Source organism: Cupriavidus sp. GW823-FHT07A04, from assembly GCF_058794615.1.
In genome coordinates this window covers 1-57,394 of the sequence record NZ_JBXAHA010000001.1, presented here as the reverse complement: position 1 = coordinate 57,394, position 57,394 = coordinate 1, and the positions used below count along the sequence as shown (strand labels likewise).

The 57,394-nt window shown below is 66.2% G+C and carries 44 protein-coding genes, 1 tRNA gene, 1 other RNA gene and 1 pseudogene (1 of these 47 cut by a window edge); 20 read left to right on the top strand and 27 right to left on the bottom strand.

The window, feature by feature from the left end:
* Positions 1–38, bottom strand: partial view of a DNA gyrase subunit A gene (gyrA, locus tag AC1Q7Q_RS00235; protein WP_253931343.1) — the 5' end (the start) only. The gene continues 2,677 nt to the left of window position 1, outside the view; 38 of the gene's 2,715 nt are visible here — the first part of the coding sequence; its start codon is at positions 36–38; its stop codon lies beyond the left edge, outside the window.
* Between the two features lie 458 nt (positions 39–496).
* Between gyrA and ompA the strand changes: the two genes are divergently transcribed.
* The 5 genes from ompA to AC1Q7Q_RS00210 all read left to right on the top strand — a co-directional run bounded on the left by ompA (position 497) and on the right by AC1Q7Q_RS00210 (position 4,452).
* A complete protein-coding gene (ompA, locus tag AC1Q7Q_RS00230) occupies positions 497–1,156 on the top strand; it encodes an outer membrane protein OmpA (protein ID WP_492373962.1) in 660 nt (219 codons plus the stop codon).
* A gap of 111 nt (positions 1,157–1,267) precedes the next feature.
* Positions 1,268–2,017 (top strand): bifunctional 2-polyprenyl-6-hydroxyphenol methylase/3-demethylubiquinol 3-O-methyltransferase UbiG, encoded by a 750-nt coding sequence (ubiG, locus tag AC1Q7Q_RS00225; protein ID WP_459373108.1) that lies wholly within the window; start codon positions 1,268–1,270, stop codon positions 2,015–2,017.
* A 2-nt stretch (positions 2,018–2,019) separates the two neighbouring features.
* The gene (gene gph, locus AC1Q7Q_RS00220; protein WP_492373961.1) at positions 2,020–2,691 is read left to right on the top strand and encodes a phosphoglycolate phosphatase; all 672 of its coding nucleotides are present in this window, start codon (positions 2,020–2,022) and stop codon (positions 2,689–2,691) included.
* Positions 2,692–2,779: 88 nt separating this feature from the next.
* Positions 2,780–3,138, top strand: a transfer-messenger RNA (tmRNA) gene (gene ssrA, locus AC1Q7Q_RS00215).
* Between the two features lie 441 nt (positions 3,139–3,579).
* Positions 3,580–4,452, top strand: a complete 873-nt coding sequence (locus AC1Q7Q_RS00210; RefSeq protein ID WP_492373960.1) for a hypothetical protein — start codon at positions 3,580–3,582, stop codon at positions 4,450–4,452.
* Between the two features lie 8 nt (positions 4,453–4,460).
* On the opposite strand, the gene AC1Q7Q_RS00205 is transcribed toward AC1Q7Q_RS00210, so the two are convergent.
* Positions 4,461–4,931: a cyanophycin metabolism-associated DUF1854 family protein gene (locus tag AC1Q7Q_RS00205; protein ID WP_144409738.1), complete on the bottom strand. Its 471-nt coding sequence runs from the start codon at positions 4,929–4,931 to the stop codon at positions 4,461–4,463.
* Positions 4,932–4,945: 14 nt separating this feature from the next.
* Positions 4,946–7,234, bottom strand: a complete 2,289-nt coding sequence (locus AC1Q7Q_RS00200) for a cyanophycin metabolism-associated ABC transporter (RefSeq protein WP_492373959.1) — start codon at positions 7,232–7,234, stop codon at positions 4,946–4,948.
* A 240-nt stretch (positions 7,235–7,474) separates the two neighbouring features.
* Between AC1Q7Q_RS00200 and cphA (AC1Q7Q_RS00195) the strand changes: the two genes are divergently transcribed.
* From cphA (AC1Q7Q_RS00195) to AC1Q7Q_RS00185, 3 genes are read left to right on the top strand one after another with little or no spacing between them, the layout of a single operon-like run.
* Positions 7,475–10,111 carry a cyanophycin synthetase gene (cphA, locus tag AC1Q7Q_RS00195; RefSeq protein ID WP_492373958.1) on the top strand — a complete coding sequence of 879 codons (2,637 nt, stop codon included), beginning with the start codon at positions 7,475–7,477 and terminating at the stop codon, positions 10,109–10,111.
* A gap of 20 nt (positions 10,112–10,131) precedes the next feature.
* Complete coding sequence (cphA, locus tag AC1Q7Q_RS00190; protein WP_492373957.1) at positions 10,132–12,702, top strand: cyanophycin synthetase; 2,571 nt, start codon at positions 10,132–10,134, stop codon at positions 12,700–12,702.
* A 1-nt stretch (position 12,703) separates the two neighbouring features.
* Entirely contained in the window at positions 12,704–12,931 is a 228-nt protein-coding gene (locus AC1Q7Q_RS00185) for a hypothetical protein (RefSeq protein WP_492373956.1), read from the top strand.
* A 691-nt stretch (positions 12,932–13,622) separates the two neighbouring features.
* On the opposite strand, the gene AC1Q7Q_RS00180 is transcribed toward AC1Q7Q_RS00185, so the two are convergent.
* From AC1Q7Q_RS00180 to AC1Q7Q_RS00165, 4 genes are all read right to left on the bottom strand, one after another.
* The gene (locus AC1Q7Q_RS00180) at positions 13,623–14,282 is read right to left on the bottom strand and encodes an amino acid ABC transporter permease (protein WP_492376695.1); all 660 of its coding nucleotides are present in this window, start codon (positions 14,280–14,282) and stop codon (positions 13,623–13,625) included.
* Between the two features lie 30 nt (positions 14,283–14,312).
* The gene (locus AC1Q7Q_RS00175) at positions 14,313–15,110 is read right to left on the bottom strand and encodes a transporter substrate-binding domain-containing protein (protein WP_492376696.1); all 798 of its coding nucleotides are present in this window, start codon (positions 15,108–15,110) and stop codon (positions 14,313–14,315) included.
* A 153-nt stretch (positions 15,111–15,263) separates the two neighbouring features.
* Entirely contained in the window at positions 15,264–16,184 is a 921-nt protein-coding gene (locus AC1Q7Q_RS00170) for a glutamate/aspartate ABC transporter substrate-binding protein (protein WP_492376697.1), read from the bottom strand.
* Positions 16,185–16,288: 104 nt separating this feature from the next.
* Positions 16,289–17,551 (bottom strand): D-amino acid dehydrogenase, encoded by a 1,263-nt coding sequence (locus AC1Q7Q_RS00165; protein WP_492376698.1) that lies wholly within the window; start codon positions 17,549–17,551, stop codon positions 16,289–16,291.
* A 137-nt stretch (positions 17,552–17,688) separates the two neighbouring features.
* Between AC1Q7Q_RS00165 and AC1Q7Q_RS00160 the strand changes: the two genes are divergently transcribed.
* Entirely contained in the window at positions 17,689–18,642 is a 954-nt protein-coding gene (locus AC1Q7Q_RS00160) for a LysR family transcriptional regulator (protein ID WP_492376699.1), read from the top strand.
* Positions 18,643–18,727: 85 nt separating this feature from the next.
* Positions 18,728–20,041, top strand: a complete 1,314-nt coding sequence (paeA, locus tag AC1Q7Q_RS00155) for a polyamine export protein PaeA (RefSeq protein WP_492376700.1) — start codon at positions 18,728–18,730, stop codon at positions 20,039–20,041.
* Between the two features lie 157 nt (positions 20,042–20,198).
* On the opposite strand, the pseudogene AC1Q7Q_RS00150 reads toward paeA, so the two are convergent.
* From AC1Q7Q_RS00150 to AC1Q7Q_RS00120, 7 genes and pseudogenes are all read right to left on the bottom strand, one after another.
* A pseudogene (locus AC1Q7Q_RS00150) lies at positions 20,199–20,612 on the bottom strand (phosphatase PAP2 family protein); the annotation flags it as partial.
* A 430-nt stretch (positions 20,613–21,042) separates the two neighbouring features.
* On the bottom strand, positions 21,043–21,912 hold the full coding sequence (locus tag AC1Q7Q_RS00145) for a DUF1653 domain-containing protein (RefSeq protein ID WP_492376701.1): 870 nt from the start codon (positions 21,910–21,912) through the stop codon (positions 21,043–21,045).
* 756 nt (positions 21,913–22,668) lie between these two features.
* Positions 22,669–22,758, bottom strand: a tRNA-Ser gene (locus tag AC1Q7Q_RS00140).
* 78 nt (positions 22,759–22,836) lie between these two features.
* Positions 22,837–24,150 (bottom strand): serine--tRNA ligase, encoded by a 1,314-nt coding sequence (serS, locus tag AC1Q7Q_RS00135; protein ID WP_492376496.1) that lies wholly within the window; start codon positions 24,148–24,150, stop codon positions 22,837–22,839.
* A 157-nt stretch (positions 24,151–24,307) separates the two neighbouring features.
* On the bottom strand, positions 24,308–25,675 hold the full coding sequence (locus AC1Q7Q_RS00130; RefSeq protein ID WP_174423246.1) for a replication-associated recombination protein A: 1,368 nt from the start codon (positions 25,673–25,675) through the stop codon (positions 24,308–24,310).
* Positions 25,676–25,788: 113 nt separating this feature from the next.
* Complete coding sequence (locus AC1Q7Q_RS00125) at positions 25,789–26,835, bottom strand: TRAP transporter substrate-binding protein (protein ID WP_492376497.1); 1,047 nt, start codon at positions 26,833–26,835, stop codon at positions 25,789–25,791.
* Between the two features lie 116 nt (positions 26,836–26,951).
* Entirely contained in the window at positions 26,952–28,013 is a 1,062-nt protein-coding gene (locus AC1Q7Q_RS00120; RefSeq protein WP_492387115.1) for an ABC transporter ATP-binding protein, read from the bottom strand.
* 198 nt (positions 28,014–28,211) lie between these two features.
* On the opposite strand from AC1Q7Q_RS00120, the gene AC1Q7Q_RS00115 reads away from it, so the two are divergent.
* Positions 28,212–29,864 carry an ABC transporter permease gene (locus AC1Q7Q_RS00115; protein WP_492376499.1) on the top strand — a complete coding sequence of 551 codons (1,653 nt, stop codon included), beginning with the start codon at positions 28,212–28,214 and terminating at the stop codon, positions 29,862–29,864.
* A 233-nt stretch (positions 29,865–30,097) separates the two neighbouring features.
* Complete coding sequence (locus tag AC1Q7Q_RS00110) at positions 30,098–30,778, top strand: hypothetical protein (RefSeq protein ID WP_492376500.1); 681 nt, start codon at positions 30,098–30,100, stop codon at positions 30,776–30,778.
* 72 nt (positions 30,779–30,850) lie between these two features.
* Here AC1Q7Q_RS00110 and AC1Q7Q_RS00105 read toward each other — a convergent pair whose 3' ends face one another.
* The 4 genes from AC1Q7Q_RS00105 to AC1Q7Q_RS00090 all read right to left on the bottom strand — a co-directional run bounded on the left by AC1Q7Q_RS00105 (position 30,851) and on the right by AC1Q7Q_RS00090 (position 35,654).
* The gene (locus tag AC1Q7Q_RS00105; RefSeq protein WP_492376501.1) at positions 30,851–31,894 is read right to left on the bottom strand and encodes a Fe(3+) ABC transporter substrate-binding protein; all 1,044 of its coding nucleotides are present in this window, start codon (positions 31,892–31,894) and stop codon (positions 30,851–30,853) included.
* A gap of 235 nt (positions 31,895–32,129) precedes the next feature.
* Positions 32,130–32,549, bottom strand: coding sequence for a hypothetical protein (locus tag AC1Q7Q_RS00100; protein WP_492376502.1), 420 nt, complete (start codon positions 32,547–32,549; stop codon positions 32,130–32,132).
* An 8-nt stretch (positions 32,550–32,557) separates the two neighbouring features.
* Positions 32,558–33,196, bottom strand: a complete 639-nt coding sequence (lolA, locus tag AC1Q7Q_RS00095; protein ID WP_043351351.1) for an outer membrane lipoprotein chaperone LolA — start codon at positions 33,194–33,196, stop codon at positions 32,558–32,560.
* Between the two features lie 133 nt (positions 33,197–33,329).
* A complete protein-coding gene (locus AC1Q7Q_RS00090; RefSeq protein WP_492376503.1) occupies positions 33,330–35,654 on the bottom strand; it encodes a DNA translocase FtsK in 2,325 nt (774 codons plus the stop codon).
* 169 nt (positions 35,655–35,823) lie between these two features.
* Here AC1Q7Q_RS00090 and trxB point away from each other — a divergent pair, with 169 nt between their 5' ends.
* From trxB to AC1Q7Q_RS00075, 3 genes are all read left to right on the top strand, one after another.
* The gene (trxB, locus tag AC1Q7Q_RS00085; protein WP_043344442.1) at positions 35,824–36,771 is read left to right on the top strand and encodes a thioredoxin-disulfide reductase; all 948 of its coding nucleotides are present in this window, start codon (positions 35,824–35,826) and stop codon (positions 36,769–36,771) included.
* Between the two features lie 133 nt (positions 36,772–36,904).
* Entirely contained in the window at positions 36,905–37,600 is a 696-nt protein-coding gene (locus AC1Q7Q_RS00080; protein WP_492387114.1) for a Smr/MutS family protein, read from the top strand.
* A gap of 13 nt (positions 37,601–37,613) precedes the next feature.
* The gene (locus AC1Q7Q_RS00075; RefSeq protein ID WP_150992623.1) at positions 37,614–38,255 is read left to right on the top strand and encodes a trimeric intracellular cation channel family protein; all 642 of its coding nucleotides are present in this window, start codon (positions 37,614–37,616) and stop codon (positions 38,253–38,255) included.
* A gap of 98 nt (positions 38,256–38,353) precedes the next feature.
* Here AC1Q7Q_RS00075 and glnK read toward each other — a convergent pair whose 3' ends face one another.
* Positions 38,354–38,692 (bottom strand): P-II family nitrogen regulator, encoded by a 339-nt coding sequence (glnK, locus tag AC1Q7Q_RS00070; protein ID WP_006162803.1) that lies wholly within the window; start codon positions 38,690–38,692, stop codon positions 38,354–38,356.
* 217 nt (positions 38,693–38,909) lie between these two features.
* Between glnK and AC1Q7Q_RS00065 the strand changes: the two genes are divergently transcribed.
* The gene (locus AC1Q7Q_RS00065) at positions 38,910–40,169 is read left to right on the top strand and encodes a GNAT family N-acetyltransferase (protein ID WP_492376739.1); all 1,260 of its coding nucleotides are present in this window, start codon (positions 38,910–38,912) and stop codon (positions 40,167–40,169) included.
* Positions 40,170–40,191: 22 nt separating this feature from the next.
* Here the strand turns inward: AC1Q7Q_RS00065 and AC1Q7Q_RS00060 are convergent, their stop codons facing one another.
* A complete protein-coding gene (locus AC1Q7Q_RS00060) occupies positions 40,192–40,746 on the bottom strand; it encodes a cytochrome b (RefSeq protein ID WP_492376738.1) in 555 nt (184 codons plus the stop codon).
* A gap of 180 nt (positions 40,747–40,926) precedes the next feature.
* Positions 40,927–41,454: an inorganic diphosphatase gene (gene ppa, locus AC1Q7Q_RS00055; protein ID WP_043344428.1), complete on the bottom strand. Its 528-nt coding sequence runs from the start codon at positions 41,452–41,454 to the stop codon at positions 40,927–40,929.
* Between the two features lie 188 nt (positions 41,455–41,642).
* Here ppa and AC1Q7Q_RS00050 point away from each other — a divergent pair, with 188 nt between their 5' ends.
* The 3 genes from AC1Q7Q_RS00050 to AC1Q7Q_RS00040 all read left to right on the top strand — a co-directional run bounded on the left by AC1Q7Q_RS00050 (position 41,643) and on the right by AC1Q7Q_RS00040 (position 44,744).
* Positions 41,643–43,079 (top strand): aldehyde dehydrogenase family protein, encoded by a 1,437-nt coding sequence (locus AC1Q7Q_RS00050; RefSeq protein WP_492376737.1) that lies wholly within the window; start codon positions 41,643–41,645, stop codon positions 43,077–43,079.
* On the top strand, positions 43,072–43,314 hold the full coding sequence (locus AC1Q7Q_RS00045) for a hypothetical protein (RefSeq protein WP_006162792.1): 243 nt from the start codon (positions 43,072–43,074) through the stop codon (positions 43,312–43,314). Before AC1Q7Q_RS00050 ends, AC1Q7Q_RS00045 begins: the two co-directional genes overlap by 8 nt.
* A gap of 125 nt (positions 43,315–43,439) precedes the next feature.
* Positions 43,440–44,744 carry an MFS transporter gene (locus AC1Q7Q_RS00040; RefSeq protein ID WP_492376736.1) on the top strand — a complete coding sequence of 435 codons (1,305 nt, stop codon included), beginning with the start codon at positions 43,440–43,442 and terminating at the stop codon, positions 44,742–44,744.
* A 461-nt stretch (positions 44,745–45,205) separates the two neighbouring features.
* Here AC1Q7Q_RS00040 and AC1Q7Q_RS00035 read toward each other — a convergent pair whose 3' ends face one another.
* The 6 genes from AC1Q7Q_RS00035 to AC1Q7Q_RS00010 form a co-directional block, all read right to left on the bottom strand.
* Positions 45,206–51,220 (bottom strand): hybrid sensor histidine kinase/response regulator, encoded by a 6,015-nt coding sequence (locus AC1Q7Q_RS00035; protein WP_492376599.1) that lies wholly within the window; start codon positions 51,218–51,220, stop codon positions 45,206–45,208.
* Between the two features lie 97 nt (positions 51,221–51,317).
* Positions 51,318–53,486 (bottom strand): methyl-accepting chemotaxis protein, encoded by a 2,169-nt coding sequence (locus AC1Q7Q_RS00030; RefSeq protein ID WP_492376600.1) that lies wholly within the window; start codon positions 53,484–53,486, stop codon positions 51,318–51,320.
* A 102-nt stretch (positions 53,487–53,588) separates the two neighbouring features.
* Positions 53,589–54,158: a chemotaxis protein CheW gene (locus AC1Q7Q_RS00025; protein WP_492387113.1), complete on the bottom strand. Its 570-nt coding sequence runs from the start codon at positions 54,156–54,158 to the stop codon at positions 53,589–53,591.
* 66 nt (positions 54,159–54,224) lie between these two features.
* On the bottom strand, positions 54,225–54,593 hold the full coding sequence (locus tag AC1Q7Q_RS00020; protein ID WP_043344417.1) for a response regulator: 369 nt from the start codon (positions 54,591–54,593) through the stop codon (positions 54,225–54,227).
* A 26-nt stretch (positions 54,594–54,619) separates the two neighbouring features.
* Positions 54,620–55,114, bottom strand: coding sequence for a response regulator (locus AC1Q7Q_RS00015; RefSeq protein WP_006159033.1), 495 nt, complete (start codon positions 55,112–55,114; stop codon positions 54,620–54,622).
* Positions 55,115–55,560: 446 nt separating this feature from the next.
* Positions 55,561–55,731, bottom strand: a complete 171-nt coding sequence (locus AC1Q7Q_RS00010; protein WP_006159034.1) for a rubredoxin — start codon at positions 55,729–55,731, stop codon at positions 55,561–55,563.
* Between the two features lie 215 nt (positions 55,732–55,946).
* Here AC1Q7Q_RS00010 and hemL point away from each other — a divergent pair, with 215 nt between their 5' ends.
* Complete coding sequence (hemL, locus tag AC1Q7Q_RS00005; RefSeq protein ID WP_492376602.1) at positions 55,947–57,236, top strand: glutamate-1-semialdehyde 2,1-aminomutase; 1,290 nt, start codon at positions 55,947–55,949, stop codon at positions 57,234–57,236.
* The last annotated feature ends 158 nt before the right edge of the window (positions 57,237–57,394 follow it).

Sequence of the window (57,394 nt, the reverse complement as noted above, 5' to 3'; positions counted from 1 at the left end):
AGGGAGACCGGAAGGGTTTCTTTGGCGAATTGATCCATTGCGGCGTGGGTTATCCGGCGAATTTAAACAGAAGGCACCCAGGTGAATCGCCATTCGCCAAAGCGGCGTCTGACAGGTGGGCAACGTGACATTCTAACATGCGCGGCTGCCCTCTCCCGCAGCCGCGGCGCCCCCCTTGGCAGGGGCTTCGGCAGCGCCCGGAAAGCACGCGCAAGGCCGAGTCGAAAATCCTGCAAGCACGGCCTGACAAGGGTTTGCGGGCATCGCAAGGGCCATGTTGCACAAACACCACAGGCCTAAAACCCATTGATGGAATCGAATATATTTACTTCTTAGGAAACGACCCTTGTGGCACAATTCCCCAGCGAAGAGCCAGACATTGTTCGAAGTGGAGCATACACCGCATCGAGAATGTTATACTCCGAAGAATGTATGACTTGTTTCCGTCCATTTGCTCGCAGTAACCCTGCGGTGATCTCATCCTGAGAGGAGAAATATGAAAAAATTTGCCAAGCTCGCGCTCGTTGCAGCTACCGCAGTAATGGCTGCATCCGCTCAAGCCCAGTCCGTCCCCTACGAAAAGAAGGCTGTGAACGATAACTGGGGCAACGGTACGAGCGAGTACGTGTGGAAGAACGGCACGAACGAGCTCTGCTGGCGCGACAGCTCGTGGACCCCGGCCACCGCCAACGCCCTGTGCGATGGCGCCCTGGCTCCGGCGGTCGCTCCGGCTGCCCCCTCGGTGGCACCGGTTGCTCCTCCGGTTGTTTCCAGCGAAAAGGTCACTTTCGCTGCTGACACCCTGTTCGATTTCGACAAGGCTGTGCTGAAGCCGGAAGGCAAGGCTAAGCTGGACGACCTGACCTCCAAGCTGTCGGGCATCACCCTGGAAGTGATTATCGCAGTTGGCCACACCGACTCGTTCGGCTCGGACAAGTACAACGATCGCCTGTCGATCCGTCGTGCTGAAGCCGTCAAGGCCTATCTGGTCAGCAAGGGCGTGGAAGCCAACCGTGTCTACACGGAAGGCAAGGGCAAGCGTCAGCTGAAGGTTGACCCGAAGTCGTGCAAGGGCAATCGCAAGGCACAAATCGCCTGCCAGCAGCCGAATCGTCGCGTGGAAGTCGAAGTGGTCGGCACCCGCAGCGCACGTTAATCGGAACCTTTCCGATGAAAGAAAGCCCAGCGCAAGCTGGGCTTTTTTTTTGATACAGTCGCAGCATACCCTCCGCTTTCACGCTGCCGCCCTGGTGGCGCGCCAAACTCCATGACGCAGATATCCTCCCCGCTCCATCCGACCGTTGAAACTACCTTGATCGGTAAGAACGCCGACGCACGCGAAATCGACAAATTCAGCGAGCTGGCCCATCGCTGGTGGGATCCGGAAAGCGAGTTCAAGCCGCTGCACGAACTCAACCCCCTGCGGCTCGGCTGGATCGACGGCATCGCCAGCCTCAAGGGCAAGGACGTGGTCGACATCGGCTGCGGTGGTGGCATCCTGGCGGAGAGCATGGCGCGCACCGGCGCCACGGTGCGCGGCATCGACCTGTCCACCAAGGCACTGAAGGTCGCCGACCTGCACAGCCTGGAGTCCGGCGTGACAGTGACCTACGAAGAGATCGCTGCCGAAGCGCTGGCGGCGCGCATGCCCGCCAGCGTCGATGTGGTGACCTGCATGGAAATGCTGGAGCACGTGCCCGACCCGCAATCGATCCTGCGCGCCTGCGCCACGCTGGTACGCCCGGGCGGCTACGTGTTCTGCTCCACGATCAACCGCAACCTCAAGGCCTATCTGCTGGCCGTGGTCGGCGCCGAATACGTGCTCAAGATGCTGCCGCGCGGCACGCATGACTACGACAAGTTCATCACGCCGTCCGAACTCGCCCGCTACGCCCGCAACACCGGGCTCGAACTGGTCGAGATGCGCGGCATGACCTACAACCCGCTGACCCAGGTCTACTCGCTGGGCCGGGACACCGATGTGAACTATATGATGGCATTTCGCCGGCCCGCCTGAACATGCGCACCTACGACGCAGTCTTCTTTGATCTCGACGGCACGCTCGCCGACACCGCCCCCGACCTGGCCGCGGCCGCGAACCGGCTCGTCACCGAGCATGGCCGCCCGCCCGTGGACTACGAGAAACTCCGCCCCGTGGCCTCGCACGGCGCACGCGGCCTGATTGGCGCCGCCTTCGGCAAGAGCCCGGCCGACCCAGAGTTCCCCGCCCTGCGCGACACCTTCCTCGATTACTACGAGGCCGACATCGCGGTGCATACGCGCCTGTTCGATGGCATGGCCGAGGTGCTGGACGCGCTGGAAACCGCCGGCATCCGGTGGGGTATCGTCACCAACAAGATCACGCGCTTCACAGCGCCGCTGGTCGCCGCCATCGGACTGGCGCCGCGCGCCTCAACCGTGGTCAGCGGCGACACCACGGCGCATGCCAAGCCCCACCCCGCACCGCTGCTGCATGCCGCCGAAGTCAGCGGCGTGGCGCCCGGGCGCTGCGTGTACGTTGGCGATGACGTGCGCGACATCCAGGCAGGCAAGGCCGCCGGCATGATCACCATCACCGCGGCCTACGGCTACTGCGGCGATGGCGAACCGCCCGAGGCATGGGGCGCCGACTACCTGGTGCGCCATCCCAGCGAGCTGATCGCGCTGCTGGCCCCTGGCGCACAGCGCTGACGCGCGAGGCGGCACGGCAGGCATTTACACCTGAAGCCGCCGACGGGGTACAATCTGTCTTCTTGACACTGTTCACACAGTTCACGCAGGGGCCGACCTGGTTTCGACGTGGGTTACAAAGCAGTGGAGGGCATACCGAGGACCCGTCACCTCGTTAATCAATGGGAATGCAATAACTGCTAACGACGAACGTTACGCACTGGCCGCTTAATTGCGGCCGTCCTCGCACTGGCTCGCTGGCGGGCTAGAGTCGCAAGACTACGCGAGGTCATTAACGCCAGATAAGCCCTGAGTTTGTCACGGACCTAGGGACGAAAATTTAGTGACTCGCCGTTGTAGAGCGTGTCCGTCCGCGATGCACCGGTTAAATCAAATGGCAGGACTAAGTATGTAGAACTCTCTGTGGAGGGCTTGCGGACGCGGGTTCGATTCCCGCCGGCTCCACCAATATTCAGTCCTGGTTATTTCCAGGACTACCGAAACCCCGAGGATAGGCATCCTCGGGGTTTTCTTTTTTCCGGCTTTGATAATGAGGGTGGCGCAAAGCCCCCACTACCCCAAAAGAATTGCTGCAAAGGCGGGCAATTTCCGCCGAATTAAGATTTGTCCGATTCACATAACGCCCCCAAGCCTGCATCATCTACCCAAGCTGCCTCTGCAGAGGCGGACTTCCCGACGCGGGCCTTCGTAGCTTCACGTCCGGAGTTGCCCTCCAGCGCCCGCCCAATCCTGTGTGGGCGTCTTTTTTTGGGCGCTCGAACAAGCTCAGCGCGGTCGCCAAGCGCAAGGTCATTAGCAAATTGTAATCATCTGTTACAGTCGAGATTTTTTCGGCAACCGAAAAGCGGCGCCAGAGGCGCCCATGCGCATCGGAACAGGCAAGTACAAATGAAGAAACTGATTGGGGCTGCAAGCATTGCGCTGACCCTCGCAGGCTGTGGCGGATCGGGCGACAACAGTGACGGACTGGCGATCGTGCGCACTCCTCCCGCCACCACACCCACCACACCTACGACACCCACGGCCCCGACGACCCCAGTGACCCCGGCGGCACCCGACACCATCGCGCTTGGCTCAGGCTTCTACATCGGTACCTCTGCCGCCAGCGAGCGGTTCAACATCCTGGTGTTGGACGAGAACGTCTACTACGCCTTCTACGCGATGGCGGGCATACCGGACGTATCGACCGGGGTCCTGACCGGCAACTACAGCTCGGGCAGCGGTGCGCTCACCACCAATAACAACGGGCTGGACTTCAATCAGGAGGCGGCTGGCTACAGCCTGACCGCAGCGAACCTGATGGCGGCCTACGTGCCGGGCAAGTCGATCCAGGCGCAGGTCACCTATCGCAACGGCAGGAGCACGGTCGTCAATGCCACCTACAGCACCGACTACAACTTCATCGCGACCACCGACGGCCTGAAGGGGACTTACTACGGGACGTCGAACGTCATTGACCCGACCGGGATCGCGGCGGGTGCTGTAAGGCTGACCATCGACGCCAGCGGCAACCTCACGCTAGACGGCAGCGGCTCGGGCTGCAGCTTTACCGGGACCGCCACGCCGCGGCGCCAGGGCAAGGTCTACAACGTCGCCCTGCAGCTGACTGGGCCGAGTTGCCCTTACGCGAACACACCCATGAGCGGCATTGCCTACTACGACCCCACCACCACGCATAGCTTGCCCACGCCCGGCCAGATCTACCTGTTTGCGATGCGCCCCGACCGCCAGGTCGGGGTGATCTTCACTGGCAAGCCCTGAAGCGCAGCCTAGAGAAAGCGGTCGAGGATCTTGCGGCTGCCCTTGTCCAGGCTGGCCAGGTTGCGCACCAGGTAATGGATGCCGTGGCTGTCGGAGATCAGCAGCGTGGAGCCGGCGAGGCGGCGGATGTCTTCCTCGCCACGCAGCACCAGCGACGTGAGGCCGCGATCCGTCTCTACCTCCCAGGTGCTGGGGGTAGCGTAGGTCGACACCGAGCGGATGCGGCGGATCTCCGGCATGAATTCACGGCTGGCCAGCTCGGCCTCGATCATCTCGCGCACCGGGGCAGGCAAGGTATCCAGGCGAGGCAGCCAGGCCAGCTCGCGGCCATCGGCACTGACGAGGCCGACGCCGTCGTCGGGCGCGGCGATGGGGAAGGCGCGCACGGGAACGACACCATCATGCACAACGCCATCTGCCGTGGTCATCACCAGGCGGCCAAGGGCATTGCGGGAGAGCTTGAAATCGACTTGCTGCATGTGAGCTCCCATCCTTATTGCACGTTGACCGCATCGGCGGAGGTGAGATCCGCGTCGGCATCGACATTGCGGGCCTGCGCCTGGTAGAGCTTGTAGTAGGCGCCTTCGCGCGCCAGCAATTCATCGTGGTTGCCAACTTCCACGATCTGTCCGCGATCCATTACCACCAGTCGGTCCGCCTTGCGCAGCGTGGACAGGCGGTGGGCGATGGCGATGGTGGTGCGGCCTTGCACCAGGTTGTCCAGCGCCTTCTGGATTTCCTTCTCCGTCGTCGTATCCACCGACGAGGTGGCCTCGTCCATGATCAGGATGCGCGGATTGATCAGCAGCGCGCGAGCGATGGAGATACGCTGGCGTTCGCCGCCGGACAGCGCCTGCCCGCGCTCGCCCACGAGAGAGTCATAGCCGTGCGGCAGGCGCAGGATGAACTCGTGCGCATGAGCGGCGCGCGCCGCGGCGATGATCTCTTCGCGCGAAGCACCCGGCTTGCCGTAGGCAATGTTCTCGGCAATCGTGCCAAAGAACAGGAACGGCTCCTGCAGCACCAGCCCGATATGGCTGCGGAACTCCGAGACCGGCAGCGAGCGGATATCGACGCCGTCCAGCCGGATCGCGCCCTCGGAGACATCGTAGAAGCGGCAGATCAGGTTGACCAGCGTGCTCTTGCCCGACCCGCTGTGTCCCACCAGGCCAATCATCTCGCCCGGTGCGATCGACAGGTTGAGCCCGCGGATTACGGCACGGTTGCCGTAGCGGAAGCCCAGCTCGCGCAGCTCGATGGCGCCCTCCACACGCTCCAGGTGCACCGGCCGCGTGGGTTCCGGCACGCTGGAGACGTGATCGAGGATATCGAAGATGCGCTTGGCGCCGGCGGCGGCCTTCTGCGTGACCGAGACGATGCGGCTCATCGAATCCAGGCGTGTGTAGAAGCGGCTGATATAGGTGAGGAAGGCCACCAGCACGCCGACCGTGATCGCGTTGTGCGAGACCTGCCAGATGCCGAAGATCCACACCACCAGCAAGCCGATCTCGGTCAGCAGCGTGACGGTCGGGGTGAACAGCGACCACACCGCGTTGACCCGGTCATTGATGGCCAGGTTGTGCCGGTTGGCTTCGCGGAAGCGCTCCACTTCGCGCTTTTCCTGCGCAAAGGCCTTGACCACGCGGATGCCCGGGATGGTATCGGCCAGCACGTTGGTGATCTCCGACCAGATCCGGTCGATCTTCTCGAAGCCGTGGCGCAGCCGGTCGCGCACCAGGTGGATCATCCACGCGATGAACGGCAGCGGCACCAGGGTCACCAGCGCCAGCCACGGGTTGATCGAAATCAGGATGGCCGCCGTCATGACGATCATCAGCACGTCGGTGGCGAAATCCAGCAGATGTAGCGACAGAAATACGCAGATGCGATCACTTTCCGAGCCGATGCGGGCCATCAGGTCGCCCGTGCGCTTGCCGCCGAAGTACTCCAGCGACAGACGCAGCAGGTGCTCGTAGGTGGTGGTGCGCAGGTCCGCGCCGATGCGCTCGGACACCCGCGCCAGCAGATAGGTGCGAGCCCAGCCAAGGCTCCATGCAACCAGCGCCGCACCCAGCAGGCCGGCCAGGTACAGCTTGACCCGGTCGTAGTCGATGGGCAGCCCGTTTTGGTAGGGAATCAGCACGTTGTCCATCAACGGCATGGTCAGGTACGGCGGCACCAGCGTCGCGGCGGTGGACAGCAGCGTCAGCAGGAAGCCGGCCAGCAACTGGAAGCGGTACGGCCGGGCAAACCGCCACAGGCGCAATAGGGCCCAGGTCGACGGCGGCATTTCCAGGTCACGGCTGCATTGCGGGCATTGGTCGTCGTCCGGGGGCAGCGGAGCCTTGCAGGTCGGGCAGACCGCTTCGGCATCCAGATCCAGCCGCCCTGCCCGGCCTGAGGCCGACAGGTCGCGCTGCGCGTGGAACTGGTCGATCAGGCGCAACGCAGCCGGGTTGTGGCCCAGCGTGTAGCGCCAACTGGCCAGCAATCGCCCATTGTCTTGCAACTCCAGCGTGCCAACCCCCGCATGATCGGCGTGATGCAGCGATAATCCGGGCTGGATCGCCCATTCCTGCCAGTCTTTTTGCCCCGGCATGCGCGCCAGCAAGCGACGATCCGTCACAAGTACCCAGCCTTGGGTAAAATGCAGCTTTGCGTCAAGGTCGACTTCGAGCCAGGCAAGCACGGCTTCGCCAGCTTGCAGGCGGATGCCGAGTTCGTTACGCCACGGCTCGTTGTGGGCGTCGCTGTCAATCACGGGCAAGGAAGGTTGGGTCATCGTTGGTACGGCATGCTGCGTCCTTGGGCTATGGACATAACTTGAAACAATTTAGCGCGGGCGCGCCCTGGCGGCCCGCCGATTTGCCCGCAGTATACATAAGGCCAAACACACGGGCGCCCCTGATGCACTGCACAATCGCTTTTTAATCAAGAAAGTCAACCGGCTGACCGTTGTAACGTTACTGAAAGGTTAGGCTTCTATTTCTCGGGCACTCGCCCACTGCCTCAAGCTAAATCAATGAAAAAGAAGGACATTGAGATTTTCGATGTCATGTCGCTGCGCGGCCCGAATATGTGGACATATCGGCCTGTGCTGGAGGCGTGGGTCGATATCGGGGAACTGGAGGATTTTCCCTCCAACAAGATTCCGGGGTTCTACGAGCGCCTGTCGGCATGGCTGCCCTCGCTGGTCGAGCATCGCTGCAGTATCGGCGAGCGCGGCGGCTTCCTGCAGCGGCTCAAGGACGGCACGTGGCCTGGCCACATCCTGGAACACGTCACGCTTGAGCTGCAGAACCTCGCCGGCATGCCCGGCGGCTTCGGCAAGGCGCGCGAGACCCCGATCCGGGGTGTCTACAAGGTGATCGTGCGGGCCTGGCACGAGGATGTCACCCGTGCCGCCCTGTTCGCCGCCCGCGACCTGGTGATGGCCGCCATCGAGGACCGTCCCTATGACGTTCAGGAGACGGTGGATCACCTGCGACGCCTGGTGGACAAGCACTGCCTGGGTCCGAGCACTGCCTGCATCGTCGACGCAGCCGACGACCGCGACATCCCGGCGCTGCGCCTGTCCGAGGGCAACCTGGTGCAACTCGGCTATGGCAGCCGCCAGCGCCGCATCTGGACCGCCGAGACCGACCGCACCGCCGCCATTGCCGAGAGCATCTCGCGTGACAAGGACCTGACCAAGAGCCTGCTGGAATCCTGCGGCGTGCCCGTGCCCGAAGGCCGGCTGGTGGAAAGTGCCGCCGACGCCTGGGACGCCGCCGAGGACATCGGCCTGCCGGTGGTAGTCAAGCCCTATGACGGCAACCACGGCCGCGGCGTGTTCACCAACCTGACCACGCGCGAAGAAGTCGAGACCGCCTACGGCGTCGCCATCGATGAGGGCAGTGGCGTCATCGTCGAGCGCTTTGTGCTGGGCAACGAACACCGCCTGCTGGTGGTGGGCGGCCGCCTGGTGGCCGCCGCCATGGGCGAGACCGCCAGCGTGACCGGCGACGGCAAGTCGACCATCGACGAGCTGATCGAGTCGCAGATCAATTCCGACCCGCGCCGCGGCAGCACCGAAGACCACCCGCTCAACAAGGTACGGCTGGATTCGGCCGCGCGCCTGGAACTCAAGCGCCAGGGCTTTGACGCCACGTCCGTACCGCCCGAGGGCAAGCATGTGCTGATCCAGCGCAACGGCAACGTGGCCTTCGATGTGACCGACCGCGTGCACCCGAGCGTGGCCGCGCATGCCTCGCTGGCCGCCCGCATCGTGGGCCTGGACATCGCCGGCGTCGACCTGGTGGCGCAGGACATTTCGCGGCCGCTCGCCGAGCAGCGCGGCGCCATTGTCGAGGTCAATGCCGGCCCCGGCCTGTTGATGCACCTGAAGCCCTCCAACGGCGAAGCCCGCCCGGTGGGCCGTGCCGTGGTGGATCACCTGTTCCCGGCTGGCGAAGGCGACGATAACGGCCGCATTCCCGTGGTCGGCATCACCGGCACCAACGGCAAGACCGTGGTGGCCAAGCTGGTCGCACGCCTGCTGCAGCTCTCGGGCAAGCACACCGGCCTGGCTTGCAGCGACGGCCTCTACCTGGACCGCCGCCAGGTGCAAGGCGGCGACCGCGCCAACTGGGACGCGGCCCGCCGCATCTTGATGAACCGCGCGGTGGATGCCGCCGTGCTCGAGAACGACAGCGGCGCCATCCTGTCCGAAGGCCTCGCCTACGACCGTTGCCAGGTCGGCGTGGTGACCAATATCGATGTGCCCGACCACCTTGGCCAGTATTACGTCGAGGAAGTCGAGAAGATGTACAACGTGCTGCGCACCCAAGTCGACGTGGTACTGGACGGCGGCGTGGCGGTGCTCAACGCGCGCGACCCGCTGGTCGTGGAGATGGCCGAGCTGTGCGATGGCGACGTGATCTTCTTCGGCATGACGGCTGACCTGCCCGCCATTGCCGCGCATCGCGCGGCGGGCCGCCGTGCGGTCTACGTGCGCGACGGCAAAGTGGTGCTCGCCACCGGCAGCCGCGAGGTGCCGCTGGCCGATGTGGCCGCGATCCCCCTCACCTATGCGGGCCGCGTGGCCTTCCAGGTCGAGAACGTGCTGGCGGCTGTGGCCACCGGCTGGGCGCTGGGCATCTCCAACGACCTGATTCGTGCTGGCGTGGTGACATTCGATGTGGGCCAGGTGGATGTGCCCGGACGCTTCACGCTGTTCGAGCGCAACGGTGCCATCGTGGTGATCGACGACGCCCACAATGCACCCGCGCTGGAAGCGCTGGTGGCATCGCTGGAACGCTTCCCGAGCGAGCGCCGCGTGGTGGTGTACGGCGCCGGCGCGCCGCGCCGCGACGAAGACATGGTCAAGCAAGGCAAGGTGCTGGGCGCCGCGTTCGACCGCGTCTTCCTGTGCGAAGACACTTCGGTCAAGCGCGCGCTGCCGGACGCCGAGGCACGCGCGCTGCTCAAGCAGGGCCTGTATGAAGGACGGCGCGTGACCAAGATCATCGACGAGGGCTCGCGCCGCCAGGCGATCGAGGCCGCGCTCGCGCAAGTAGTGGCCGGCGACCTGCTGGTCCTGCAATGCGATGAGGCGACGACCCTGCCGACGATCGACCTGGTGCACCAGTGGATGGGCCAACCGGGCCGCCGCGCCTGATCCGCAAGGAAACTGATTTCATGGAAGTCTCACGTATCCGGGCCCTGCGCGGCCCTAACCTGTGGTGCCGCCACACCGCCATCGAAGCCATCGTTTCTTGCTCTGACGAGGCCCACACGCTGGCACAGCTGCCCGGTTTTGAAGAGCGCCTGCGCGCGCGCTTTCCCGAGGTAGGCCCGCTGCGGCCCGATGACAACGAAGGCGTGGTGTCGCTGGCGCACGCGCTCGAATGCGCGGCCATGCGCCTGCAAGCAGAGGCCGGCTGCCCGGTCAGCTTCAGCCGCACCGCGCCCACTGTCGAACCCGGCACCTATCAGGTGGTGGTGCAGTACAGCGAGGAAGAAGTCGGCCGGCTGGCGCTGGAACTCGCCGCCACGCTGTGCCGCGCCGCGCGCGATGACATGCCGTTCGACCTGGCCGATGCGCTGCATCGCCTGCGCGAGCTCGACGAAGACGTGCGCCTGGGGCCGAGCACCGGCTCCATCGTCTATGCGGGCGTGGCACGCGGCATTCCTTATCGCCGCCTGACGCAAGGCAGCATGGTCCAGTTTGGCTGGGGCAGCAAGCAACGCCGCATCCAGGCAGCCGAAACCGACATGACCAGCGCGGTCTCGGAATCGATCGCGCAAGACAAAGAACTCACCAAGAAGCTGCTGCACGCCGCCGGCGTGCCGGTGCCGATGGGCCGCTCCGTCTCGGACCCCGACGAAGCCTGGGCCGCCGCGCAGGAAATCGATGCGCCGGTGGTGGTCAAGCCGCGCGACGGCAACCAGGGCAAGGGCGTGGCGGTGCGCATCCGCACCCGCGAGGAAGTCATCGCCGCCTATGAAGTCGCCGCCGAGATCAGCTCCGACGTGATCGTCGAGCGCTATATTCCCGGCCACGATTTCCGCCTGCTGGTGGTGGGCAACCACCTGGTCGCCGCGGCCCGCCGCGATCCGCCGCAGGTCACCGGCGATGGCAAGCACACCGTGCGCCAACTGGTCGAGGAAGTGAATCGCGACCCGCGCCGCGGCGAGGGACACGCCACCTCGCTGACCAAGATCCGCTTTGACGATATCGCGCTGGCCACGCTGGCCAAGCAGCATCTCACCGCGGATGCGGTGCCGCCCAAGGGCACCCGCGTGGTGCTGCGCAATAACGCCAACCTGTCCACCGGCGGCAGCGCGACGGACGTCACCGACGATGTGCACCCGGACATGGCAGCCCGCGCCGTGGCGGCCGCGCGCATGGTTGGCCTGGACATCTGCGGCGTCGACGCGGTCTGCGAGACCGTGCTCAAGCCGTTCGAGGAACAAGCCGGCGGCATCGTCGAAGTCAATGCGGCGCCGGGCCTGCGCATGCACCTGCAGCCCTCCTACGGCAAGGGCCGTGCGGTGGGCGAAGCCATCATCTCCACGATGTTCGGCGACGGCGACGATGGCCGCATCCCCGTGGTGGCGGTCTCCGGCACCAACGGCAAGACCACCACGGTCCGCCTGATTGCCCACCTGCTGGCCGGCAGCGGCCTGCGCATCGGCATGACCGGCACCGACGGTGTCTACGTCAAGGGCGAGCGCATCGACACCGGCGACTGCAGCGGCCCGCGCAGCGCCCGCAATGTGCTGATGCACCCCGACGTGGACGCCGCCGTGTTCGAGACCGCGCGCGGCGGCCTGCTGCGCGAAGGCCTGGCCTTCGACCGCTGCGACGTGGCGGTGGTCACCAATGTGGGCGAAGGCGATCACCTCGGGCTGTCCTTTATCAGCACCGTGGAAGACCTCGCCGTGCTGAAAAGCGTCATCGTGCAAAACGTGGCACCGCACGGCATGGCCGTGCTCAATGCCGCGGACCCCATGGTGGTGCGCATGGCCGACGCCTGCCCGGGCGCCGTGACGTTCTTCGCGGCCGACCTCAACAACCCCGTGATGGCTACGCACTGCGCGCAGGGCAAGCGCGTGGTGTACGTCGAGGATGGCCATATCGTGGCCGCCGAAGGCGAGCACCAGGTGCGCATCGCGCTGTCGAGCATTCCGCTGACGCGCGGCGGCTCGATCGGCTTCCAGGTCGAGAACGCCATGTCCGCCACCGCGGCGGCGTGGGCACTGGGCATCGACTGGGAAGTGATCCGCCGCAGCCTGGCGACCTTCGTCAACGATGCAGCCACCGCCCCTGGCCGCTTCAACGTGTTCGACTACAAGGGCGCGACGCTGATCGCCGACTACGGCCACAACCCGGATGCGATCCAGGCGCTGTGCAACGCCATCGAAGGCATGCCCGCCGAGCGCCGCTCGGTGGTGATCAGCGGCGCCGGCGACCGCCGCGACGTCGATATCCGCCGCCAGACGGAGATCCTTGGCGATGTGTTCGACGAAGTGATCCTGTACCAGGACCAGTGCCAGCGCGGACGCGAGGACGGCGAAGTGCTGGCCTTGCTGCGCGAAGGCCTGGAGGGCGCGAAGCGCGCCAGCACAGTCGAGGAGATCCGTGGGGAGTTCCTTGCTATCGATACGGCGTTGTCGCATTTGCAGTCGGGGGATCTTTGCTTGATTTTGGTGGATCAGGTGGAGGAGGCGCTGGCGCATATTGAGCAGAGGATTGCTCAGGGGTGAGTTGGATAGCCTCGCGGTAAACAAGAAAGCCAGCCTCATCGGCTGGCTTTCTTGCATTCTGATTTTGATTGGCGCTGGTTGGTGTCTTGTACCCAACAGCCGTATGACGTTGATCTGCGGGGGCTTTGGTTTTTTTGTTGGCGGTGATGGCTTTTGGGCCCAACAGCCATACGACATCCCCCTGCGGGGGCTGCCGGTCACTCTTCTTTGCGTCGGCAAAGAAGACTAACGAGAAGAAAGCCGACGGTTACCCATGTGGTTGATTCGTACACGACCCTGCCGGGAGCAGAGCAATCGGGCTTATGTGGGGCTGTGGTTGCGTCGTACGGCCCGGAGTGTTGGCTGGCCTTTGCCATACCGGCTTGGAGGGCATCGAAAATGCATGACCCAATGGTCACGTTGTGGTGCCCCTGATCGCTTTGCTCGGTGCGCGTTCGACCATCTGCCGTTACCGGCACGGACCATCACGACACATCGCCCGTCAATGGTTTCGTGGTGGGGCGGGCGCGGTGGTGAAGGTCTCGGGCTAATCAAGGCGGTGCCACCGCGCCCACGACGGAACCGGTGCGCTTGCAACTTCGTGGCCGGCCACGCCGCGAGCGACAGACGGCTTGAAGCAAGTGATGTCCGCTACCGGGGGGCTCACCACGTATCCCGGAGGCTGGCAGCGTCGTGGCCGGTCAAACCGGTACCGGCAGATGCGTGCAGAACCGCTGGCCCTACGACGAAACCAGCGCCCTGCGCACCCGCGATTGCTCTGCCCCCGGCAGGGTCGGCTTTCTTCTCGTTAGTCTTCTTTGCCGACGCAAAGAAGAGTGACCGGCAGCCCCCGCAGGGGGATGTCGTATGGCCCTTGGGTCCAAAAACCAACGCCGCCCAAATCCCCCCTATCCCCCCTCCCCCCCCTATCCCCCCCACCCCTAATGCCTCCCCGGCAACGACAGCCGCCTCTCCAACAACCGCTGCACATGCGCCAGCGCCGTACTAAGCATCCAATAAATAGCAGCCACGGCAAGATAAAGCGGCAACGGCTGGTAGGTCGCGGCAATCACCTCCTGCGCCGTGCGCAGCAGCTCCGTCACCGTGATCACAGACACCAGCGAGGTGTCCTTGATCAGGCTGATCAGGCTGTTCGACAGGCTCGGCACCGCCAGCCGCAGCGCCTGAGGACCGACCACGTAGCGCAAGGTCTGGCCTTGCGTCAGGCCCAGGCTGTAAGCCGCCAGCCACTGCCCGCGCGGGATGCCGAGGATGGCGCCGCGCATGCTCTCCGAGAGATACGCCCCTACGTTCAGGCTCAGCGTCAACACGCCCGCCGGGGTGGGTTCCAGCGCGATGCCGATGCCCGGCAAGCCGTAATACACCACGAAGATCTGCACCAGCAGCGGCGTGCCGCGCATGATGCTGACATAGGCCCGCGCGACGGCCTTCGGCACGGGCTGGTGGCTGATGCCCATCAACGCCACCATGGTGCCGATCACCAGCCCGAAGATCATCGACAGCAGCGCGAACTTGATGGTCAGCAGCATGCCCTGCAGCAACACGGGCAGCGATGCGGCAACGAGCTGGAGAGCGGACATGGAAAGCCCTGGCGGGAGGCCTGCCCGCGCTTATCTGGCCGGCTTGGTCACGTCACTGCCGAACCACTTCGCCGAGAGCTTACCGAGGCTGCCGTCCTTGCGCATCTCGTCGAGCGCGCGGTCGATGGCCTGCGCAAACTTCGGATTGTCCTTGCGAAAGGGGATCGCCACCTCGGAATTGCCACCTTCCACAATCGCGCCGGGCCGCAGCGGCAGGTTTGACGTCTTGATCAGGTAACCGATCATCAGGCGGTCGTTCAGCGCGGCATCCACGCGCTGCGCGGCCAGGTCGCGCAGGTACTCGGGCGCGCCCGGATAGGTCTTAACGTCGATGCCGGCGACCGACTTGGCCAGTTCGTTGTAGTTGCTGCCCAGGCTCACGCCGAGCTTCTTGCCTTTCAGGTCCTCGAGGGACTTGAACTGCCGGTTGTCATCCTTGCGCTGGATCAGTTGCGCCGCCGAATACACGTAAGGTGTGGAGAATTCCAGCACCTGCTTGCGTTGCGGCGTAACCGCGACCTGGTTGACGATCACATCGAACTTGCCGGCCTGCAGCCCGGCAATGATGCCGCTCCACTCGGTGGTGACAAACTCCGGCTTGACGCCCAGCTTGGCCGCCACGCCCTTCGCCACATCCACGTCGAAGCCTTCCAGCTGGTTGTTGCTGCCGCGGTAGTTGAATGGCGGATAGGTGCCTTCCAGCCCAATCTTTAGCACGCCGGCCTGCTTTACGGTATCGAGCAGGTCGGCGGCCTGCGCGGCGGCGCCGGCCGCCAGCAGCGAAACGGCGAACAGGGCGTTGAGACAGCCGGTACGAAGCGATCGCATATGTTCTCCAGTCAGCACAGCCGACGCGGACGGCGTCCGCAACGGTCCGGCAAGCGCCAACCCGGCGTTGGTCCGCCAAGCGCGCAAGCCGGCTTTTAGCCTAGCGCAATTTCGCGTCGAACAGCAATAACGATTCGCCCTGCCCCGCCCGGCTTACTGGAACGCCTTGTCGTTAGGATGGGCGTAGAGATCCTTCATATCGGCTGACAGCGGATAGTTCAGGTTGATGTTGCGCGGCGGAATCGGCGACTGGAACCACTTCTTGTACAACTGCTCGGCGCGGCCGCTGGTCATCAGGTCGGCGATCACGCCGTCGGCCAGCGCCTTGAACGACGGATCGTCCTTGCGGAACATGCAGGCGTAGTTCTCGGTCTGCAGCGGCGTGCCCACCACGGTCCAGTCATTGGCGCTCTTGGCCTTGGTCAGCTCGCCGTAGAGCAGCGGCTCGTCCATCACGAAGGCCACCGCGCGCCCCGTCTCCAGGATCAGGAAGGACTGCCCGTGGTCCTTGGCGCTGATCAGGCTCATGTTCATGGCCTTCTCGCCATTCATCTTGACCAGCAGGCGCTCATCCGTGGTGCCAGCGGTGGTCACCACGTTGCGGTCCTTGAGATCCGGGAAGTCTTTCACGCCCGAATCCTTCTTGGTCAGCATGCGCAGCCCGTAGACAAACAGGCTGTTGGAAAACGCTACCTGCTTCTGCCGCTCCAGGTTGTTGGTGGTGGTGCCGCACTCGATGTCGATGGTGCCGTTCTGCATCAGCGAAATGCGATTCTGCGACGTGATCGGCACCAGCTTGATCTCGAGCTTGGGGCTTTGCAGTTGCGCCTTCACCTTGTCGACGATCTGCAGCAGGATCTCGTGCGAGTAGCCCATCACATCGCGTCCGTTGGTATAGGAGAACGGGATGGAGGACTCGCGATAGCCCAGCGAGATCACGCCGGTTTCCTTGATCTTGCGCAGCGTATCGCCGTCGGCGGCGTGCGCATTGCTGACAGCGCCTGCGGTGCCAGCCAGCATGGCAACCGCCAGCAGGCAGCGGGAGAATCGGTTGGAGTGGACCTGCGATTTCATATCGTTTTCTCCTTGGGTGGGAATGGCTCGAGGTACTGCCTGGTCGTGAAGCGGTGTTTCTCAGCGGTAATGCAAACGTAAAAACTGCCCCGGAACGCTGCCCATCAAGCCAGCATCGCGGCGAAATCCGTGTCATCGATGGCCGGCTTGCGCCCGGCCAGGCCATCAGCCAGCAAACCCGCGCTGCCCATGGCCAGCGTGAAGCCAAGCGCGCCGTGGCCGATGTTGAGCCACAGGCCGCGCACGCCCGACCGGCCCACCATCGGCAGGCCGGTCGGCGTGGCCGGGCGCAGGCCCGCCCAGGGCTGCAACTGCTCCGGCTCCATGCCCGGCGCCATGTCGCCAAACAGCGCGCGGGTCTCAAAGGCCAGCGTGGCGATGCGGGCACGGTCGATGACGGTATCCGCGCGCACCAGGTCGGCCATGCCCGCCACGCGCAAGGTGTTGCCGATGCGGGCATAGACAATCTTGCGCGCAGCATCGGTGATGCTGATGTGCGGCGCGCGCTCGCCATCGCGAATTGGCACCGTGATGCTGTAGCCCTTGAGCGGCCACAGCGGTGCCCGCACGCCCAGGGGCTTGAGCAACGCCACGCTGCCGATGCCGCCTGCCACCACCACGGCATCCGCCCGCTCGATGCCGGCATCGGTACGCACGCCGGTCACGCGATCGCCTTCGCGCTCGATGCCCAGCACGTCGGTGCCAAAGCGCAGCGACACGCCAGGACGGTCACGCAGCAACTGTGCCAACGCCAGGCAGAAACGATGGCAATCGGCCACTTCCTCGCTCGGCGTGTGAATCGCCCCGGCAATCTCGCCGCGGATGCCGGCCAACGCCGGTTCCAGCGCCACGCACGCGTCGCCGTCCAGCGCCTGCTGCTCGCAGCCCAGGCTGGCCTGGTAATCGAGCAGGCGGCAGGCGGCATCGAAGCCGGCCGCGTCGCGGTGCACAATCAGCTTGCCGCGCCGGGCAAAGCCGAAGTCCACCGGCTGGCTGTCGACAAAGGCCTGCATCAGGTCGCGGGAGTAGAAGGCCAACCGCAGCAGCTTGCGCGTGGTGGCCTCGCTGGCCGAGGCATTGCAAGCGCGTGCAAACGCCGCCAGCCAGCGCCACTGCGCCGGGTCGCCCGATGGCCGGAAGCGCATCGGCGAATCAGGGCGCAGCAGCCACCCGGGTACCTTGGCCAGCACGCCCGGCCCGGCGAGCGGCGCCACATAGCTATAGCTGAGCTGCCCGCCGTTGGCGAAGCTGGTTTCCTCGCCCGGGCCGTCGTGCCGCTCCAGCACGGTCACCTCGTGCCCGTCGCCCGCCAGCCGCCACGCCGCGCTCATCCCGATCACGCCCGCCCCTACGATCACAACCTTCATTACCCGCCTCTTTGATCCGGTCCTTCTCGACCCGACACAGGGTAGACCACGCGGCCCGTCTTGCCCAATGCGAATACGTGCAAGAATATGTCTTTAGGCTATGGGTGCCGCTTTGCTGCAGCGCCCTCCCCTGCCACATGCGATTGCGTCAGATCGAAGTCTTTCGCGCGGTCATGCTGACCGGCACCGTCAGTGAGGCCGCGCGCCTGCTGCACGTCTCCCAGCCGGTGGTCACGCGCGTGCTGCAGCATGCCGAGGCCACGCTCGGCTTCCGTTTGTTCGACCGGGTGAAAGGCAGGCTGCAGGCCACGCCGGAGGCCGGCGCGCTGTATGGCGATGTCGAGCGGCTATATGGCGAGATCGAGCGGGTGCGCCGCGTCTCCGAAAGCCTGCGCCACAAAGGCGCCGGCCGCCTGCGCGTGGCGGCCACGCCCAGCCTGGCCAATCCGCTGCTGGTGCCAGCCGTACGCCGCTTTTGCGCGCGCCATCCCGACACCCAGGTGCAGGTACTGACCCACCACACCGACGAGATCGTGCAAGGGCTGCTGGCTAACCAGATCGACCTGGGCTTCGCCTTCTCGCCACCACGCCACGAAGCCATCACCAGCGAACCGGTAGCTGGTGGCCAGATGCTGCTGGCGGTGCCGCGCGGCGAGCCGCTGGCGGCCCGTGGCCGGCGGGCCGACGTGCCGATGCACAAGCTGGTTGAGCGTCCCTTCATTGCCTACGACGACAACAGCTCGCTTGGGCTGCTGGTGCGCCAGACGCTGGCGCGCAATGCGCTTGAGCCGCGTTCCACGCTGGAAGTCCAGACCTATTCACTGGCGCTGGCACTGGTCGATGCCGGCCTGGGCCTTACCTTGCTCGACCAGTACACCGCGCTGGGCGCAAACCCGCAGCGAGTTTCGCTGCACGAGGTCAAGCCCGCGTTGCCTTTCGAGATCCAGTTGCTGCGCGCCAGCCACCGCGGCAGTTCCAGCCTGGCCGACGCGATGCGCGAACAGTTTGCCGCCGCCGCACGGGAACTGGCTGCTGCGCTGCCGCAGCGACTGGAAGCGCCGGCGGTCAGTTTTGAGCATGCGCCCAGATGAAACGTCCCGCCGCCCTTGCGGAATTTGACAGTACCCTGCGCCGTGCACCATCATCAAAGCGCCTGAACGGTGCTTTCCCAAACCTATGTTCGCCCTGACCCTGCTTCTCCTCATCCTGATCAGCGCCTTCTTCTCGATTTCCGAGATCGCGCTGACCGCATCGCGCCGCACCAAGCTGCAGACGCTGTCCGAGCGTGGCGACCGCCGCGCCACCAAGATCATGCTGCTCAAGGAGGAGCCGGGCAACTTCTTCACCATCGTGCAGATCGGCGTCAACAGCGTGGCCATCCTGGCCGGTATCGTCGGCGAGAAGCATGTCTCCGACCTGTTGCAGACGGCGCTGCTGCCCTACCTGGACGTGGTCACCACCCAGCGCATCGCCAATGTCGGCTCCTTCCTGATCGTCACCCTGCTCTTTATCCAGTTCGCCGACCTGATCCCCAAGCGCATCGCCATGACGTTTCCCGAAGCCTGCGCGCTGGCGGTGATCGGGCCGATGCTCACGCTCATCAAGATCTTCAAGCCACTGGTCTACGTCTTCAACGGTGCCGCCAATGCCACGCTGCATCTGTTCGGCGTGCCCACCAAGCACATCGACCAGATCACCTCGGAGGACATCGCCGCCATGGTCGATGCCGGGGCGGAGGCCGGCGTGCTCCACAAGCACGAGATCCACCTGATCGAGAACGTGTTCGAGCTGGACGCGAAAAGCGTCACCGCGGTGATGACCCCGCGCGACGATGTGGTCTACATCGGCCTGGACGAATCCCCCGACAGCCTGCGGCGCAAGCTGGTCAACTATCCGCACGCGCAATATCCGGTGTGCGGGCACAACCTCGACGACGTGCTGGGCTACATCGATTCGAAGGACATCCTGCAGCTGTTCCTTGCCGACGATTCCACCGGCGTGATCGGCAACATCGGCAATATCGGCAAACACCACGACAAGAACGTGCTGGTGATCCCGGACACGCTGACGCTCACCGAATCGCTCACGCGCTTTCGCGAGATGCACCAGAACTTTGCGGTGGTCATGAACGAATACGGGCTGGTGGTGGGCATCGTCACGCTGGACGATATCGTCGGCGCGCTGATGGGCAACATCATCTACTCCACCGAGGATGAACAGATCGTGCGGCGCGACGAAAGCTCATGGCTGGTCGACGGCGTCACGCCGCTGGTGGACCTGAAGAAGGCGCTGGAGCTCGACGAGCTGCCCGGCGAGGATTACGTCGACACGGCCGCCGGGCTCGTCATCTACACGCTCAAGCGGATCCCGAAGAAGTCGGAAGCGATCGAGGCTGCGGGATTCCGCTTTGAAGTGCTGGACATCGACCATCACAAGATCGATCAGTTGCTGGTTTCGCGGCTGCCGCTGGCGGCGCCGTTCCAGCCGTAAGCGCGCGGCGATACCGCTCGACCGTGCCGGGCAGCTGGAACACCACGATCCACGTGCCAACCACCACCACCGCCGCGGCGGCGACCGCGCCCAGGCGCAGCGGCGCCAGGCGTTCCGGTGCATGCAGGGTGGCATAGGCGGTGCCCAGCAGCACGATCCAGGCAAAGCCGAGCGCGCAGCCCGCCAGCACGTCGGACAGCCAGTGCATGCCAAGGTAGAGCCGCGACAGGCAGATCAGCGTCACCACCACCGCGGTCAGCGCCACCACCGGCATCCGTACCCGCCACGGCTGGCGCAGGCACAGCAGGAAGGCCAGGAAGCCATAGGTCACCATGCTGCTGGTGGCGTGGCCGCTAGGAAACGAGAACGACTCCAGGCCGCCGTAGATGCTGGCCGGCCGGCTGCGCTCAAGGGCAAGCTTGAGCACCATCACGCAGGCGCGCGCGCCAACCAGCGCCCCCACCCAGTAAGCTGCCGCCACCCAGGCACGGCGCCATGCCAGCCAGCCAAAGACCGCCACGCCCACCGCCACGGACACCCGCGCGCCACCCAGCTCAGTCAGCGCCACCATGGCCGTATCCAGCCAGCCCTGCTGCCACGCGCGAAGCTGCGCGAACACCGCCTGGTCCACCTGCACCAGCGGCGCGCCTTCGGCGATGGATTCGCCCAGCCACAGCAACGCGGCTGCGCAAGCCAGCAACAACACACCGCCTGCCGCCAGCAGGAGCAGCTCGACGATATCGCGCTCCAGCATGCCGGCCACGCGCGGCCACGGCTGCGTGTCCCGCGTCCGCAGCGCATCGCGGGCACGCAAGCGCGCGGCATCGAGCCTGCGCACCAGCGGGCGGATCACCAGCAGCAAGCCGCGCACCACACAGAGCAGCAACAACGCGAACAAAGCGAGAAGGCCCACCACGCCCAGCGCGGTTGCCGGCGTGAGCCAGGACGCGCCAGCCGGCTGGACGGCCGCGAGCGCTTGAACGGGAGCAGCCACCATCGGCTCAGCCCCCTGCCGCCATACGCGCGATATTGGCGCGTGCCGGCGCTTCGCAATCGGCAAAGGCTGGCGTGAGGAACAAGTGTGGCCGCTGCGCCATCGCCTGCAGGAACGCGATCCGCCGCTGCATGAATGCCGCGTACAGGGCATCGCCAGACAGGCCAGTGCGATTGGCCAGCAGCGCCTTGTTTTCCTCGAACACAGCGACAGTCCACGCATCGAATTCCGCGTCGGGCGCAGCCAGCCGGGACAGGTCCAGATCCAGCACCGCCTCGGACTCCGGCACCGATGCACGATGCCCGCAGGTATCCATCACGATGCGCGCGGCCAGCGCTGTCACCGCCGCATCGACCCCGCTCACCATGGTCTCGATCAACGCGGCCGACGCCGCTTCGTTGTGCTCGCAGCCCGGCACGTAGACCGCGTCGTGGAACAGCACGGCAAGCGCCTGCGCGGGCGCGAGCGCAATGCCGCGCGCCTGCGCCAGCGCGAACATCTCCAGCACATGGCGGCGATCGTGGTAGTGGCGGTAAGGCGCGTCGTAGCAGGCCAGCACCTGCAACACCGTCGCGCGCGGCAAGAAGTCCAGGCAAGCCAGCGCAGCCGGCCAGTCCGGCGCGAAACGCGCTTGCGTGCCCTGCGGCGTGTCCACGTTTTCACCGAACACATCCAGCGGCCGCACCCACAAGCGGGAGCGGTCCCGCATCGACTCGTACACCACCACCTGCGACAGGTCAGACTCGATCACGCCGAGGCCAACCATGGCATAGGCGCCGCCCTTGTAATGGCGATAGGGCATGCCGTGGAGATAGTCGGAGGACCCATCTGCGCCGGGCAAGGCGTGCGGGGAAGGCGGGCAAGAAGACTGTGTCATGAGCGGCTGTTCAAATCGGAGCAGCGTCATGATAGTGCATTGACCACGCGGGGCCGCTTGCGGGCCCCGCGCGGGCGCGCAGGGTTGACTGCGTGGTTGGCTACGCGTTGGCTACATTACTTGCGATGCGTGCGCTGACGCATCGCGCCAGGTTCAGCCATCTTCGGGTCCTTGAGAGACATCTCCTGCACCTCGCTCTCCTTGCTGTGCCGTTTCTCAAACCGGATGTTCGGGGATGGCCGCTTCGAATTGGAGTGAGCGTTCCGGCTCATGCCTTACCTCCATTCTGGTCGACGTGGCGGTTGCCACTTAACCAATATAGAGGTCTGGCGGCAGGTTGCCATGTCCGGCGCGCTTCGCAGGCGCCACCACCGTCATCGATTACGCCGCTAGCCCCGATCCTGCACCTCGACACCAGTCGGGGTGGGTAGGCGGGCGGGCGCAAGGCCAGGTTGGCGTACCGGCGAAAAGGATCCGGCGAGCCCGAAGGCTCCCTGCCCAGGCCCGCCCAATGAAAGCAGGCAGAGGCATAACGGAAGTAAAAAATCGCCCGATGGCGACTGTCCGCCTTTTCGTTCGGGACGCCAATCCCGATCGCTGTGGTTGCAGCGATGCGCAGAGTATATCGCGTGAGCTGGCAGGCTCGTTGACCTGTGCAACGATGCCTGCTGCCATCGTGCCGACAACGCGCGAAACCGTACCCCCAAAGCAAAAGCCCCACGACTCTGTGAGGAATTGTGGGGCTTTGCGTACTGCTGGCGGAGAGGGTGGGATTCGAACCCACGGTAGGCTCGCACCTACGCCTGATTTCGAGTCAGGTACATTCGACCACTCTGCCACCTCTCCGGTAACTGGGTCGCTTGTCGCGAAGAACAAGATTATAGAGGAAACTACATTTCCACCGCAAGCCCCTCGCGTGAAAATTTACGCCTCGGGCTCCAGGCGCGTCAGGCCGCCCAGATACGGCTGCAATGCGGCCGGCACCGTCAGCGAGCCGTCGGCGTTCTGGTAGTTCTCCAGGATCGCCACCAGCGTGCGGCCAACCGCCAGGCCGGAGCCGTTGAGCGTGTGCAGCAGTTCCGGCTTGCCCTGGCCTGCGCGGAAGCGGGCCTGCATGCGGCGGGCCTGGAAGTCGCCCATGTTCGAGCAGGAGCTGATCTCGCGGTAGGTGCCCTGCGCGGGGATCCACACTTCGAGGTCATAGGTCTTGGTGCTGCCAAAGCCCATGTCGCCGGTGCATAGCACCATGGTGCGGAACGGCAGGTCCAGCTTCTTCAGGATGGCTTCGGCGTGGCCGGTGAGCTGCTCGAGCGCGTCGAACGAATGCTCGGGCTGCACCACCTGGACGAGCTCGACCTTGTCGAACTGATGCTGGCGGATCATGCCGCGCGTGTCGCGGCCGTAGGAGCCGGCTTCCGAGCGGAAGCAAGGCGTGTGGGCAACGAAGCGCAGCGGCAGCTTGTCGCCGGCCACGATGGCGTCGCGCACGATGTTGGTCAGCGGCACTTCGGCCGTGGGGATCAGGTAGAAGTTCTCGGTGCGCTCGCCACCCTCGCTGTTCTCGCCACCAACCTTGCGCGGCACCTTGAACAGGTCTTCCTCGAACTTGGGCAATTGGCCGGTGCCGCGCATCGAGGCGGCATTGACGATGTAAGGCACGTACATCTCGGTGTAACCGTGCTCAAGCGTATGGGTGTCCAGCATCAGCTGCACCAGCGCGCGATGCATGCGTGCGATGCCACCGCGCAGCATGGCGAAGCGCGAGCCCGTGACCTTGCTCGCGGTATCGAAATCCAGCCCGAGGCGCTCGCCCACGTCGACGTGGTCCTTGACCTCGAAGTCAAAGCTGCGCGGCGTGCCGACGCGGCGCACCTCCACATTGCCGGTCTCGTCCCGGCCCACCGGCACGCTTTCGTGCGGCAGGTTGGGGATGGCTTCCATGATCTCGGCGAGCTGGGCCTGGATTTCTTCCAGGCGCGCGGCCGAGGCCTTGAGGGCTTCGCCGATGCCGCCGACTTCAGCCATCACCGCCGAGGCGTCTTCGCCCTTGCCCTTGAGCATGCCGATCTGCTTGGAGAGGCTGTTGCGGCGCGCCTGCAGTTCCTCGGTCTGGGTCTGCAGTTGCTTGCGCTCGGCTTCGAGTGCCTGGAAGGCCGCTACGTCGAGTTGGAATCCGCGCGTGGCAAGGCGTTGCGCCACGGCGTCGATGTCTTTGCGGAACAGCTGGATGTCTAGCATGTTGCGTGTGAGGGCAGGTGCATTGGCCAGCGACATGCTGGCGGATCTGGCATTTTACTGTACTGGCCCGGGCCCACGCCGATCCGCTGGCTGGAGAACAAGCTGGCGGATCGCCCGTTGTTCGCGGGGACGCGCCGCCGGCCAGGGGCGATGCGCGTTATTGCGCTCCGCCGCCCTCGCCGCCGCCTTCGTCCCGGCCCTTGCCTTTGCCCTGCTGCCGCAGCCACTGCGCGTCAAGATCGCGCAGGTGGCGCAGCTTGTCGCCGATCTTGCCTTCCAGCCCGCGCGGCGTGGGCTTGTACCAGCCCGGGCGCTTGAGGTCGTCGGGGAAGTAGTGCTCGCCGGCGGCGTAGGCTTCGGGCTCGTCGTGCGCATAGCGGTAGGCGTGGCCGTAGCCCAGCTCTTTCATCAGCTTTGTCGGCGCGTTGCGCAGGTGCACCGGCACGCCGCGCGACTTGTCCTTGGCCACGAAGGCGCGCGCGGTGTTGTAGGCGTTGTAGCCGGCATTGGACTTGGGGGCCACGGCCAGGTAGATCAGGGCTTGCGCCAGCGCGAGCTCGCCCTCCGGCGAGCCTAGGCGCTCGTAGGTCTCGGCGGCATCCAGCGTGATGCGGGCGGCACGCGGATCGGCCAGGCCGATGTCCTCCCACGCCATGCGCACGATGCGGCGCGCCAGGTAGCGCGGATCGGCACCGCCGTCGATCATGCGGCAGAACCAGTACAACGTGGCATCGGGATCGGAGCCGCGCACGGATTTATGCAGCGCGCTGATCTGATCGTAGAACGCGTCGCCGCCCTTGTCGAAGCGGCGCAGGTTCTCCGACAAGGCGCTGCCGAGCAGCGCGTTGTCGATGACCGGCGCGCCGGCACTGCGCGCGGCGCGCGCCACGATCTCGATATTGTTGAGCAGCTTGCGGCCATCGCCATCGGCCGAGGCCACGATCAGCTGCAGCGCCTCGTCCTCCCACTGCAGGCCGCCCAGCTCTTCGCTGGCGCGCCGCGCCAGCTGCGTCAGCTCGGCGTCGTCCAGGCTCTTGAGCACGTAGACCGCGGCGCGCGACAGCAAGGCGCCGTTGACCTCGAATGACGGGTTCTCGGTGGTGGCGCCGATAAAGGTGAACAGCCCGCTTTCCACGTGCGGCAGGAAGGCATCCTGCTGACTCTTGTTGAAGCGGTGCACCTCGTCCACGAACACCAGCGTGCGCCGTCCGTGGGCACGGTATTGCTCGGCGCGCTCGACCGCCTCGCGGATGTCCTTGACGCCGGACAGCACCGCCGACAGCGCGATGAACTCGGCGTCGAAGGCTGTGGCCATCAGCCTCGCCAGCGTGGTCTTGCCCACGCCGGGCGGGCCCCACAGGATCATGGAGTGCGGCTCGCCGGACGCGAACGCCACCCGCAGCGGCTTGCCAGCGCCAAGCAGGTGTTGCTGGCCGATCACCTCATCGATATTGCGCGGGCGCAGGCGCTCGGCCAGGGGTTGTTGGGAACGATCGGGAGCTTCGGAAAACAGCGTGTCCGCCACGGTATTCAGGCCTTTAAGGTCAGGCGCGCACGGTGCGTGCCCGCTGCGCCTAGGAACCTGACAGTGTAGACCATCGCGCGGGGCCGGCCGCGCAGCCCACCACGGCTAGCGAATCAGCGCGCGGCGCGCTCACTGCGCGTGAAGACATCGAGCACGCCAGCGCGCTCGCTGCCCACGCGCGTGCGCCAGGCCGCCACCGCGCCCGCGCCGGCATCGCGTAGCGCCTGCCGCACCGCCGGGGCGGGATTGTCCTGGATGGTCACGCCGTTGGCCCGCATGCGCGTGGTATTTTCTTCCAGCCGTGTGCCCAGGCGCGCCCACTGCTTTTGCTCGGTCGCCTGCGCGGCTGCGTCTACCGAGGCGCGCAAAGCGGGCGGCAAGGCCGCGTACGCGGCCGCATTGACCGTGGTGAACGACAACGGCATCGCATAGCCGATGGCCGTGAAGTTGGGCAGGTAGTCCCACAGCTTGCGGCCCGCGCCGCCGTCGCCGGAAGACAGCACCGCGTTGACCGAGCCGTCCTTCAGGCGCGGCATCGCGTCGGCAAACGACAGGTTGGTCGGCTGCGCGCCGGCAGCACGCATGACTTCGGTGGACGTCTCGTCATAGGTGCGCACCGAAAGTGCGCGCAGGTCCGTCAGCGTGGCAACCGCGTTGCGCGACCACAAGCCGGTGGGCGGCCAGGGCGTAACGTAGAGCAAGTGTTGCCCCTGTGCCTCGAAGGCGCGCGCGTAGTCGGCGCGGGCCAGTTCGGCCAGGCGCCTGGCCGAATCCACCGAGGTGGCGACGAACGGCAGCGACGACAGCAGGAACAGCGGATCGACCGCACCCAGTGCGCCGCCGAAGGCATCGCCGCCCTCCAGCCGCCCTTCTTTCACCGCCGCCGGCATCTGCGCGGACTTGACGCCCGCGCTGGCGTCAAAGCTGGGCTTGACGTCGATCGCGCCTGCGGTGCGCGCCTTGACCTCGTCGGCGAAGGTAGCCAGCCCTTCACCAGGCATGGCGCTGGCCGGGTATTCGGTGGCCATCCGCCAGGTGGCCGCAGCAGCCGGCTGCGCCCAGGCCAGGTTTGCGCCACAGGCCAGCAAGGCTAGCAGCAGGCCGCGGCGCAGGCATTGGCGGCGCAGCAGTTGGGATGTGCCCTTCGGGGAAGCAAACATGATGAGAGTCCTGGAATCTTGAGGTAATGAAGCCGTGAAGCCGTGAAGCTATGAAGCTGTAAGGCGGTGGCGTCGAACAAGTAAGCAAGTAAGCCGCCAGGGCCCTGGCGGTGCGCTCAGCCGCGCCGGAACGCCACCACGTCGTCCACCTCCACGCGAATGCCGATGTGCTCGCCGAGCGCATGGTCGTGATGCGAAGGCACCAGCGACAACACCTGGCCGCCGCCGGCCAAGCGTAGCGTGTACAGGATCTCGGCACCGCGAAAGGCCTTGTGCAGGATCTTCGCGCGCAGCGGGCCGTCATCGTCGTGCACGATATCGTCGGGGCGGATCAGCACATCGACCTCTGCCGTTGCGGGTGGTACGCCCAACGGCTCGCTGCTATGCAGCGTGCCGAGTTCCAGCACGACCGAGTGCGGGCTGGCAAGCTGCCCCGGCATCAGCACGCCCTGCCCGATGAAGTCCGCGACCACGCGTGTGGCCGGCCGGTGATAGAGGTTGTGCGCGCTGTCCCACTGCTCGATGGCGCCGGCGTGCATCACGCCGATCTCATCTGCCATGGCAAAGGCTTCGTACTGGTCGTGGGTGACCAGAATGGCGGTGGCGCCCTGAGCTTTAAGGATGTCACGCACCTCCAGGCTCAGGCGCTCGCGCAGGTCGATGTCGAGATTGGAGAACGGCTCGTCGAGCAGCAGCAGCTCCGGCTTCGGCGCCAGTGCGCGCGCCAGCGCCACGCGCTGCTGCTGGCCGCCCGAGAGCTCGTGCGGGAACTTGCCGCCGGAACCGGCCAGGCCCACCAGCGTGAGCATTTCCTCGACCCGCGCCGCGCGTTCGCCGCGGCGCACGGCATGCAGCCCGAAGGCGACGTTGTCCGCCACGCTCAGGTGCGGGAACAAGGCGTAATCCTGGAACACCATGCCGATGCGCCGGTGCTCGGGCGCCACGGCAAACCCCGGCGACGACATCACCTGCCCTTGCAGCAGGATGCGGCCTTCGCGCAGCGGCTCGAATCCGGCGATGGCGCGCAGCACCGTGGTCTTGCCGCAGCCGCTGGGGCCGAGCAGGCAGGCGATGCTGCCGCGCGCGAGGGTGAAGGACAGGTCGTTGACAACGCGCTGGCTGCCGAAGCCATGGTGGATGCGATCGACCTCGATCACAACATCGGATCGTGCTGGCATGGATGAATTGGAATGCGGGTGGCCTGGCATGCCGAGCATTATATGGACGCAGGCCCTGTATGTCTGTCACATGCGTATGCGTCGCCCGGCGTATCCGCATTGCTAGAATGCAGGGCTTGCCCCAAGGCCTGCCGACCGCGCCCCGCCGCCGGGCCTCACCCTGTCCCGCACCAATACCGACACCCACGCCGCTGCCGCATGAGCCTGCTTCGCCCTAGCCGTACCCGCCGCCTGCACCCGTTAGCCTTGGTTGCCGCCCTGGCCGCGCTGCTGATCGCGCTGCCGATCGCGCAGGTGGCTGGCAGCCTGCTCGAGCCCAGCGGCGACACCTGGCGGCATCTGGCCGACACAGTCCTGGCCGAGTACGTTGGCAATACGCTGTGGCTGCTGGCCGGCGTCTGCGCCGGCGTGCTGCTGGTGGGCGTGCCCGCCGCGTGGCTTGTCAGCACCTACCGGTTCGCCGGGCGGGCCTGGCTGGAATGGGCGCTGGTGCTGCCGCTGGCGATGCCGGCCTATGTCATCGCCTACGCCTATACCGATGCCCTGCAGTTCGCCGGCCCGGTGCAAAGCTGGCTGCGCGAGCTGACCGGCTGGCGCGCGCGGGAGTACTGGTTCCCGGATATCCGCTCGCTGGGCGGCGCCATCGTGTTGTTCACGCTGGTGCTCTATCCCTACGTCTACCTGACCGCGCGCGCGGCCTTCCTGCAGCAAACCCTGAACACGCTGGAAGCGGCAAGGCTGCTTGGCTATGGCACCTGGGGCAGCGTCTGGCGCGTGATGCTACCGCTGGCGCGCCCCGGCATCGTGGCTGGCACGGCGCTGGCGCTGATGGAGACGCTGGCCGATTTCGGCACGGTGGCCTACTTCGGCATCCCGACGTTTTCCACGGGCATCTACCGCGCGTGGTTCTCGCTGGGCGACAAGAACGCGGCCGCGCAGTTGTCGGCCTGCATGCTGGTATTCGTGATCGGCATCCTGCTGGTCGAGCGCGCCAGCCGGGGCCGTGCCCGCGTGCATGGTGGCCAGCGCCGCGCGCCGGCTTACCGGCTGCATGGCTGGCGCGCCGCGCTGGCGCTGCTGGTATGCGTGGTGCCGGTGCTGCTGGGCTTTGCCATCCCGGCGCTGATGCTGTGCAAGATGGCGCTGGCCGAAGGCGACGCGCAGTTCGGCCCGCGCTTTATCGGCCTGGTGCGCAACAGCTTCCTGCTGGCCAGCGTGACCGCGCTGATCGCGGTGCTGGCCGCGCTGGTGATCGGCTATGCCGGGCGCAGCATGGCCGCGGGCCGGGGCTGGCTGCTGCGCGCGCTGACGCGGGTGTGCGGCATGGGCTATGCCCTGCCCGGCTCGGTGGTGGCGGTCGGCGTGCTGGTGCCGGTGGCGCGGCTGGACGATGCCATGTCGGCATGGCTGCAGCAGCATCTGGGATGGTCGACCGGACTCCTGCTGACCGGCGGCATTGCCGCACTGGTCTATGCCTACCTGGTGCGCTTTCTGGGCGTGGCGCTGCAAACCGTCAACGCCGGCCTGGTCAAGATCACGCCGGGCATGGACGCGGCGGCGCGCAGCCTGGGCCACGGCCCCGGCGCCACGTTGCGGCGCGTGCACCTGCCAATGTTGCGCGGCAGCCTGCTGACCGCAGCGTTGATCGTCTTCGTCGACGTCATGAAAGAGCTGCCCGCCACCTTTGTGATGCGGCCGTTCAACTTCGACACACTGGCCGTGCAGGCCTACAACCTGGCCTCGGACGAGCGCCTGGCCGAAGCCGCCACGGCATCGCTGGTGATCGTGGCGGTGGGCCTGCTGCCGGTGATCCTGCTGTCACGTTCGATACGGCGGGATGCGCGGGAATAGCACACTCGGGTCGCCCGCGGAAACAGGCCGCGAGGTTTCCTAAAGTTCTTCAACTAAAGTTCTTCAACGTATTGCCGATATCTCACTAATCCGAAGCTGTTCCCCGGCTCGCCGCCCCGTTCTCGCGCGTGCCAGGCGGCCTGCCCCCGCCGCTGGCGTGCTTCGCGCCGATCATGACTGTGCCGGTGGCAATCCTTGCCCGGCACTTGTTCGCAGCGTCTTCAGAGAGTGTTATGCAGCTTCGTTACCGCATGCTCGTGTTCAAGCTGAACCGGCTGACCCTGCAAGACCGGATCAGCGCCGTCGAGGAAATCGCCCTGGCGGGCCAACTGGCTGAGCAGCTGGAAAAGCCTGGCATGGTCGAGCGCCTGGTGGCGGACCTGTTCGATCACGAGAATTTCCATGTGAGGCGCATTGCGCTCAACGCGGTAAGGCGCGCGCACGGCTACCGGCAGGCCGATATCTCGCTTGCCCTGCTGCGCAAGCTCGGCGACCCGGAGCCATGGCTGCGCCATGACGCAGCATGGGTGCTCCATGAGGCCGGGCTGGACAGCCCGCACATCCGCGCGGCGCTGCGCCAGCTTGCCGGGCCGGTCATGTTGCCTTACGACTTGAACCGCGCCAAGGCCAATCCTTCGGACGCGCTGCTACACGCCCAGGTACGCGCGCGGCAAGCGCTGGACGTACTGCTGGCGCGCCAGACCGCGGGCAAGGTGGTGGCCAAGCTGCCATACGCGGCTGGCACGCTGGGCCACTCGCACAAAAAGCGGCGCGAGCAGTTGAAGGTGACCTTCGAGAAGCACAGGGAGCGCGGCGCAAAGCTGAAGTTCCGGCGCCTTGAACCTGGCGAAGGCAGCGAGAGCAACGCCGCCAAGGGGCCAGGGCCCAAAGCCAGGCCCGTGCCCAAGCCATAGAAATAGGAAATGGCGGCTCGCGCCGCCATCCCCGTCCCGCCAGCCAGGCCGCGCTGGCGCCTTCTTGCTTTCTTACTTGTAGCCAGCCTTGTCCGCCAGCTTCTGCGCTTGCGGCTGGTGCTTGCCTAGTTCGGCCACGTTGATCTTGTCCGCCTTGAAGCTGCCCAGCGCTTCCAGCGCCGGATTGCTGATCTTCACGCTCTCCACCACCGGCCACTCATTGTTGCCATCGGCAAAATAGCGCTGCGCGTCATCGCTGGCCAGGTACTCCAGGAACGCGCGCGCGGACGCCTTGTTGGGCGCATGCTTGAGCATGCCGCCGCCGGAGATGTTCATGTGCACGCCCTGGCTGGCCTGGTTGGGCCACAGCACGCCGAGCTTCTCCGCCACGGCCTTGTCCTCGGGCTTGGTCGACTTGAGGATGCGCGCGATGTAGTAGGTGTTGGCCACCGCGATATCGCACTCGCCTGCCGCCACGGCCTTGAGCTGGTCGGTATCGCCGCCCTTGGGCGCGCGCGCCAGGTTGGCCACCACGCCGCGCGTCCATTGCTCGGTCTTGGCCTCGCCGTCATGGGCGATCAGGCTGGACATCAGCGACAGGTTGTACACGTGGCCGCTGGAGCGGATGCACAGCTTGCCCTTCCATTTGGGATCGGCGAGATCTTCGTAGGTCTTGATGTCGCCGGGCTTGACCGCGGCCTTGTTGTAGGCAATTACGCGAGCCCGCGCCGAGAAGCCGAACCAGTCGCCGTTCGGGTCGCGGTAGTTGGCGGGAATGCGCGACTCCAGCACGCTCGACTTGAGCGGCGCGAACACGCCCGCCTGCTGGGCCCGCCACAGCCGGCCGATGTCGACGGTGATAAATACATCTGCCGGGCTATTGGCGCCCTCGCTCCTGATGCGCTCCAGCAGCGGGTCTTCCTGGCCCTCGATGCGGTTGATCTTGATGCCGGTCTGCTTGGTGAAGTTGGCGTAGAGCGCTTCGTCGGTCTGGTAGTGGCGTGCGGTGTAGAGGTTCAGCACCTTTTCCTGGGCGGACGCGGCGAGCGGCAGTGCCAGAACAGCGAGCGCGGCGAGCGCTGAGGTGCGCGGCAGCAAGCGGCGGAATACGGTCATGACTCTCCTCTTCGATGATTGTTGTATGCCGTCCAGACGATGCGACGCATGCATCCTGGACAAGACAATCTGGAAACAATAATCATTCCCGTTTCAGCAGTCAAGTTACAACGCTGTCATTTTTCTCGTGGTAAGCCTGGAGAGGTAAAGTGCGGATTGAGACGCTGAAACGCCGACCGGGATAACAGATACCGCCGGGTCTTCGATTGCGCCCGGCGTTATCCGTGCATCACATTCAGGTACTGGCGCGTTCCACCAATGCCTTCATGGCATCGGCAGGCAGCGGCCCATGGCAGGTCCGCTCGCCGCCGGTCTTGCTGACCACCAGCCACACCTTGGCCGGGGCGCCGGCCGGATGCAGCAGCCAGGCTGGCCCATGTCCACTGCCGGTGGGCGGCAGCCCTTCCAGCACGCCGCTGTTGACCGACTGCAGCAGCACGGCGCAATCGTTGGCACTGGCCTGCGTGGCGGAGAGAAAATCCGGATTGGCAAGCACTTCCGGCAGCGCCGTATCGGAGGCGCGCAGGAAGGCATCCACGTCGAACTGCTTGCTAGCGCCGGGGCTGGCGCAGGCGGCCAGCAACGCAGCGGCGGCAATGCCGGCAATGGCACCGCAACGGCGCCAGGCCGGCCGGGTCAGGAATGCGGGGATCATGGCGCGCCTCATTGCTTGAGCACGTCGGCGCCCTTGGGCACCGCAAACCGGAAGGTGTCGGCCGGCAGCACGGGATTCTTCTGCATCGCGCTGAAGGTCAGGAGCGTCGTGTTGCCGAAGGCATCGCGCAACTCCATCGCTTCCAGGTTGCCGCTCTTGAAGCCGATGCCGATGCGCTCGAACTGCGTGTCCTTGGCTCTCGGCGTGAGCTCAAGCCACTCCACGCCGTCGCGCGTGGGGCCGTTCTTCACGACAAAGTTCTTTTCCAAGTCATTGCTGCCGAACAGGATCGCGGCGGGGCTGGACCCCAGGGCGCCATCGAGCTTGCGCTCGGTGACCTGGTTGAGGTCCTTGTCGTAGATGTAGAGCGTCTGGCCGTCGGCCTGCAGCAACTGGTCGTACGGCTTGACGTAGCGCCAGGTGAACTTGCCAGGGCGCGAAAAAGCGAAGGTGCCGCTGGAGGTGCCGGCCACCTTGAGGCTATCGCCCTGCCCCTTGACCTGGCGCTGGGTAAATTCGCCCTTGGCGCTCTTCACGCCCGCCACGAAGGCCTGGAGCTGGTCGGTGCCGGCCGCCATGGCCGCCGTCGCTGTCAGCGACAGCATGGCCGCCGCGGCGCATGCCGACGCGAGAATGCGGATTCGCATGGTGTTGTCCTTGCTGGGTTGGAGGGTGCGCACCGCCGGGGCGGCTGCACTGCCTGTCCGGTTAGAGCGGCGCGCGGGCGCCAGATTCCGCAACGATGTGCTTCGCACGTAACTGCATGTTACGCGCGGCAGCTTATTCTTCCTCGCGGGAGGTGCCTGCCGGGGCCAGGATGTCGCGATTGCCGTTGCCCGACATGGCGGAAACCAGACCAGCCTTTTCCATGTCCTCCAGCAGCCGCGCGGCACGGTTATAGCCGATGCGCAGGTGGCGCTGCACCAGGGAGATCGAGGCGCGGCGGTTCTTCAGCACCACGTCGACAGCCTGGTCGTAGAGCGGATCGGCCTCGCCGCCGCCGCCAATGCCAGCGCCACCGCCCATGCCATCGCTGCCCAGGTCGCCCTCGGCCACGCCGCCTTCGAGGATGCCCTCGATGTAGTTGGTCTCGCCGCCTTCCTTGAGCTTTTCGACCACGCGGTGCACTTCATCGTCGGAGACAAAGGCGCCGTGGACGCGGATCGGCACGCCGGTGCCCGGCGCCAGGTAGAGCATATCGCCCATGCCGAGCAACGCCTCCGCGCCCTGCTGGTCGAGGATGGTGCGCGAATCGATCTTGCTGCTGACCTGGAAGGCGATGCGGGTCGGCACGTTGGCCTTGATCAGGCCAGTGATCACGTCGACCGACGGACGCTGCGTGGCCAGCACCAGGTGGATGCCGGCGGCGCGGGCCTTCTGCGCGATGCGCGCGATCAGCTCTTCCACCTTCTTGCCCACCACCATCATCAGGTCGGCCAGCTCGTCGATCACAATCACGATCATCGGCAGCTTCTCGAGCGGCTCGGGCGCGTCCGGGGTCAGGCTGAACGGGTTGGGAAGCTTCTCCTCGCGCGAGGCGGCTTCATCGATCTTCTTGTTGTAGCCGGCCAGGTTGCGCACGCCCAGCTTGCTCATCAGCTTGTAGCGCCGCTCCATCTCGCCGACCGCCCAGTTCAGGGCGTTGCCGGCCTGGCGCATGTCGGTCACCACCGGGCACAGCAGATGTGGGATGCCTTCGTAGACACTCATCTCCAGCATCTTGGGGTCGATCAGGATCAGCCGCACCTGCTCGGCCTTGGCCTTGTAGAGCAGCGACAGGATCATGGCGTTGATGCCAACCGACTTGCCGGAGCCGGTGGTACCCGCCACCATGCAGTGCGGCATCTTGGCCAGATCCGCCACCATGGGCTTGCCGGCGATGTCCTTGCCCAGCGCCATCGTGAGGTTGGACGCGCTCTCGTTGTAGACCTGCGAGCCGAGGATCTCGGACAGCCGCACCGTCTGGCGCTTGGGGTTGGGCAGTTCCAGCCCCATGTAGATCTTGCCGGGGATGGTTTCCACCACGCGAATGGAAACCAGCGACAGCGAACGCGCCAGGTCACGCGCCAGGTTGACCACCTGGCTGCCCTTGACGCCGGTGGCCGGCTCGATTTCGTAGCGGGTGATGACCGGGCCCGGGTAGGCCGCCACCACCTTGACCTCGACACCGAAATCCTTGAGCTTCTTCTCGATCAGGCGCGAGGTGAATTCCAGCGTTTCGGCGCTGACGGTTTCCTGGTGCGTGGGGATGGGGTCCAGCAGCGCCAGCGGCGGCAGGTCGGAGTCCTGGATATCGGCGAACAGCGGCTGCTGCTTCTCGCGCTCCACGCGTTCGTGCTTGGGCACCGCCTGGGGCCGCACGATCTGCACCGGCGTGGCCTCCTCGATCTTGACCCGCTGCACTTCCACGGTTTCGGTGCGCACGACCTTGGCCGCCTCGCCGATGATGCGATCCTGCTTGCTTTCGCGGCGCGCCTTGAAGCCGAGGAAGAGCGTCTCGACGAAGCCGCCCACGTGCTCGGCCACCGACAGCCACGAGAAATGGAAGAACAGCGACAGGCCGATGGCCAGCGTCAGCAAGAGCAGCAGCGTGGCGCCGGTGAAGCCCAGCGCCATCTGCATCCAGCCACCGAGCAGGTCGCCCAGCACGCCACCCGGGGCGCGTGGCAGCGCGGCGCGCAGCGGATACATGCGGATGGCCTCCAGGCCCATGCTGGCGGTCAGCGACAGGCCAAAGCCGATCCAGCTCACCACCAGGCCCTGCCGTGCCTCGCCGTTGCGCTCGGGCAGCTCGGCGGTCAGCGCACGCCAGCCGCGCCAGCAGCGGCGCACCAGCAACACCGCCCACCAGTAGGCGGAGAAGCCGAAGATAAAGAACAGCACATCGGCCATCCAGGCGCCCACGCGGCCGCCGAGGTTGTGGATGTCGGCCACCTGGTTGGCGTGCGACCAGCCCGGATCCGCCTTGCTGTAGCTGGCCAGGATGCAGACGAAGGCCAGTGTGACCGCCAGCAACAGGAACCAGCGCACTTCGCCCAGCAGCTTGCCGATGCGCGAGGGCAGCGCGGAAGGATCAGTACGTGTTGTGGTAGTAGCTCGGGCCATGCCTGGATCTGGGTTGCCAACTGAAGAGGGTGTGCCGGCCATTTTAACCTTGGCCAGGGCTATCGTTCCCATTGGAATTTGCAACAGTGAGCAAACGCCGGTCCACTTATAATGCTGGTTTCGATTCATGCTAGTGCGCATCAAGGCGCACCAGCCATAGGAAAGCATCATGGCCAAACACGCAAAAGTGCTGATTCTCGGTTCCGGCCCCGCCGGCTATACCGCCGCCGTCTATGCGGCCCGCGCCAACCTGCAACCGGTGCTGATCACCGGCCTGGCCCAGGGTGGCCAGCTGATGACCACCACCGACGTGGAAAACTGGCCCGCCGACGCCAACGGCGTGCAAGGCCCGGAACTGATGCAGCGCTTCCTGGAGCATGCCGAACGCTTCAACACCGAAATCATCTTCGATCACATCCATACCGCCAAGCTGACCGAACGCCCGATCCGCCTGGTGGGCGATGCCGGTGAATACACCTGCGATTCGCTGATCATCGCCACCGGCGCCTCGGCCCAGTACCTTGGCCTGCCGTCGGAAGAGCTGTTCATGGGCCGCGGCGTGTCGGCCTGCGCCACCTGCGACGGTTTCTTCTACAAGAACCAGGAAGTGGCCGTGGTCGGCGGCGGCAACACCGCGGTGGAAGAAGCCCTCTACCTGTCCCAGATCGCCAGCAAGGTGACCGTGCTGCATCGCCGCGACAAGTTCCGCGCCGAGCCGATCCTGGTCGACCGCCTGCTGCAGCGCGAGAAGGAAGGCCGCGTGGAAATCCGCTGGAACTCCGTGCTGGAAGAAGTGACCGGCGACGACTCCGGCGTGACGGGCCTGAAGGTGCGCAACGTGAACACCGGCACGGTCGAAGACCTCAAGCTGGCGGGCGTGTTCGTGGCCATCGGGCACAAGCCGAACACCGAACTGTTCGAAGGCCAGCTCGAGATGCACAACGGCTATATCGTCACCAAGAGCGGCCTGGCAGGCGATGCCACGGCCACCAGCATCCCGGGCGTGTTCGCAGCCGGCGATGTGCAGGACCACATCTATCGCCAGGCGATCACCAGCGCCGGCACGGGCTGCATGGCAGCCCTGGATGCACAGCGCTACGTGGAAGCCCTGCAGTAAAGAGATAAAGACTGAAGGCTCAGGCCGGGCTTGCCCGGCCTTTGTCTTTTTCAAGCCGGTGATGCCGCCGCCCGCACCAGCCGCGCCCCGCCCTGCCACCCTATAATCACGCCGAGCACCCCGGAGACTCGCCATGACGCACGGCGCCAGAAAGCCCACCAAACCTGCCACCCCCGCCGCCAACCCGCCCAAGCGTTTCGGCCTGACCGACCTGTCCGGCTTGCGCGACTCCCTCAAGGCCGACACGGAGCGGCGCGAAGCCGAGCGCCGCGCGGCGGACGAAGCCGCGCAGCGCGCCCGCGAAGAAGCCGACGTATTCCGCAGCAGCGTTGGCAACGTCAACACCCTGCGCGACCGCAACCGCGTCACTCCCGCGCCTCGCCATCCGGCGCCCGTGCCGGTGCAAACCCAGCTGGACGACAAAGCCGTGCTGGCCGCGTCGCTTTCCGACGAGTTCGACGTCGAGAACCTGCTCGATACCGACGAAACCCTGTCGTTCCGCCGCCCCGGCATCGGCATGGACGTGGTCAAGAAGCTGCGCCGCGGCGAATGGGTGCCCCAGGACAAGATCGACCTGCACGGCCTGCGCAGCGAAGAAGCGCGCGAGGCATTGGCCGAGTTCGTGCGGCGCTCGGTCAAGCGTGGCGTGCGTTGCGTGCGCGTGATCCACGGCAAGGGCAACGGCTCGCCGGACAAGACGCCCGTGCTCAAGGGCAAGGTGCGCAGCTGGCTGGTACAGAAGGAAGAAGTGCTGGCCTTCGTGCAGGCACGCGGCGCCGAGGGCGGTGCCGGCGCGCTGATGGTGCTGCTGCGCCAGCCGCACGCCTGAGACGGCGCGCACGATGCATTTGCCGCTCGATCTCCTGATGGGGCGGTTGCCCCTGATCCTGCATGTCATGGAAGTGGTGGGCGTGCTCGCCTTTGCCGTGTCCGGCGTGGTCGATGCGCGCAAGCAGCGCTTCGATGCCGTGGGCACCTTCGTGGTAGCGTTCGCCACCGCCTTCGGCGGCGGCACGGTGCGCGACGTATTGCTGGACCGCCGCCCCTTCTACTGGGTCGACCACGAAGGCTATGTGATCTTGATCTTCGTGATGTCGCTCGGCGCGTCGTTCGTGCTGCGGGTGGTCAGCCGGGTGGCATCCGAGCGCACCATGATCACGGCCGATGCGATCGGCCTGGGGCTGTTTTCGGTCACCGGTACATCGCTCGCGCTGGTGGCGCAGATGACCCCGACCGTGGCGGTCATGATGGGCATCATCTCTTCGGTGTTCGGTGGCGTGGTACGCGACGTGTTGTGCAACGAGGTGCCGATGATCCTGCGTGACCGCTCGCCCTATGCCACCTGTGCCTTCGTCGGCTGCTGTGTCTATGTTGGCCTGACCTGGCTGCAGGCCGAGCAGGAACTGGCCCTGCTGGCGGGCGCCATCACCATCACGGCGGCGCGCCTGCTGTGCGTGCGTTTCGGCTGGAAGTTGCCGAGCTAGGCGACAACAACAGCGGCAATCCAGGCGCCCCCTCCCGTGGGATCGCCAGGATTGCCCGCCGGCGCTTGAACGCTAAAAAAGCCTGAGCGCCCGAATGCTTAAACGGCGGCTTCGTCCTGCTCGCCGGTGCGGATGCGGATCACGCGCTCGATCTCGGTCACGAAGATCTTGCCGTCGCCGATCTTGCCGGTGTGCGCTGCCTTGACGATGGCGTCCAGCACGGTGTCGAGCTGGTTCTCGGCAACCACGACCTCGATCTTGATCTTGGGCAGGAAGTCGACCACGTACTCGGCGCCGCGATACAGCTCGGTATGCCCCTTCTGGCGGCCAAAGCCCTTCACCTCGGTTACCGTCAGGCCGGTCACGCCGACGTCAGCCAGCGCCTCGCGCACTTCGTCCAGCTTGAACGGTTTGATGATGGCGGTAATCTGCTTCATATTGGCCCCTTATATAGTCGTTGGTTAGTGAGAGATTTTAGCCTGCCTGCCAGCCGCGGGATGTGGCCTGCCGCACCGCGCCATTTCCGGTAGACTCAACCGTCGCCGCGCCCGCATCTGCGCGGGCGCGGCGTGATCAGCCATAGCAGCCAAAGCAGCCATGCCGGAACAAGGGCGCCGCCCGAGGGCAGCGCCGATGATGAGCAAATCTAGCGCAATGCAGTCTGAATCTTTCAAGCCCGGCTCCGACCAGCCTGACGCGGCCACCCCGGGGGCGGCTGCGGCACAAGGCCGGCAGGAACACGAGCGGGTGGAGAATTATCGCACGCAGATCGTTTTCGATCTGTCCGAGCTGCCCGAGGCCGAGTGGGACGCCCTGGTGGCGGCCCAGCCCGGGGCCACGCCGTTCCTGCGCCACGCCTTCCTGCACGCCATGCATGCCAGTGGCAGCGCCTGCGACGAGACCGGCTGGAGTCCGCGCTACCTGACGCTATGGGCGCGGCGCGCCGAGGGTGGCGAGCGCCTGGCGGCGGCCATGCCGCTGTACGCGAAGTCGCACTCTTATGGGGAATACGTGTTCGACTGGGCCTGGGCCGACGCCTACGCGCAGCATCGCCTGCCCTACTACCCCAAGCTGCTGTCCGCGGTTCCCTTCACGCCCGTGCAGGGTGCGCGGCTGCTGGCCGAGGACGAAGACGCGCGCCGCTGCCTGCTGCAATGTGCGCTGGCGGTGGCGGAACAAAGCCAGTTGTCCTCCCTGCACGTGCTGTTTCCCGACGAGCACGAGGCCGCGCTGATGGAAGACGCCGGCATGCTGATGCGCCACGGCGTGCAGTTCCACTGGACCAACCCGGGCTATGAGAGCTTCGAAGCGTTCCTGGCCACGCTCTCGCAAAAGAAACGCAAGAACATCCGCGCCGAACGGCGCCGCGTGGCCGACGCCGGCATCACCTTCCGCCAGTTGCGCGGGCCCGAGATCGACGAGGCGCAATGGCGCTTTTTCAACCGCTGCTACCGGCAAACGTACCGCGAGCATCATTCCACGCCCTACCTGAACCTGGATTTCTTCCAGCGCATCGGCGCCGCCATGCCGGAGAACCTGCTGCTGGTGGTCGCCGAGCGTGCCGGCCAGCCGATTGCCGCGTCCCTGGTGGTCTATGACGACGACCCGGCGCGCAGCACCCTGTTCGGGCGCTACTGGGGCGCGCTTGAGCACCACCCCTGCCTGCATTTCGAGACGGCTTACTACCAGCCGCTGGAGTTTTGCATAGCCCAGGGCATCCGCACCTTCGAAGGTGGCGCCCAGGGCGAGCACAAGATGGCGCGAGGCTTTCTGCCCGTGGCGACCCGCTCTGCCCACTGGCTGGCGCACCCGTCCTTTGCCGATGCCGTGGAGCGTTTCCTGGTGCGCGAGCGCCAGGGCATCGACGCCTACCTGGACGAGCTGAACGACCGCACGCCGTTTGCGCGCAGCTAGGGCCGGCTTGCCCGGCGCGCGTTTAGCGCCACATGCGCCGCAGCGTGTTATCGCCCAGCATGTAGTGGTGGAACAGCGCCGCGATGGCGTGCAGCCCGATCACCGTGTAGAAGGCGGTGCCCAGCGTGCCGTGGACGTCCTCGAGGGTCTCTTTCAGGTCCTTGCTTTGCGCCACCAGCGAGGGCAGCTCGATGCCAAGGCCTGGCACCGTCAGCAGGTGGCCGCCGGCGTTGAGGGCCAACAGGCCCAGCACGGGCTGCACGAAAATGAACAGATAGAGCACAAGGTGCATGGCACTGCCGAGCAGCTGCATCCAGCGCGGACCGGGCTCGGGCGCCGGCGCGCCGCGCACCAGGCGCCACAGCAGGCGCGGCACCGCCAGGATGAGCACCAGCGCGCCAGCCCAAGTGTGCACCGACATCGACAATGCCCGGGATGCGCTGCCCTTGGGCAGAAAGCCTTTGAGCTCGATCGCGGCGTACGCGGTGGCAATCAGCAGGAACACTGCCCAGTGGAAGAACACCGCCGGGCCGGAATACCGTGCCATGGTGGACGGCGTCGAAAAGGTAGCGGACATGGGGAATTGGCAGTTTGCATGCCGAGTTGTTCTGTGATTGAAGCTTAACCCACTGGCTTCATGGCGTCTTTGGTTTCCATCAAGCCTGGCGCAACAAAAAACCCCGCCGCAGCGGGGTTTATTCAGCATCGGTTCAGCCACGCGCCGGATTCAGGCATGACTGACCATGGATGCCGGTGCTTACTTGGTGTAGTTCGCCACGCCGTCGGTGATTTCCTTGTGGGCTTCTTCAATGCCGGCCCAGCCTTCCACCTTGACCCACTTGCCTGCCTCGAGTGCCTTGTAGTTCTCAAAGAAGTGCTTGATCTGGTCCAGCAGGTTCTGCGGCACGTCCGACAGGCCCTTCATGAAGGCGGTGGCGGGCGACAGCTTGTCCAGCGGCACGGCGACCAGCTTGGCATCCACGCCGGACTCATCGGTCATCTTGAGCATGCCCAGCGCGCGGCAGCGCACCACTGCGCCGGCCAGGATCGGGAACGGCGAGAGCACCAGCACGTCGACGGGGTCGCCGTCGCCCGACAGGGTCTGGGGAATGAAGCCGTAGTTGGCCGGGTAGCGCATGCCCGTGCCGATGAAACGGTCGACGAAGAGCAGGCCGGTTTCCTTGTCGGCTTCGTACTTCACCGGATCGCTCTGGGCGGAGATTTCGATGATGACGTTGAAATCGTTCGGGATGTCCTTGCCGGGGGAAACGAGGTTGAAGCTCATGCTTGCTCTCCAGATGCCTGTGTTTGAGGATGGCGGGCATTATAGCGTTTCGAAGCTGACCCAGGCCTGACGCGCGCGTGCCTTGCGCGTCTCGCGCCGTGAGTGATAATGGCGGATTGTCCGCAAGCCGCATCGACAGGCGCACTGCCAGCCACAACCTGGCAGTCGCATCCAGCCGGAGCCATCCAATGCACGCCCAGCACTTCGTTGCCAACCGCCTGATCGCGCCGGACTCCGGCTTGCGCATCAAGGTATTCGACCCATCCAGCGGCGAGCCTTTCGCCGAAATCGCCCGCGGCAACGCGGTCGACATCAACGTGGCCGTGCACGCCGCGCGCCAGGCCGCCGACGGCGCCTGGGGCGCGATGGCGCCCGCCGAGCGCTCCCGCCTGCTCAACCGCGTGGCGCTGACGCTGATCGAGCACGAGGCCGAGCTCGCCGCGCTGGAAGCGCGCGATACCGGCAAGCCCCTGCGCCAGGCCACCGCCGACGCGCGCGCCGTGGCGCGCTACTTCGAGTTCTACGCCGGCGCGGTCGACAAGCTGCACGGCCAGACCATCCCCTACCAGCCCGGCTTTACCGTGCTGACCGTGCGCGAGCCGCATGGCGTGACCGGCCACATCATCCCGTGGAACTACCCGCTGCAGATCTTCGGGCGCAGCGTGGGCGCGGCGCTGGCCACGGGCAATGCCTGCGTGGTCAAGCCCGCCGAAGACGCCTGCCTGTCGCTGCTGCGCGTGGCGGAGCTGGCGGCCGAGGCCGGCCTGCCCGAGGGCGCGCTGAACATCGTCACCGGCTACGGCCATGAAGCCGGCGCCGCGCTGGCGCGCCACGCCGGCGTCAACCACATCTCCTTCACCGGCTCGCCGCAGACCGGCAAGCTGATCGCGCAGATGGCGGCCGAAAACCACGTGCCGGTCACGCTGGAGCTCGGCGGCAAGTCGCCCCAGATCGTCTTTGCCGATGCCGACATCGACGCGCTGGTGCCGGTCATCGTCAACGGCATCGTGCAAAACGCGGGCCAGACCTGCTCGGCCGGCAGCCGCGTGCTGGTGGAGCGCCCGCTTTACAACGCCGTGCTCGACCGCCTGGCCACGGTGTTCGAGTCCTTGCGCGTAGGGCCGTCGGAGCTGGACCTGGAATGCGGCCCGCTGATCAACCGCAAGCAGCAGCAGCGCGTCTGGGATTTCGTCTCCGATGCGCAGCACGCCGGCATTGCCGCCATGGCGCAAGGCCAGATCGTGGCGCAAGCGCCGGAGTCCGGCTATTACCAGGTGCCGATGCTGTTCCGCGACGTGCCGCCCACGCACCGGCTGGCGCAGGAGGAAGTGTTTGGCCCGCTGCTGGCCGCCACGCCGTTCGACACCGAGGCAGAAGCCATCGCGCTCGCCAACGGCACGCCCTATGGCCTGGTCGCCGGCATCTGGACCCGCGATGGCGCGCGCCAGCTGCGCCTGGCGCACAAGCTGCGCGCGGGCCAGGTCTTTATCAACAACTACGGTGCCGGCGGCGGGGTAGAGCTACCTTTTGGCGGCAGCGGGCAGTCCGGCTACGGCCGCGAGAAGGGCTTCGAAGCCCTGTACGGATTCACCACACTGAAAACCATCGCCATTCAACATGGGTAATATCAACTTCCTGTCCGTCGCCTTCGCCATTTTCTTCTTCTGGATGGCGTGGCACGTCAGAAACAAACGCGCCACCAACCCCTCGGCCATGCCGCGCCTGCAGGTCTTCAAGCGCAAATGGGGCGACACCGTGGGGGACCGCGTGCACTGGTGCCTCTACGTGGCGCTGCCCTTCCTGCTCGCGCTGATGATGGTCGCCAACGCGCTGCGCGGCCGCGGCCCGTTCTCGCACTAAAGCATTGGCGCAGACATAGCAGACGTTTTTTCCGGCGCCGCATGCGGCAAGCGGCGCCGACCCAGCGGTATCGTGCAACCAGAAAAATAGATCCATGTAGATCTACAGATCCAAGAGGAGACAGCATGACAACAACCGCAGTACATTCCGGCGCCGCCGACCCCGCGTTCGAGGACGCCACCTACCGCAAGGTGACCTTGCGCCTGGTGCCGTTCCTTTTGCTTTGCTACGTGGTGGCATACCTGGACCGCGTCAACGTCGGCTTCGCCAAGCTGCAGATGCTCGGCGACCTGAAGTTCAGCGAGACCATCTATGGCCTCGGCGCGGGCATCTTCTTCATCGGCTACTTCCTGTTCGAAGTGCCCAGCAACGTGATCCTGCATAAGGTCGGCGCGCGCATCTGGATCGCGCGGATCATGATCACCTGGGGCGTGATCTCGGCGGCGATGATGTTCGTCACCACGCCGACCATGTTCTACGTGCTGCGCTTCCTGCTGGGGATCGCCGAGGCCGGCTTCTTCCCCGGCATCATCCTCTACCTGACCTACTGGTACCCGTCGCACCGGCGCGGGCGCACCACCACCTTCTTCATGACCGCAATCGCGCTCTCCGGCGTGATCGGTGGGCCGCTGTCAGGCTGGATGATGCAATCGTTCGACGGCCGCAACGGCTGGTCCGGCTGGCAATGGATGTTCCTGCTCGAAGGCATCCCGTCGGTGCTGGTTGGGCTGGTGGTGCTGGCCTACCTGGACGACCGCATCGTCCACGCCAAGTGGCTGAGCCACGAGGAGAAGGCCCTGCTCCAGCGCAACATCGCCGCCGAGGACATGCACAAGGAAGACGCGCCGATCGGCAAGGTGCTGTCCAGCCCGCGCGTGTGGCTGATGAGCGCGATCTACTTCAGCTTCGTGATGGGCCTGTACGGCGTGAGCTTCTGGCTGCCCACCATCATCAAGCAGACCGGCGTGAAGAGCCCGCTGGACATCGGCCTGCTCACCGCCATCCCCTACGGCTGCGCGGTGGTCGGCATGGTGCTGGTGGCCTACAGCGCCGACCGCACCCGCGAACGCCGCTGGCATATCGCCGTTCCCGCGCTGCTGGGCGCAGTCGGCCTGGTGCTGTCAGTGCAATGGCACAACAATACCGTGCTGGCACTGCTCGGCCTGACGCTGGCCACCATCGGCATCCTGACCACCCTGCCGCTCTTCTGGAGCCTGCCGACGGCCTTCCTGGCTGGCACAGGCGCGGCCGCGGGGATCGCGCTGATCAATTCGCTGGGGAATCTGGCCGGGTTCATCAGCCCGTATGCGGTGGGCTGGTTGAAGGACCTGACGCAGAGCACGGACTCCGGGATGTACCTGCTGGCGGCGTGTCTGGTGGTGGGCGCGGCGTTGACACTGTCGGTGCCGGCGCGGATGGTGAACAAGTAGGAGATCGAGGGCCGGCGCCACAAGGTATGCCCGCCCTCTCCCCCGGCCCCTCTCCCACAAGTGGGAGAGGGGAGCAAACCAGCGGAAGAGTCAGAGCATCGATTCAGTGTAGCCGTGTGACCCGCCCCCAGGCGGGGAACACCCCAGCGCGATGCGAAGCGAGCCGTCAAGGTGTGCCAAGGCCGTATGGGGCGCCTCGGGATTCGGCGAAAAGAGCGGAAAAGAGGGACCCATGTCTGAGTATCGCCTTAAGGCGATGCGAGTTTGGGTCCCGGCCGCTCTTTTCGTCGAAGCCCGAGGGGGTAGTCGCCCCATCCGGCGCGCCTTCTTTGCCTACTTTCTTGGCAAGACAAGAAAGTAGGTCGCCGCCCCGAAGGGGTGGTGAAACAGCAGTTGCAGTTGCAGTTGCAGTTGCAGTTGCAGTTGCAGTTGCAGTTGCAGTCAACCACCCACCACCACCATCAATTCCCCGCATCCTCCCCCAGCATCTGCGCCACCGACCCCGCCATCCCAACCGCCCGCTCACCCAACAAATGCTGCAACGTAGTGAGCAACTCATCCTCGTTATACGGCTTACCCAAATAAACATTCACCCCGATCTCAGCCGCATAACGCCGATGCTTCTCCGCCGTGCGCGAAGTGATCATCACCAACGGCATATGCGCGGTCCGGCTATCCGCCCGCACATTGCGCGTCAGGTCAAAACCATCCATATGCGGCATCTCGATGTCGACCAGCATCGCGTCAGGCATCACCTCCTGCAACTGCCGCAACGCGTCCACACCATCGCGCGCCAGCACCACCTGGTAGCCGGCCCGCGTCAGCAAGCGATGCGTGACCTTGCGCACGGTCAGTGAGTCGTCGACCACCATGACGGTCGGCTGCGTGGCCAGCCCTTGCACCGGAGCCGCGCCGCCTTGCGAGAACTCGGCCACCGCACCCAGCGTCGGCTGCTGCGCTGGCTGGGGCAGATGCGGCAGAGCGGCAAGCTGCGGACGGGCCAGCTCGCCGCGCTCGCGCACGAAGCGCTGCGCCAGCACGACCGGGTTGTAGATCAGCACGATCTCGCCGTCACCAAGCGTGGTCGCGCCGGCAATGCCCTCGAGGCGTGCCAGGTGCGGGCCGATGTGCTTGACCACCACTTCGCGGTTGCCGATCACTTCGTCCACGTGCACGGCGATGCGCTCGACACCGCTGCGCACCACCACCACCGGCGAATACTTCTTGCCTGCGGCTACCGCCGGCGTTTCCTCCAGCAGCGTGCCGAGGTAGTGGAACGGCACGGCGCCGCCGGGCGCGTCGAGGCTGCCCTGGTTGTAGGCTTCAAGCAGGCCTTGCGAGCGCAGTTGCTGAACCTGGTCGATCATGCCGCTGGGGATGGCGAAGGGCCGCCCGCCCAGCGTGACCAGCAGCACTTGCGTAATGGCTGTCGTCAGCGGCAGGTGCACGGTAAAGCGGGTGCCCTGCCCGTATTGCGTGGCCAGCGCGATGCGCCCGCCCAGCGCCACCGTTTCAGCGCGCACCACGTCCATGCCGACACCGCGCCCCGCCAGCTCCGACACCGTATCCGCGGTGCTGAAGCCTGGGGCGAAGATCATCTCGGTGAGGCGGGCATCGCCCGCATCATCGTCCGGCGCCAGCAGCTCGCGCTCGATGGCGCGCGCGCGGATGCGCACGAGGTCCAGGCCGCCGCCATCGTCCACGAAGTGCAGCACCACCTCATTGCCTTCTTGCTGCACTTCCAGTGTGAGCGCACCGGTGGCGGGCTTGCCCGCGGCGCGGCGCACGTCGGCGGACTCGATGCCGTGCACAACGGCATTGCGGATCAGGTGCTCGATCGGGCCGGCCATGCGGTCCAGCACGGAGCGGTCGACCTCTACGGTGCCGCCCTTGATCAGCAGGCGCACTTCCTTGCCGGTCTCGCTGGCGGCCTGGCGCGCCACGCGATACAAACGCTCGGCCAGCGCGTCGAACTGCACCATGCGCGCCTGCATCAGGCTGCGCTGCAGGCCACGCGTGAGGCGGGCTTGCGCGTCGAGGTCGCCGGCGGCGCGATCGAAGCCGCGCTGCAGGTTTTGCTCGACGGTGGCCACGTCGTTGACCGACTCGGCCATCATCCGCGTCAGCTCCTGGAAACGCGTGAAGCGATCGAACTCGAGCGGATCGAACTCGACCGTGTGCTGGGCATCGGCAGTGCGCGAGGCCATCTGCGACTCGGCCTGGATCTCGATCTCGCGCAACTGGCCGCGCAAGCGCGCCACGTTGTCGTTGAGCTCGCCCAGGTAGCTGCGCATCGCGTCGAGCTCGCTCTCCAGCCGCGCGCGCGTCGCGCCGACTTCGCCGGCATCGGTGATCAGCGTATCAAGGGTGCGGGCCTGCACCCGCACCAGCGCGCGCTGGCGTTCGACGGCGTCGGTGGCGGGGGCCAGCGCAGCGCCCATTGCGGGCACCGGCAGGGATGCCCCCACCGGCCGCATAGGCGCACTGGGCAGCCACGGCTGCACCGTGGCGCTCGGCGGCGCGGCGTGGCTGGCAACACCAGCTTGTGGCGCGTCTTGCACAGGCGCAGGTGTGGGTGCGGCGGGTGCGGCCGGAACCGGCGCCTCGTCCGGCGCGCTGTTCTGCCCGGTCATGGTGTTGATCAGCTCGGGATCGTCCACCGGCAGCAGGCGGCCTGCCTGCAGCGCCTCGCTATGCGCGAGGATACGGTCGTACCAGGCGTACAGGCGCACGAACAGGAGCGGCCCCACGCGATCGGCGCGCACGGCGGCATCGAGCAGGGTTTCCATTTCGTGGGCGGCCTGGCCCAGCGCCATGGCGCCGGCCATCCGGGCGCTGCCCTTGAGCGTGTGCAGCGCGCGCAGGATCAGGCCGGCGTGGCTGGCATGCTCGCCATCGCCGCAGGCGGCCTCCCAGCCACGCAGCAGCTTGCCCAGCTCCGGCAAGCTGCCGTGCGCTTCTTCCAGGAAAATCTCGACGAGCGCCGGATCGGGGGCTTCCTCGGCGACCTCGGTGGCTTGCTCGTACGGCGTATCCGTGACACCCGGGGCCGCTTGTGCTTGCACCGCATGCAGGGGCGTGACGGTGGCGTCGTGCAGCATGCCGGCATTGGCCACGCCGGGCAGCTTGCCAAACAGCTGCGCAACCGGCGCGTCCTCGGCCTCGGCCAGCAGCTCCACCGCCGGCAGCGCCAGGCGCGGGCGCACCATGGCGCGCTCGCCAAGCTCCAGCAGGCTGCGGCAGAGCGCGTCATCGGCGGCAGGCCAGATGCCCGCGGCAAACTGGTGCAGCATGCCGCGCACGCGCTCCACCGCCTGCTCCAGCAAGCGGAAGTCACCCGGGTGCATCGCCACCGGGTGCGCGCCGAGCTGCAGCATCAGACGCTCAAGCGCCTCGGCAATGGCGCGTACCGGTTCCAGGCCGACCGTGGAAGCGCTGCCTTGCAAGGTATGCGCGACACGCAGCGCCAGCTCGCTCGGGCAGGGACGGCCCTCGTGGCGCCACTCGGAGAGATCGGTGGCGAACTGGCGGATGAGGTCGTCGGCTTCCTGCAGGTAGACGTTGTAAAGCGGCAGGCTGATGCGCACCGGGCCGATCAGCTTGAAGTGGTCGTTTTCCTCGGCTGGCGTGCTGGCAAAGCGGAAAGGAATGACCTTGGCATCCGCCGCCACCGTGTTGTCCACTTCGGCCTCGGCCGGGTGCTCTGCATCCTGCGCAGGGGGCTGGATACCTGGCACGGGTTCCAGCTCCATCACCGGTTGTGCTTCCAGCACCTGTTCGTCCTCGGGCTGCTCACCCGCGCGCACAGACTGCGCCGCGGCCAGCAGGCCCGTGGCATCGTGCGCGGCATGGGCATCGCCGCGCAGTGCGTTCACCCAACCAGACAGCTCATCGTGGGCACGCAGCAGCAAGTCCAGCAGGACCGGCGCCGGGGCGCGGGCCTCGGCAATCCAAAGGTTCATCACCTGCTCGATTGCCCAGGCTGCTTCGCCATAGCGATGCAGGCCGACCATCCGGCTGGATCCCTTGAGCGTATGAAAGGCGCGGCGCAGGCGGCTGATGGTATCGGCATCCGCCAGCGCGTGGAGGCCGCCGCCGAGATCATTGGCGACCTCGCCCAGCACTTCGACCGCTTCGGTCAGGAAGATGTCCAGCAGTTCGGCGTCGATGGCGGCGGTATCGGCCGCGGCGGGCATGGCTGCCGCTGGCGCGGGCGTGCCGGGCGCGCTGGCCGGCAGCGCCTCGGCCAGCGCCACCACCAGGCGCTCGGCCGCGCCGTGGGAGCCGGCGAGCCAGGCATTGAGCTGCGTGGTGGCTTCGCCGGCCTGGCGGCGCAGGCCAGCTGCGTCGTCGATGGCGGCCTGCTCGTTCATCGCCTGCAGCGCCGCGCGCAGCGCCTTCACTTCGGGCGCGTCAGCGGCCGCCGGATGGCGCATCGCCTCGTTGGCTGCCGCGCGCGCCTTGGCTAGCAGCGTCGCGTGGGAAACCGCGCCGCCCTGCTCGTCTTGCGCGGTAACGTCGACGGCATCGGCATGCGTGTCCGCTGATGCGGCACGGCCAAATGCCAGCGCATCGATAAAGGCATGCACAACACCCAGCTCGCCGGCAATCGCGGCAAGGTGGCCAGCGCGCTCGCTCACCGCGTCGGCAGCGCTGACAGGCTCGCCTGCAGCCTGCGTGGCGCGCGTGCCGGCAAGCCATTCCAGCGCTGGCATCACGCGCTCCAGCGCCGCCGCTACCGCAAGCGCATCGGCCTGCAAGGCTTCTGGCAGCGCGCCGGCCTCGCGCAAGCCAGCCAGCGTGCCGGCGAGTGCCGCGAACGCGCGTTCGGCGTCGCGCAGGTGCGCGCCGGCTTCGGCGCGGGTGGCATCGCGGTCATAGGCATCGAGCCAGGATTCGCCGCTGTCGAGGTGGCCGCGCAGCTGCGCCACTGCCGCCTCGCGCAGGCGTTGGGTGCGCGCCTCGTCCACCATCTGCGCGAGCCAGCGCGGCGCTTGCGCAGCGGGCTCGCCACGCTCATGCGCGCCAAGGTACAAGGTCAGTTCATCGCAACGCCGTGCGAACTCGGCCGCCGCCGCGTGCCCGGTGCTGCCATGCACGCGCCATGGCAGCGCCAGTGCCCGCCCCAGGAACAAGGCAATGGCGCTGGCGCCAAAGGGATCATCGGCACCAGGGCGGACCTGCAGCGCGGCATCCAGGCAGCGCAGCAGCGCCGGCTGGGCCAGCGGCTGCGCGGCTTCGGCCAGCACGGCGAGCGCGTTATGCCATTCACCGTGATCCGGGCCAGCGGCAGCGGCCCGCTCGAGCGCGGTGGCCGCCTGCTGCAGGTTGCGGGTGTCGATCGGGTCGAGCCAGCCGTAGTAGCGCACGCGGAAGTCGGCATGCACGGTGGCATGCGCCGCATCGATGCGGAAGGCTTGCAGGCATTCGCGAATGGCGGAGCGCAGCACCAGCACGGGCGCGCCCTGCGGTTCGTCCGCGGGCGGCGTTCCGCTGGTGGTGACCAGCAGGTACACGGCGTCGTTGAGCAAGGCTTGCGGCACCCGCACCTGGCCTTGCAGGTACTGGCGCAGCAGCAGGTGGGCACGCCCAGCCAGCCGCTTGGCCAGCAGGTCCGACGGCAGCAGGCCGTGGGCCAGCGCGCCGAACACCAGCGCCAGCACATGCCACACGCCGCGGTCTGGATGGTCGGTGGCCCGGCGCAGTTCCTGCTCGCTCGCGCGTACGTCTTCCAGCGCGGACTCCAGCGGCAGATAGGCCTCGTGCAACAGGCTCGGCTCGGCGCATGGCACCGGCAGGCGCAGCGCCTTGAGCAACGCCGCCTCGAAGCGCTGGCGCGCGCGCGTGACCGTGGAGGCCATGCGCATCGGCAGCAAGATGCCGGGCAGCATCTGCAGCTCGTCCACCCACAGGTCGGCGGGGTGCACGCGGTCTTCGCCAAGGCGGCCCAGCACGTCGGCATAGGAACAGAACAGCCGCACCGGATCTTCGTCGTCGCCAACCATCAGGTCGTCGACGTACTCGGCCAGCGCTTGCACGCCGAGGCGGAACGCGGCCAGCGTGCGGGCGTCGGCGGGCACGGCGCCGCCATCGATGCCTTCGAGCAGGCGGCGCAGCGCCTGGCAATACGGATCGACCCCGCGCAGGCCAACGATGTGCACCGCACCGGCGGCCTGGTGCAGGTGCTGGCCGGCCAGGCGCAGCGAAGTGGTGTCGCGCGCGCCCAGCGCCTCGGGCGCCTGCTGCACTTCATCGACGTAATGGCCCAGCTCGGCCGCGGCGTCATCCAGCGCGGCGCGCAGGCTCGGCGCCAGCCAGGCCAGCACGGAAAGATCACGAGCTACCGGGGCGGCAGGCTTCCTGGCAGGGGCGGCCAGCTCGGCGGACAGGTCCGGCGAAGGGATCGGCGCCAGCGGATCCTGCACGGCCGGATCGGTGCCGGCGGCCTCGCGCGAGACAGGGAAATTCAATGACATGACTGCTTCCAATGCGTCCAATGCGGTGGCGCCGGTCCGTGGCCCGCATCCGCGCGGGCTCGCGTTGAACACCAATGCTGACTCGTATGCTGACTCGTCAGGCGATCTTGAATCGCAGCACCGAATTGCGCAGCTCTTCGGTCAGCAAGGTCAGCTGGCGCACCGAGAGTGCCGTCTGGCGCGTGCCGGACGAGGTCTGCTCGGTCACCTGCAGGATCCCTTCGATATTGCGTGCCACCGCGGTAGCCAGCCCCGCCTCATGCGAGGTGGTCTGGGAAATCTGCTCGATCAGCTCGGCGAGCTGGCGCGACACGCGGCCGATCTCCACCAGCGCGGCGCCGGCGTTGTCCGACAGCTTGGCCCCTTCCACCACGCCCTGCGTGCTGCGCTCCATGGCGTGCACCGCGTCCTGGGTGTCGGTCTGGATGGTGCGGATCAGCGCGCCGATCTGCTTGGTTGCCTCGCCGGAGCGCTCTGCCAGCCGCTGCACTTCTTCGGCCACCACCGAGAAGCCGCGCCCGGCTTCACCGGCCGATGCGGCCTGGATGGCGGCGTTCAGCGCCAGCACGTTGGTCTGCTCGGTAATGTCGGAAATCAGCTCGACGATTTCACCGATCTCCTGCGAGGATTCGCCCAGGCGCTTGATGCGCTTGGAGGTGTCCTGGATCTGCTCGCGGATGTCGTTCATGCCGACGATGGCGTTCTGCACCGCGTGCTGGCCCTGCTCGGCCGCGGCCAGCGAGGCGCGCGCCACGTTGGCGGATTCCGCCGCGCCGCGCGAGACCTGCGTGATGCGGTCCGCCATCTCCACCACCGATTCGCCGGTCTGGCGGATCTGGCGCGATTGCTCTTCCGAGGCGGCGACCAGCTCGGTCGAGGTGTCCTGCACCTGCCCCGATGCCTGCGTCACCTCGCCGGCGGTCTGCTGCACCCGGCCGACCAGTTCGCGCAGTTCTTCCACCGTGTAGTTCACCGAGTCGGCGATGGCGCCGGTGATGTCCTCGGTCACGGTGGCTTGTTTGGTCAGGTCGCCGTCGGCGATGTCCTGCAACTCGTTCATCAACTGCAAAATCGCCTTCTGGGTCGCGTCGTTGTTGCGCTTTTCATCCAGGCGGCGGGCTTCAGCCTCGCGCTCGCGGGCCTCGGCTTCGAGGGTACGGGCACGCGAGTCGCGCAGGTACAGCGCGGCCAGGCCGGCCAGGAACAGCAGCGTGAGCAAGGCCGAGACGATGGTGGCGCCCAGCGTCAGCGGGCGCACGCGCGCGCCTTGCGCATAAGCGGCCTGCAGCGCGGACAGCTCGCCGCGCAGTGCCTCGTTGTCGTTGAAGATCTGCTGCTGCGCGCGCTTGGCGGCGATCAGGCCGGGCAGGTTCTGCAGGATGGTCTGGGTGGTCTTCTGCACCGCGTCGAAACGTTGCGACAGTTGCTGCAGGTAGCCGCGGGTTTCAGCATCTCCCGCCGCCGACAGCCGCAGCGCTTCGCTGCCGTTCATCAGGCCATCCAGGGTTTCGCGGAAGGTATTGGTGTCCTTGCCGAGCAGGAACGCGGTTTCCGGGTTGACGCCTTCGCCCGCCAGGAACTCGTTGAGGTTCTTACCCAGGCGCTGCGTCAGCATCACCAGCTGCGCGGAGGCAGCCACCTCGCGCGCGTTGGCGCCGCTTTGCAACTTGATTGCCGCCACCTGCTCCGCGCTTTCCAGCAGTTCGGGGTTGGAGGCGTTGAAGATCTGCAGCGTCTGGCCAATGGTGGTCAGGGTGGGCTGCTGGGCCAGCACGTCACCGGCGCTCTTCTCGGTGCGCTGCCAGGACTCCATCGCTTTTTCCAGCAGCGGCGCGGCGGCTGCGCCGGTCGCGCGCACGTGCTTCGCATCGCTGCCGTCTTGCAGCGCCTGCAAGTCGCCCGCGAGCTCGCTCTTGGACTGGCGCAGCTGCGTGAACGCCTGCGCGTTGCCCAGCAGCGCCACCGGCACGGCCTTGGCCAGCCGCTGCGAGTGCATCAGCATGTCGCCGGCGATCTCGATCTGCGCCGCGCCGTTGTTGGCTTCGCGGTTATCGAAATACACCGATGCCAGCAGCGCCGCCAGCGACACCACCACGCCGGTGGTCAGCGCGCGCTGCTGGCTGGCAAACGGGATGCGGGACAGCCGGCCCGAGAGCGTCTCGGCCGGGGTGCTTCGCGTGCTGGGCGCGGCTGCGGCGTCTGCCGCCAGTTCGGCGGCACCGGCCGCCGGTGCCTGGCGACCCAGGCTGAACATCTTGAAACCCATAGCACCCTCTGTCCGTTATTTTTTGAATTTGATTTGTCGCCGTGCCGTTGCGCCGTTGCACCGCTGCGGCTTCGCATCCTTGCAAGCGGCGCCGCGCGGCGTTCAGGCAGCCTGCCGGCCCACCTGCAGGAAGGCCGGTGACGCCAGCAACCTGCGCACATCGAGCACCTGCCAGTCGCGCCCGTCGCGATCGGCAAAACGCGCCCCCTCCCAGTCTGGCGCTGCATCCTGCCCCGCCGGCGGCGCGTTCGCCGCTTCCACCGGCAACGACAGGTCGCCGGCATGGCGCAGCCCGATCACGCGCGTGGCCAGGATGCCGCAGGCACGCTCCACCTGGCGCGACAGCACCACGATCTTGCTGCCCGGCTGCAGCGCGGTGGCTCCCTCGCCGCAGAACAGGCCGAAATCGATCACGCCCAGCAGGCTGCCGCGTGCGTTCACCAGCCCGGTGTACCAGGACTGCGTGAGCGGCACGCGGCTGGGCTGGCGCATCTCCAGCACCTCGCCCGTCTCCGGCAACGGCAGCAGCCAGTGCCGCTGTCCCACCTGCAGGCCCAGGAAGCTGTCCACCGCCGGCAGGCTGCGCGCCTCGCGCAGCCTGCGGGCCAGCATGGCCTGGTAGTCCTGCAGCCGGGTCTGGCGGGCACGAAGATCCTGGCGCGGCGCGGTCATGGTCGGGTTCCGGTGAGAAGGCAAGGATGGGCTCGGATGCAAGCGGGCAGGAAACCGGCGCGCGGCTCAGTGCGCCAGCGCAGCGATCTTGGTCAGCAGTTCTTCGCCATCGACCGGCTTGACGACGTAGTCTGCCGCGCCCTGGCGCATGCCCCAGATGCGGTCGGTGTCCAGGCCCTTGCTGGTGCACATGATCACGGGGATGTCCTTGAAGCGGTCGTCGCGCTTGATCGCGCGGGTCGCCTGGTAGCCGTTCTGGCCGGGCATCACCACGTCCATCAGGATCAGGTCGAAGGGTTCCTTCTCGAGCCGGGCGAAGGCCTGTTCGCTATTGCCGGCCACCGAGACCTTGAAGCCCTTCTTGCCAAGCAGGTCGGACATGAACAGGGCTTCGGTGGGGGAGTCGTCGACGATAAGGATTTTGCTGATAGTCATGATGATTGGTATTCCTTGGATTGCGCTCAAGCCGGCAAGGGGCTGGCCACGGCAGCGGCACGTGGCACGCAGGCGTCTACCGCCTGCAGCAGCGACTCACGGGTAAAAGGCTTGGCGAGATGGTCTTGCGCGCCGACCAGGCGGCCGCGCGAACGGTCGAACACGCCGTCGCGGGAGGACAGCATGATCACCGGGATGGCATGGAACCGGGGGCTTTTCTTGATGAGGGCGCAGGTCTGGTAACCGTCCAGGCGCGGCATCAGGATGTCGCAGAAGATCAGGTCCGGATGCATGTCGCCGACCTTGGCGAGTGCCTCGAAGCCGTCTTCGGCCAGCAGCACCTGGCAGCCGGCCTGGGACAGGAAGATCTCGGCGGTGCGGCGAATGGTGCTGGAATCGTCAATGACGAGCACCTTGCGGCGCGCAGGCGCAGCAGCGCCGCTAGCGCCAGCGCCAGCTTCGACCGCGCCGCTGACCTCGGCGTTGACCCGAATACCTTCTTGTAGTTGAGCGACCCGCATCTCGTTCCCGCGACCAGCGTGTTTCCCTGACGGAAACGCCGGCATTCACTTGAGAACTTCCGCGCAAGGCAGCCTGGCCGCCCCGACGGACCCCCGAAACAAAACGATTTGATTCCCGAAAACACGCCGGCCGGAAAGCCCCGGTGCCCGGCAAACGGCGGCGCGTGGTACCCGCGCCTGCCGCGGCCCACCCCCCAAAGGGTGGATTTTCAAATTTGAAACAGAGTGTGACAAGTCGCCGTGGGGCCGTCAATCCGGAATCTCGGGCGGCCCCTGGCGATCTGTCGCATCGACGCGACGCGACGCGGCGGGCTGAGGCCCCAAGCGGTGTCGTCACGGTCGCGTCATGGTGACGCATGGCCAGATCAAGCCATCCAGCCTGTGCTGGCTGGCGACGCGGCGGTGTTAGCGTTGCTGTTTAGCAACTCCAGCCAGCCTGGAGCATGTCAGAGCGCCACCATCTCGAAATCTTCCTTGCGCGCGCCGCATTCCGGGCAGGTCCAGTTGATGGGCACGTCTTCCCATTTGGTGCCGGGGGCAATGCCGTCTTCGGGCGCGCCGGTAGCTTCGTCGTAAATCCAGCCGCAGATCAGGCACATCCAGGTCTTGTATTCCATAACGGTCCAGTCACTCTCCATTAAAATTCAGGGCCAGATGGTACCGAATCGGCGCCGCCGGCGCCAGCCGGGCTAGCAGGATTCGGGCCAAATACGCCGTGTTCGCGCACGTTACCGCGTAAATGCCTCGCATTTGAGCCTTTTTGCCGGCATCTTCAAGGTAACTTGCTGCCTGTTAGAACGCGTTTCTCCCGCTTTTGATTTCACGCAAAGCCATGTCTCGTAACCAGCAGCTCTTCGACCGCGCACAGCAAACCATTCCGGGCGGCGTCAATTCGCCCGTGCGCGCCTTCCGCTCGGTGGGCGGCACGCCCCGCTTCATCACGCGCGCCGAAGGCGCTTACATGTGGGACGCCGACGGCCAGCGCTACATCGACTATATCGGCTCCTGGGGCCCGATGATCGTCGGCCATGCCCACCCCGAAGTGGTGCGCGCGGTGCAGGAGACCTCGGCCCACAGCTTCTCGTTCGGCGCGCCGACCGAGGCCGAGATCGAGATGGCCGAGGAAATCTGCAAGCTGGTGCCGTCGATCGAGCAGGTGCGCCTGGTTTCCTCCGGCACCGAGGCCACCATGAGCGCGCTGCGCCTGGCGCGCGGCTTCACCAAGCGCGACCTGATCGTGAAGTTCGAGGGCTGCTACCACGGCCATGCCGACAGCCTGCTGGTCAAGGCGGGTTCCGGCCTGCTGACCTTTGCCGACACCACCAAGAACGCGCCCTCCTCGGCCGGCGTGCCCGCCGACGTGACCAAGCACACCATGGTGCTGGAGTACAACAACGTCGAGCAGCTCGAGCAAGCCTTTATCAAGCACGCCGGTGAGATCGCCGCGGTGATCGTGGAGCCGGTGGCCGGCAACATGAACCTGGTGCGCGCAAGCGATGCGTTCCTGCAAGCCATGCGCTCGCTGTGCACCAAGCATGGCGCCGTGCTGATCTTCGACGAGGTGATGACCGGCTTTCGCGTAGCGCTGGGCGGCGCGCAGGCGCATTACGGCATCACGCCGGACCTGACCTGCCTGGGCAAGGTGATCGGCGGCGGCATGCCGGCGGCGGCCTTTGGCGGGCGGCGCGACATCATGGCCTGCCTGGCGCCGCTGGGCGCCGTGTACCAGGCCGGCACGCTGTCGGGCAACCCGCTAGCGGTGGCGGCCGGGCTGACCACCCTCAAGCTGATCCAGGCACAGGGCTTCCATGACCGCCTTGCCGCGCAAACCCGCAAGCTGGCCGACGGCCTGGCCGCGGCCGCGGCTGATGCCGGCGTGCCGTTCGCGGCGGATGCCATCGGCGGCATGTTCGGCCTGTACTTCCGCGAGGGCGTGCCGGGCAGCTTTGCTGAAGTCACGCAGTGCGATACCGCGCGCTTCAACCGCTTCTTCCACGCCATGCTGGATGCCGGCGTCTACCTGGCGCCGTCCGCCTTTGAGGCGGGCTTCGTCTCGGCGCAGCACGACGACGCGATCCTCGCCACTACCATCGAAGCCGCCCGCAAGGCTTTCGCGGCATGAGGGTCTGAGGGTCTGTGTTGTTGGTCTTTGAACTGCAACTGCAAGTGCTTAACTGCCACTTCAAGGTCAGAAGCTAAAAGGCAACTGCAGTTTCACCTCCCCTGCGGGGAGGCGACCTACTTTTTTGTCTTGCCAAAAAAGTAGGCAAAAAAGGCGCG

What these genes read in the sequence shown, in the direction of transcription:
- ppa (WP_043344428.1), bottom strand. Translation starts at nt 41,454, where the DNA reads ATGAGCTTCAACCTCGTTTCCCCCGGCAAGGACATCCCGAACGATTTC.
- AC1Q7Q_RS00115 (WP_492376499.1), top strand. Translation starts at nt 28,212, where the DNA reads ATGAGCCTGCTTCGCCCTAGCCGTACCCGCCGCCTGCACCCGTTAGCC.
- AC1Q7Q_RS00165 (WP_492376698.1), bottom strand. Translation starts at nt 17,551, where the DNA reads ATGAAGGTTGTGATCGTAGGGGCGGGCGTGATCGGGATGAGCGCGGCG.
- AC1Q7Q_RS00075 (WP_150992623.1), top strand. Translation starts at nt 37,614, where the DNA reads ATGCATTTGCCGCTCGATCTCCTGATGGGGCGGTTGCCCCTGATCCTG.
- AC1Q7Q_RS00060 (WP_492376738.1), bottom strand. Translation starts at nt 40,746, where the DNA reads ATGTCCGCTACCTTTTCGACGCCGTCCACCATGGCACGGTATTCCGGC.
- AC1Q7Q_RS00040 (WP_492376736.1), top strand. Translation starts at nt 43,440, where the DNA reads ATGACAACAACCGCAGTACATTCCGGCGCCGCCGACCCCGCGTTCGAG.
- AC1Q7Q_RS00120 (WP_492387115.1), bottom strand. Translation starts at nt 28,013, where the DNA reads ATGCCAGCACGATCCGATGTTGTGATCGAGGTCGATCGCATCCACCAT.
- cphA (WP_492373958.1), top strand. Translation starts at nt 7,475, where the DNA reads ATGAAAAAGAAGGACATTGAGATTTTCGATGTCATGTCGCTGCGCGGC.
- paeA (WP_492376700.1), top strand. Translation starts at nt 18,728, where the DNA reads ATGTTCGCCCTGACCCTGCTTCTCCTCATCCTGATCAGCGCCTTCTTC.
- AC1Q7Q_RS00170 (WP_492376697.1), bottom strand. Translation starts at nt 16,184, where the DNA reads ATGAAATCGCAGGTCCACTCCAACCGATTCTCCCGCTGCCTGCTGGCG.
- AC1Q7Q_RS00015 (WP_006159033.1), bottom strand. Translation starts at nt 55,114, where the DNA reads ATGCGGGTCGCTCAACTACAAGAAGGTATTCGGGTCAACGCCGAGGTC.
- AC1Q7Q_RS00010 (WP_006159034.1), bottom strand. Translation starts at nt 55,731, where the DNA reads ATGGAATACAAGACCTGGATGTGCCTGATCTGCGGCTGGATTTACGAC.
- AC1Q7Q_RS00090 (WP_492376503.1), bottom strand. Translation starts at nt 35,654, where the DNA reads ATGGCCCGAGCTACTACCACAACACGTACTGATCCTTCCGCGCTGCCC.
- lolA (WP_043351351.1), bottom strand. Translation starts at nt 33,196, where the DNA reads ATGCGAATCCGCATTCTCGCGTCGGCATGCGCCGCGGCGGCCATGCTG.
- AC1Q7Q_RS00110 (WP_492376500.1), top strand. Translation starts at nt 30,098, where the DNA reads ATGCAGCTTCGTTACCGCATGCTCGTGTTCAAGCTGAACCGGCTGACC.
- AC1Q7Q_RS00160 (WP_492376699.1), top strand. Translation starts at nt 17,689, where the DNA reads ATGCGATTGCGTCAGATCGAAGTCTTTCGCGCGGTCATGCTGACCGGC.
- AC1Q7Q_RS00105 (WP_492376501.1), bottom strand. Translation starts at nt 31,894, where the DNA reads ATGACCGTATTCCGCCGCTTGCTGCCGCGCACCTCAGCGCTCGCCGCG.
- AC1Q7Q_RS00145 (WP_492376701.1), bottom strand. Translation starts at nt 21,912, where the DNA reads ATGACACAGTCTTCTTGCCCGCCTTCCCCGCACGCCTTGCCCGGCGCA.
- AC1Q7Q_RS00020 (WP_043344417.1), bottom strand. Translation starts at nt 54,593, where the DNA reads ATGACTATCAGCAAAATCCTTATCGTCGACGACTCCCCCACCGAAGCC.
- ubiG (WP_459373108.1), top strand. Translation starts at nt 1,268, where the DNA reads ATGACGCAGATATCCTCCCCGCTCCATCCGACCGTTGAAACTACCTTG.
- AC1Q7Q_RS00035 (WP_492376599.1), bottom strand. Translation starts at nt 51,220, where the DNA reads ATGTCATTGAATTTCCCTGTCTCGCGCGAGGCCGCCGGCACCGATCCG.
- AC1Q7Q_RS00210 (WP_492373960.1), top strand. Translation starts at nt 3,580, where the DNA reads ATGAAGAAACTGATTGGGGCTGCAAGCATTGCGCTGACCCTCGCAGGC.
- AC1Q7Q_RS00200 (WP_492373959.1), bottom strand. Translation starts at nt 7,234, where the DNA reads ATGACCCAACCTTCCTTGCCCGTGATTGACAGCGACGCCCACAACGAG.
- trxB (WP_043344442.1), top strand. Translation starts at nt 35,824, where the DNA reads ATGGCCAAACACGCAAAAGTGCTGATTCTCGGTTCCGGCCCCGCCGGC.
- AC1Q7Q_RS00050 (WP_492376737.1), top strand. Translation starts at nt 41,643, where the DNA reads ATGCACGCCCAGCACTTCGTTGCCAACCGCCTGATCGCGCCGGACTCC.
- gph (WP_492373961.1), top strand. Translation starts at nt 2,020, where the DNA reads ATGCGCACCTACGACGCAGTCTTCTTTGATCTCGACGGCACGCTCGCC.
- cphA (WP_492373957.1), top strand. Translation starts at nt 10,132, where the DNA reads ATGGAAGTCTCACGTATCCGGGCCCTGCGCGGCCCTAACCTGTGGTGC.
- ompA (WP_492373962.1), top strand. Translation starts at nt 497, where the DNA reads ATGAAAAAATTTGCCAAGCTCGCGCTCGTTGCAGCTACCGCAGTAATG.
- hemL (WP_492376602.1), top strand. Translation starts at nt 55,947, where the DNA reads ATGTCTCGTAACCAGCAGCTCTTCGACCGCGCACAGCAAACCATTCCG.
- AC1Q7Q_RS00100 (WP_492376502.1), bottom strand. Translation starts at nt 32,549, where the DNA reads ATGATCCCCGCATTCCTGACCCGGCCGGCCTGGCGCCGTTGCGGTGCC.
- AC1Q7Q_RS00125 (WP_492376497.1), bottom strand. Translation starts at nt 26,835, where the DNA reads ATGTTTGCTTCCCCGAAGGGCACATCCCAACTGCTGCGCCGCCAATGC.
- AC1Q7Q_RS00025 (WP_492387113.1), bottom strand. Translation starts at nt 54,158, where the DNA reads ATGACCGCGCCGCGCCAGGATCTTCGTGCCCGCCAGACCCGGCTGCAG.
- AC1Q7Q_RS00065 (WP_492376739.1), top strand. Translation starts at nt 38,910, where the DNA reads ATGCAGTCTGAATCTTTCAAGCCCGGCTCCGACCAGCCTGACGCGGCC.
- serS (WP_492376496.1), bottom strand. Translation starts at nt 24,150, where the DNA reads ATGCTAGACATCCAGCTGTTCCGCAAAGACATCGACGCCGTGGCGCAA.
- glnK (WP_006162803.1), bottom strand. Translation starts at nt 38,692, where the DNA reads ATGAAGCAGATTACCGCCATCATCAAACCGTTCAAGCTGGACGAAGTG.
- AC1Q7Q_RS00080 (WP_492387114.1), top strand. Translation starts at nt 36,905, where the DNA reads ATGACGCACGGCGCCAGAAAGCCCACCAAACCTGCCACCCCCGCCGCC.
- AC1Q7Q_RS00030 (WP_492376600.1), bottom strand. Translation starts at nt 53,486, where the DNA reads ATGGGTTTCAAGATGTTCAGCCTGGGTCGCCAGGCACCGGCGGCCGGT.
- AC1Q7Q_RS00175 (WP_492376696.1), bottom strand. Translation starts at nt 15,110, where the DNA reads ATGCGATCGCTTCGTACCGGCTGTCTCAACGCCCTGTTCGCCGTTTCG.
- AC1Q7Q_RS00205 (WP_144409738.1), bottom strand. Translation starts at nt 4,931, where the DNA reads ATGCAGCAAGTCGATTTCAAGCTCTCCCGCAATGCCCTTGGCCGCCTG.
- AC1Q7Q_RS00180 (WP_492376695.1), bottom strand. Translation starts at nt 14,282, where the DNA reads ATGTCCGCTCTCCAGCTCGTTGCCGCATCGCTGCCCGTGTTGCTGCAG.
- AC1Q7Q_RS00045 (WP_006162792.1), top strand. Translation starts at nt 43,072, where the DNA reads ATGGGTAATATCAACTTCCTGTCCGTCGCCTTCGCCATTTTCTTCTTC.